Below are 57,075 nucleotides of genomic sequence, written 5' to 3'. Positions count from 1 at the left end.
CAGCCGCTTCGTCGCGCAACTGCAAGGCAATCCGATCGCCATGCCTGCGGGCCACATGGCTGTCGGGAAATTCGGCAAAAAACGCCATGTAGGCGAATATGACCGGCCACATGCCGGCTTCGCCGCGAGATAAGGCCAGTTCGAGCGTCCGCACGCCGACAGTGAAAACATCGTCGAAAGCGTTGGTGTATTGGCGTGCGACCATGTCCCGGTCGGATGCTTCCCGCATGGCCTGAAGCAGCGTTACTTTCGGGGCTTCCCGCACATCGTTTTCGGCCGATCCGAGGCCACCCGGCGCGGCCAGCGTGATTGCTTCGAAAACCAGTCTCGTATCCTCCGGTCCGACAGCTTGCAAGACCGCGTCGACATTGCCGCGCAGGCTGTCGCCCGGCATTTCGGCGGCGCGGGCGAGCGGCCCGGCCAGAAGAAGAATGCCCAGGTTGGTGTTGGTGGCGACGGCCTCTCGCGTGGCATGCACCGCTTCCCGGATGCGCGCGCCCAGGCCCAGGCCGGGATCGGTCAGCGGTCCCGACGAGACGCGCGTGCTGGTCAGGAATTGATCGGTGGTCATGCCATGTCCATCGGAAAAGACATGCACATTGCCCGGCTTCAGCGCCTCGATCTCGCGCCGACACGCGTCTTCATAGGCTATCCGGATATGTTCCCGCGACGCCGTCATGTCATGGCCTTGCGGGTTCGACGCGGCGCGGGCGTAGCGCTACAGCCGGTGCTTCGGCGCTTCCGGTCACGAATGCCATAAGCGCGTCCGCTATCGCATCGGCCACGTTCACCGCGGCGACCGACTGCAGCCCGGTCCATGCCGGCATGCTGTTGACCTCGAGCACAAACAGGCGGCCGTCATCGGACTGGACGATGTCGACCCCGGAAAAATCGGTGCCGACCGCGGCGGAGGCGGCGATCGCCAGCCTTGCCAGGTCGTCCTCGCGGGTCTTTTCGACCGCCGCCGGCAAGCCGCCCCGGTTGACGTTGGTAATCCAGTCGCCGCTGGTACGGCTCATCATGGCAACGACCTGCCCGGCACAGACGAATACGCGGAAATCCCGGTAGGGCGGGCCGGGACGCGGAACATAATGCTGGAGGTAATAGACGCCGGCTACTTCGTCCGGTGGCGGCAGATCGGCGAGCGAGCGGATCAGCCTGATCCCGCGCCCCTGCGCGCCGAACAGCGGCTTCAATACCAGCGGACCGTTCGGCAATTCCCGGCGGACGATCTCCTGTGCCATCGCAAATCCTTCAACGGCAAAGGTCGGCGGTGTCGGCAGGCCGGCATTCTGTAGCAGGAAAGTCGTCATCGACTTGTCGACGCAGCGCTCGATCGATTGCGCGGAATTCCAGACTGTGACGCCGAGCCGGCCAAGCGCGTGCAAGACACCGAGGCGGCGCGTGACGGCCTCGAACGAACCCGCGGAGATCGAGCGGACCAGAACCGCATCCGGCAAGCCGTTGCCGGCCTCGGGGCCGAGGCCGGGGATGGAAAGCCCGCCGGGGCTGCCCGTGTCGAAGGCGATTGCGGCGAGCGGCGCAGTCGCAACGACAGCGCCACCTTGGCGCAAACGGGTTGCAAGGCCCTTCGTCCGCTTGTCCGAACCGTCGCTGACGATGAGGATGCGCGGGATCAAGGTCTGGCGCTCATGATGGTCTGTGCATCCCTGTCAGCCGAGGCTTCGTTCGAGCATTGCCAGGTCGGGCTCGCCCGCGCGAAACGTATCGCCGGTCTCGATTGCCGTGACAATGATCTGCGCCGGACTAAACAGCAGCGGATCGATGGCGTAAAAATCGCCTTTGAATTTCTTGAATATCTCGGCGAAAGGATGGCCATGGTCGCGTGAGGCGCGGCTTGGCAATTTCTGCGCCAGGTCGCTTGCATCGGCGGCTGTGCCTTTGACGAACAACTGCACGATACCACCATAGAGGATGGCGTCGTTGGTCCGGCCCATGGCGGTCAGGAAATCCGGGTGGGGTGCGGGAATGGGAGCGGAGCCCATGCCATCGACGATGTTTTCCAGCGGAAACTTCAGGTCGTTGGCCTTGTGCAGGGCAACCTCCAGCACGCGCGCGGCGATCTGCACGGCCCCGGCCAGGCTTTGCGTCGGCGCATAGAGGAAGGTCAGCTTTTCGGGTGCCAGGCCGGTCGCTTTGGCGACCTTCTCCACGACGGCCGGCGGCGGTGGCTTCCCGGTTTCCAGAAGCAGCACCGCGTTCGATGCGCTGTCGCGATAGGAAAGCGTTGAAAACAGCGGCTCCACGCGGGCAAGCGCGCGTGCCGGCCCCGACCCCATGGCGAAGTAGCCGTCGCCGGAAAGGTTCCATCCTGCATACTGGCTGCCGAGGCAGGCAAGCACCGGCTGCGAGGATCGGACCTGTATCGTGAGCGGCCATTTCGACGCTGGGTCCATGCTCGTGGTGATCGAGCCGAGCCCGCCCATGGCGGCTTCGGCCATGCGCAATCCTGCCTCGATGCTGCCGGTCGTCTTTGCACCGGTATCGATGAGGCACTCGCCCGACGGGCCTCTGGCGACAGCGATGCGCAAGCGCTCCGCATCGTGGATCATGCCCTCGGCGACACGCTGGGCGTTATCGTTGAGGAATGCCGAGCCGTTTTTCATGTTCGGGCTCCTTCCCAAAAATGTTGCAATTGCCGGGCCTGTGCCCTGACCATCCGTCGCGTCGCTTCGGCGTTTGGGCCGCGTGCGAAGACCGTGCAGACCGGATCGCCGGCGACCAGTTCCGTTCCGGGCGGCTGATGGTCGGCGGTTCCGTCCGGCCAGGCGATGTCGGGAAAGCGGGCTACCGGCTGTTCCGTGTAGGTTATCATCGAGGCCATGCAGTCGGCATAGCGCGGCAGGCGACAGGGCTTGCCCGCCGCCGCATCGAGATGCGCCTGCATCAGCGGTGCGTCGGCGCAGTCGAAAATGTCGAGCGTAGCACCGGGTCGAGGATTGATTTCGAGCAGGACATAGCCATCCGCGCCACGGATGAAATCGGCGCTGCACAAGCCGACAAGGCCGGCGCGCTGCGTGAGGCCGGATAGCCAGCCGCCGATCATTTCCGCTTGGCTGCGTTCGAAGCGCTTCAGCCGCACCGCGCCGCCGTAGCGGTAAGGAGCATCCGGTGCCGGCGAGGTCCACTGCCGGCTGAAGCCGACGATGTGTGCGGTGCGGCCGTCGCCGACGAACAGAGCGGACACGCTGCGGCCCGGAACAAAACGCTGGAAATAGCGGTCCGTTGACGGCGCCGCCCCATTGGCGCGTTCGATATGTATGCCGCCGGCGCCGCCAGCGGTCTTGACGACCCAGTTTTCCGAATCGGGCGGCGTGTCCCGTCGAAGATCCGGATGGGGGATGCCGAGTTCCGCGCAATCGGCGGCCAGCAGATACGGGTCCTTGATCCGGCGGATCGCCGCGCCGCGATTGCCCGCGAGCGGAAATTGTTCCGCGATGGCGTCGACGGTCTGCGCCTTGCGCTCGAAACCCGATCCAAGCACCACTGCAACGGGCTGGTCGTCACCGGCCAGCGCCCGCAGCGCATCGAGCAGGCGGTCGCCGTCGAAGCCGCTGTGCAGGTCGCCCGGCAGCCGCATGGTGCGTTCGGCCAGTGCCATTGTATCGCCGTCGCAGAAAAAATCGGCGACCAATGGGCGATAGCCGGAGCGACGTGCCGCTGCTGCCAGCGCCCGGCCGGAGATCGCGGCGATCAGCAGGGATCGGCCGCTATTTTGCGAACTCGCGTGCAAGGGAAAATGCATCCTGGAAATCGAAGGTGACGGGCTTGTCGGCCTCGATCATCTTTTTGAAGAGGCCGGACTCGACCTTATATTTGACGTTGCCGATAGCAAGTGGGCCGATGCCGACAATCTTTGTCGCTTCGATCGGATCGCCATTGGCGTGAACGGTCAGGCCCTCGATGCCGGCGGGCGGAACCGCGTTGACGTCGGCGGCGATCAGCAGGTTTTCACCCTTCATCTGCGCCCTGGAAATCACCTGCACGCCGGCCTTGGCGCAGGCCAGGATCACTTCGCTGGTTTCGACGGCGGCTTGTTTTTTGGCCTCGGTCGAGCCGTCGGCGGCGTCCACCTCGACCTTGAATCGGGTTTTGATTTCGGCCGCGATTGCCTTCACCCGCTCGACGCCGTCATGGCCGATGATGGTGACCTTCGCGCCCTCCCTGGCGGCGATCACCGCCGTGCAGAAGCCGACGACGCCGGTGCCGCCGAAGACGGCGATTTTCGCACCGGCGAGGCCGCGATCGAAGGACTTCTTCAGCGCCTTCTCGACCTTGGCGACCATGGCGGCGGCCGTTGTGAACGATCCGGCAGGATCGGCAAATACCGATATGGCGAAGGGAGGCACCATCGCCTTTCTGGCGGCATCGATCATGTCGAGCGCCAGCGAAGCATCCTTGCCCGCAATGAAGATGCCGGTGTGGATGCCAAAATCCGGCGGGCGAGAGAAAATCGCGTCCTGGACCAGCCCGGTCACCTCCGCGAGGCTGACGTCGACATAGGGGACGACCGCGTCGAAGCCGGCATCGAGCGCCATGTTCACGTCGAACGGGCTCATGTGCTTCAGCGGGGTCAGCATGTGCAAAATGTTCTTGGGGGCCATTTTTTCCAACCTTTTTGGGCGTTTTTGACGCCGATGTTCAGCTACCGACGAGGTTCAGTTCCACCGGAACTATTCTTGCGCCCGCGTTCCTGCCTTGCACGATTGTGACCTCCATGCCGTCAGGCACCCTGTGGCGGACGGCATCGACCATCCCCTCAGCCTTGGCCAGCGACGGCGCGAAGGCAAAGCCGGTCGGACCCCAGGAGCTTTGGCCGATGCCGACCGCGCCCGCTTCGGCCAGGCTGTTTGCCAGCGCGGCCACGCGCTTCGAGGTGAATATCCCGCCTTGCGCCGGCGCGAAATGGGTGCCGACAAGCGTCTGTATGGCGGTTATGGCCGCCCCGAACGCCGGCAAATCGCGTTCCACCAGCCCCGGCATCACCCCCATCAGCACCTGCCGGCAGATTTCGCCGGCAGAAGTGGCGGGGAAAGGCGGCAGCGAGCGGAACGCCGCGATCTCGTCTTCGCCGTGCAGGCCATGTTCGGCCCGGTCGAAAATCAGCAGCACCCGCCATTCTTCCGGGAACGGCAGCCGCGCCACGACCGGCGGCGGGTGGGGGCCATCGCCCTTGCCTGCATCGACGATGACGCCGCCGCTTTCGAAACTCGCAATCCCGATACCGGAGCGGCCGCCGCGTTCGAGCAGCGTGGCATCGCCGCCGGTGTCGAGCGGCAGGCGGTGCAGCGTCCGCAGGGCGGCAGCGACGGCAAGCGCGATCTGCGTACCGGAACCGAGGCCGGCATGGCGCGGGATGGAGCGTTCGATCGCCAGATGATGATGGCCGCGAATGCCGAGATGGGCACAAAGCGCCAGCAGATGCTCGCTTGCGCGCGTGCTTTCGCGGCCTTCGACCAGCGTCTCTCCGGCGCGGGTCAGCGTCACGACGGTCTCGGGTTCGCTCAGCGGAAGCCCGACGCTGCCGAATCGACGACCGGCATTCCCGTTCAGGTCGAGAAAGCCGAGATGCAGCCGCGCAGGCACATGGATTGTGACAGAATTCGACATCTACCCCCCGACGGGTGCATCATACACGCATCATGAAGTTTAGGTGCCCACCGCCATGATAGGGATTTTCCCCGGTGAGGCAAGTTGGACAAACCGTGGAGATCGGGAATGAGCGATAAGATCAAGGAAAAAACCTACTCTGAGGCCGAAATCGTCGCTCGGCTGGAAAAGGACCTGCCCAAATGGCGCTACGAAAACGGCTGGATCAGGCGAAAATACAAAACCCATAGCTGGAAGGGGACGTTGATGGTCATCAACACGGTCGGCCATCTCGCCGAGGCTGCCTGGCACCATCCCGACATCAGCGCATCCTATGCCTGGGTCGAGGTGCGCCTGACGAATCACGCGGCCAAGGGCGTCACCGACAAGGATTTCGAACTGGCGAAAAAGATCGAGGATGTCGTCCAGTGGCAGCCGGCGAAGGAAGGCGGTTCCCTGGAGGGAACGCCGGAAACGGACCAGCGCTTTGCCTATGTCAAATATGATTGAAAACTGACATCTGGGTGTCGGGCGGTCTCGGCGCTTTGACGGTGCCGCGATAATTGTGGGGTTCACGGTCGATCCGGTTTGGGCTAGGGTTGGGCCGGCACCAGAAAGTAGCGTTACGAATGGCGGTTGCATGGATCGGCAACCGGGAGACGTCTGTCGAGCGCGCGGCCGAACATGCCGCTTCCCTCTTGCAGGCGAGCCGGTGCCCGGTTTTCAGTCTCGACACGGATGTGCATGGAACGCGCGCGGCAATCGCGCTGGCGGAGCGCACAGGTGCGGCTTACGACCATGTGAGCGGCGCGGCGCTTGCCCGCGAAACGGCGCTTTTTACCGACAGGGGCGCAATGACCGTTGCGCTCGGCGAGGTTCGCCGGCGGGCCGATGTCGTGGTGATCGTCGGAAAGTTGCCGGAAGCCTACGGCACTTTGCTGGCGGAACTTTCCAGCACCACGCCCGATCTTTCGGCCGCGAATGCCCGGACATTCTTTCTCATCGGAAATGACGGCGGCATGGTCCCGGCCGGCACACCGCTCGCCTGCGGCAAGGCCGGCTTGAATGCGACGCTCGCTGCGATCCGCGCCAGCCTTGGCGGGCGGCAAGTGTCGACGCCGGTGTCGAATTTCGATGTTTTCGCAAACGGCCTCAAGTCCGCACGCTATCCAGTCTTCGTCTTCTCCGGCCATGGCGTTGACCGGTTCGGGCTGGAAATGCTGCAAGGGCTGCTCGACGACCTGAATCAAAAATCGCGCGCCTCCGGTCTGCATCTGCCGGCAAGTGAAAGCGGCTGGGGCAGCATTCTGGCTTCCACCTGGATGACCGGCTTTGCGCCGCGCACCGGTTTTTCACGCGGCTTTCCTGAATACGACCCCTGGCGCTACGACGTTGCGCGGATGATCGCCGCCGGCGAGGCCGACCTGCATCTGTGGATCGCTGCCAACGCCAGCCAGAAACTCAAGACCCCGAAGGGCGTTTCGCTGATCGCCTTGACGAAAACCGTGCAGCCGGTGGCGGGCGCGGCCGTCACAATCGCTATCGGCGAAGCGGGCATCGACCATGACGGCGTGGTCTATTCGGCCCGCACCGGCACGTTGAGGGCCGTTTCGGCAGGTGCTGCCTCGCAACTGCCCTCCACTGCTGCCGTACTGCGTACCATCGCAGGCCATTTTGACGCGGAGGCGGCGCTGCCATGCTGACGAAAATCTCTGGTGGCGACATCGTCGATCCCGTCAATGGCCGCCTCGGCAAGGGCGATCTGTGGGTCCGGGACGAGGAGATTGTCGACGCGCCCGCCAGCGGCGTTGCCGACCGCAGCATCGACGTTTCCGGCTGCGTGGTCATGGCCGGCGCCATCGATATCCACTCCCATATAGGCGGCGGCAATGTGAATACGGCGCGGTTGCTGCTGCCCGAACAACATGCTGCGCACCGGCCCCGCCCGGCGGCAACGCCGCTTTCCACCGCCGGCTGGTCGACCTTCGAGACGGGGGTCCGCTACGCCAAAATGGGCTTCACCACCGTGGTTGAGCCGGCCATGGCGCCGGGGGCCGCCCTTCACACGCATCTCGAATTGGCCGACATCCCGATCATCGACAAGGCGACGCTCGCCATCCTCGGTAATGACGATTTCCTGCTGTCGATGATCCGCGACGACGCCTCGCCCCAGATGATCGAGGATTACGTCGCCTGGACGGTCGGCTCGACGCGCGCGCTGGGCGTCAAGGTCATCAATGCCGGCGCATCCGCCGCCTTCCGCGAGGATGTCCGTACATTTTCGTTTGACGATGTGGTGCCGAGCTACGGCGTCAGTTCGCGAAAAATCGTCAAGACATTGCAGGCGGCGGTTGATCGGCTGGGCGTGCCGCATCCGCTGCATATCCACTGCAACAATCTCGGCTCGCCGGGGGCTGCCGATACCGCAGCCGAGACGATCGCGGCGGCGGAAGGCCTGCCGCTGCATCTCGCCCATCTCCAGTTCTATGCCTACGACACCGAGGGCAAGCGCAAATTCTCGTCCGCCGCCGCACGGCTTGCGGAACGGGTCAACAGCACGCCGGAAATCACCATCGATGTCGGCCAGGTCATGTTCGGCCAGACGGTAACCGTCTCGGCGGATGTGTTGCGGCAGTTTTCGGCGCGCGGCAGCGCCCATCCGAGGAAAAGCGTCATCCACGAAAGCGACGGCAATGGCGGCGGGGTCGTGCCCTACCGCTACCGCAAGGATTTTTACGGCTCGATGCAGTGGGCCATCGGCCTTGAACTGTTCCTGCTGATCAACGATCCGTGGCGGGTGTTCTTCACCACCGATCACCCCAACGGCGCGCCCTTCACCACCTATCCGTGGCTGTTCGAACTGCTGATGAGCCGCGACGCCCGCAACGAGGCGATGGCCGGCCTGCCGGCAGTCGCGATGGAACTGTCGACGCTGGCGTCCATCGAACGCGAATACACCTTCGAGGAAATTGCGATCATGACGCGCGCAGCCCCCGCCAAATTGCTGGGGCTGAAGGATCGCGGCCATCTCGGCGCCGGCGCTATCGCCGACATCGCCATCTACCGCCGCGACGAAAACATCGCGAAAATGATGGGGGCTGCGGCTTTCGTGTTCAAGAACGGCGATCTGGTCGTGAAGGACGGCGAGGTCACGCATTACCGCTGGGGCAAGGCGCTGCGGCTCAACCCGCCGCCGGACAAGGCGATGGTGCGGCGGCTCGATGCCTATCACCAAAGCCGCTACGGCCTGTCGCTGGACTGGTTCGACTTCCCCGATTCCGCCATTGCGCGCGAAAATCCGTTCGGCGAGGTGTCATGCCGAAGCTAGAGGTCAACGGCGTCCTGATCGACGACACTTTTGCCGAAGCCTTCGGCATGCGCGCCACCGCGATCATCATCACCGGGCCGAACCGAAAATGGGCGCGGCAGGCGGCCATCACCATGACCGGCTTCGCCACCTCGGTCATCGGCTGCGGCTGCGAGGCCTCCATCGACGTCGAATTGCCGCCCTCCGCCACCCCGGACGGCCGGCCCGGCTGCCGCGTCATGCTGTTTGCCGTCAGCACCGACGAGTTGCAGAAGCAATTGCAGAACCGTCTTGGCCAATGCGTGCTGACCTGCCCCGGCAGCGCCTGCTTCGCAGGGCTGGAAGGTCCGAACCAGCTCAAGCTTGGTGACGCGCTGCGTTATTTCGGCGATGGCTGGCAGATTTCCAAGAAACTCGGTGGCCGTCATTTCTGGCGGGTGCCGGTCATGGACGGCGAGTTTTTCTGCGAGGCGACGACCGGCATGACCAAGGAAGCGGTTGGCGGCGGCAATCTTTTGCTACTGGCGCAGAGTAACCCCAAGGCGCTGGCCGCCGCCGAAGCGGCGGTCGCGGCAATCGAAAAAATTCCGGGCGCGATCATGCCGTTTCCGGGCGGCGTCGTCCGTTCAGGCTCCAAGGTCGGCGGCAAGTACAAGGGCATGCTGGCCTCGACCAACGATGCCTTCGCGCCGACGCTGCGCGGCGTGGTGAACAGCGAACTCGGCCCCGACCACAACGCCGTGCTGGAAATCGTCATCGACGGCGAAACCAGCGATGCGGTCGCTGCCGCCATGAAGGCCGGCATCAAGGCCGTGACCGGGCTTGGGCCGGACAAGGGCGCGTCCCGCATCAGCGCCGGCAATTACGGCGGCAAGCTGGGAAAATTCCACTATCATCTGAAGGATTTGCTGCCGTGAAAGCGCTGACCTTCACGCTCGTCTCGGAGCCGTCCGAACGCCTCGACCTCTCGGCACTGACGCCGCAGAACCTGGCCGGCAAGGGCGCGCGCGAAATCGAGGCGCTGCGTCTCGGTCTATCGCGCCGCGCCGCCACGGTCGGCGATGTTTTCCGCGTATCCGGCAGCGATCCTGCGACAATTGTTTTTGAAGGCGGCAGCCATCGGTTCGACATGGCGGCGCAGGGCATGCAGGAAGGAAAAATTCGCATCGTCGGTGACGTGGGTGCCCAGGCCGGACGCGTCATGCAGGGTGGCAGTCTCGTCATCGAGGGCAATGCCGGCCCGCACGCCGGGTCGGGCATGCGGGGCGGAAGGCTGGAAATCAAAGGCAATGCCGGTGACAATCTCGGTGGGCCGCTTGCCGGCGAACTGGCGGGCATGAATGGTGGCGTGCTGATCGTGCGCGGCAAGGCGGGCGCCTATGCTGCCGACCGCATGCGGCGCGGGCTGATTGCGGTGTTGAAAGGCACAGGCGACCATGCCGGTAGCCGCATGATCGCCGGCACGCTGGTGGTTGCCGGCGGCACCGGCGCGATGCCGGGCTATTTGATGCGGCGCGGCTCCATACTGCTCGACCGCGCGCCGACCGGGCTATCGCCGACCTTCATCGAATGCAGCGCGCCCGACAGCGTTTTCGCCGCCGTCGCCGACCGGCATCTGATTGCCGAAGGCATTTTCAAAAAACCGCTGCTGGGCAAGACGCCGCGCAAATATGGCGGCGACAATGCGGTGTTCGGCAAAGGGGAAATCCTCTTTCCACATTGAGTTGCCGCGCTGATACCGCACCCTTGCTCGCCCGCAGTCCGTTCGCCTGTGCTGGCCCAGCGGTTCAGTCGCCCTGTTCAACCAGACCGGATGGCCAGGAGGACGCCGCATGGTATGGATCGAGCATCGGAGTAACCCGAAAGCCGGTTCCAATTTTCGGTCCGATGCTGTAGCGGAGGTGAAAACGTGACCCTGACCAATCGAGACCTTGTCGAGCTTACGGCGTGGCGGCGCAAACTGCACCAGCACCCGGAAATTTCGAACGAAGAGGAGAGGACGGCGCGGCAGGTCGTGGACTTTCTCGCCGACACAGGGCCGGACAAGGTTCTGACCGGACTGGGCGGGCACGGCGTGGCAGCGGTCTATGACAGCTTTGAGCCGGGACCGACGCTTCTGTTCCGCTCGGAACTCGATGCGCTGCCGATCCACGAACTTTCGGGCGTCCCCCATTCATCGCTCGTACCCGGCAAATCGCATATGTGCGGCCATGACGGACATACGGCCATCCTTGCCGCGCTTGGCCGCCAGTTCGGCCGGCAGCGGCCCGCCCGGGGCCGCGTCGTCCTGATGTTCCAGCCGGCTGAGGAAACCGGCAATGGTGCGGCCGGCGTCGTGGCCGATCCGCGCTTCAGCGAGATCGCTCCGGATTTCGCTTTCTCGCTGCATAATCTGCCGGGCGTGCCGTTCGGCGAGGTGCGCCTCAAGCCCGGCGTGGTGAACTGTGCTTCACGCGGCATGCGCATCGTGCTGGAGGGGAAGACCGCGCACTCGTCCATGCCCGAGACCGGCGATTCGCCGATGCTGGCGGTAAGCCAGTTGATGCCGGCACTGACCGGACTTGGGCGAGGAACCTTTGCCGACGACGATTTCGGCATGGTCACCGTCACCCATGTGACGATGGGCGAAGCCGTATTCGGCATCGCGCCCGGTCATGCGGAGGTCTGGGCGACGCTGCGTACGCGGCGCGACGAACGCATGGCCGATCTGTGCGCTTCAGCCGAAGCGCTGGTTGCGCGGATCGCGGCAGAGCATCGCCTGTCGGCCAGCTTTGACTATCATGAAGTCTTCGTTGCCAGCGTCAACGCGGACGACGCGGTCGAGCACTTGCGGCGCGCGCTGGATGAAGAGGGCGTCGGCCACGGAGAAGAAAGCCTGCCGATGCGCGCATCGGAAGATTTCGGCATATTCGGCCACAACGCGGCATCGGCCATGTTCTTCCTCGGCGCCGGCGAGCGATACCCCGCCTTGCACAATCCAGATTATGACTTTCCGGACGATCTGATCCCGATCGGGTCGAAGATATTCATGCGCACGGCCCACAATCTTCTGGGCGGCTGATTTTCGAGTTCGGGCCGAAATCGACGGACAGTGCAGCCGGAAACAAAAGTCCGTGAACGGCGCGTTGCCAGCCATCGAGACTCTGCCGCTTGCACATTCGATGTCCCAATTTCACCTGAATTGCCTATCATCGGTAGCGCCGAAAAACGATGGTGGCCTTGATGATCAACGACTCGATGATGCGCCAGGGAAACTGGCTGTTCCGCTGGCGTAGCTACATTCTGCTCGGCTTCGCACCGCTCTTCATCTTCGCGCTGATGCGGCCGGAACCCATCGAGGCGCATTTCGGCACTTTTTGGGACAGCGCCTACGAGACGTCGTGTCTCGTCCTGGCCTTCATCGGCCTTGGCGTCCGCGCTCTTACCGTCGGTTTCGTGCCGGCCGGCACCTCGGGCCGCAATACGCGCGGACAGGTCGCGGACACGCTGAATACCACGGGCATCTATTCGCTGACGCGCAATCCGCTCTATTTCGGCAATTCGATCATCTATGTCGCTGTCGCGCTGTTCACCCAGGACATCTATGTCGCGCTGACCATGGCCTTGTTCCTCATCATTTACATGGAACGCATTATCGCCGCGGAAGAGCGGTTCCTGGGGCAGAAATTCGGGACTGCCTATCTGCAATGGGCCAATGCCGTGCCGGCCTTCTTTCCGCGCCTGCACGGCTGGCAGAAACCCGCTTTGCCATTCTCGCTTCGCAACGTGCTCAAGCGCGAATATTCGGACCTGTTTGCCATTGTCGTGACATTTTTCGTGATGGACCAGGGGCGCGATTACCTCGAGGACAACACGCCACTGGACACGGCGTGGCTGTTGTTCTTCATCGCCGGCGCGGTGATTTACCTGACGCTGAGAACGCTAAAGAAACACACCGGATTTCTTAACATTACAGGGCGGTAGCACAAGGCTTGGTGCGCGCCGTGAAATTTCTCAGGCGCGGCTCGCCTTGAGGTCGGCAATATAGGGGTTCTGCTCGGCGGAATTCCGGAAGGCTTCCACATCGAGATCGGCGATCAGCAAGGCTTCGCCGGTGGCATCGGCCGCCGCCAGCAGCGTGCCGTCCGGTGCCGCGATGCCGGAAAGCCCGGCATAGGAACCCAGCGCATCCGCGCCGCAATGGTTGACGTATGCGACAAAAACCTGGTTCTCGAACGCCCGCACCGGGATCATCTTTTTCGCGATGAACGCGTCATGATCGCTGGCGGGTAACGCGGTGGGCACCAGGATAGCCTGCGCGCCGGCCAGTGCCAGACGCCGAACGTTTTCCGGGAATTCCACATCGTAGCAGATCAGTAGGCCGAACTTCAGGCCGCCATGGTCAATGAGGCAGGACGTCGGCGTTTCCGGCTTGAACAGGCTGCGTTCGTAAGGCCCGTAGAGATGCGACTTGCGGTAGACTTTTGGTGGCGTGTTTCCATCGACGAACAAGGCGCTGTTGTAGACGGCGTCGCCGTCGCGCTCGGCAAAGCCGGCGATCACCGCCACGTTCGTTTCCTGCGACACGGCGGCCAGTCGCCGCCAGCTTGCGCCTTCCGGTTCCTCGGCCAGCGCCGCCATCGCAGTGCCCGCGCCATAGCCCTGGATGACGAGTTCCGGCGTGACCAGAAGCGTTGCACCCTGCCGGGCGGCATCGTGCATGGCTGTTTCAATACGCGCGAGGTTGGCTTCGACATTGCCGGCCACCGCCTGCATCTGGAGTGCCGCGATCCGCATCATTTGTCTCCCGAACCCATCGCGCCGAGCAGCTTGCGGATATCGCCGAAGCGGGCGATTGAGCCGAACACCAGCGCCGCGATCACGACGAAGAACACCGACACGGAGGCCATGGTTGGCGTGTAGCCGTAGCGCAGGGCGTTGAAGATCTTGATAGGCAGCGTCTCGGTGGTGAAGCCGATGGTCATGTAGGCGACGATATATTCGTTGAGCGACAGCACGAAGGCGAAGGCGTAGCCGGAGACCAGATAGGGCAGGATCAGCGGCAGCACGACGGTCTTCAGGACGGTGCGGTCGTCCGCGCCCATGGTGGCGGCGGCTTCTACCAGTGCGCGGTCGATGGAGGCGAAGCCGAGCGACAGCGTCACCAACGGCAGCGTCACGAAGAAGATCGCGTGGCTGATGATGGCGGTGAAGAACTGGCCGAACAGCCCGACCGTCGCCCAGAAGGTGAGGAAGCCGAGCGCCGTGATGACCGGCGGCAGGATGAAGGGCGCCAGCCCCAGCACCTGAAAGATGTTCGCCCACGGCGCGATGCGCCGCCACAGGAACCAGGCCAGCGGCAGCGCGATGGTGACTGCAATCGCCGCCGAACACAGCGCCAGCGTGACGGAATGGATCAGCGCCAGCCGCCATTCTGGATCGGCAAAAATCTGGCCGTACCAGGCAAGCGAAAAGCCGACCGGCGGAAACATCAGCGTCTGCTTCGCGTTGAACGAGACGCCGGCGACGACGACGAGCGGCGCGGCCAGGAAAAGCGCCACGGCGGTGAAGTAGATGCGGCGAAGCAGGGTTGCGATCACAGCGCGTTCTCCCGCCGTCCGATGAGAAGCGTCATCCCGACCAGCGCCAGCGAGATCAGCACCAGGAACACCGCCATCGCCGCCGCGAACGGCATGTTGGACTGGTAGATCGCCTGATCGGTAATGAGCACCGACAGCGTCCAGTGCCGCGGCCGGCCGAGGATTTGCGGCAGAAGGTAGGAGCCGAGCGCGAACACAAACACCATGATCAGCGTCGCCACGATGGTGTTGCGCAGCGCCGGGGCAACGACGTTGAAGAACGCCCTGATGGGGGACGCGCCCAGGGTCCGTGCGGCCTCCAGCAGCGTCGGGTCGAGCCGGACCAGCGCCGGATAGAGCACGAGCACGGCATAGGGCAGGGCTTGATAGACCATGCCGGTCAGCACCGCGCCGAAACTTGGCAATAGCGCCACCGGCTGGTCCATCAGCCCGATGGCGACGAACAAATTGGTGATGCCGGCGGTGCGCGAAAACAGCGTCGACCAGGCAAAGCCGATGATGACTTCCGACAGCGACAGCACCGAAAGCAGCCCGACCAGCCACAGCGTCTGCACCTTTCGCGAACGCTGGGTAAGCAGATAGGTGAACGGAAAGGCGATGGCGACGCAGCACAGCGCGACCAGGATCGCGAGCACCAGCGAGAAGCCAAGCACGCCGCCGAAGAACACCGACAGGAAGCGCGCGTAATTGTCGAAGACGAAATCGGGCGTGTAGAACCCGGCCGGATTGCGCTTGAAGAAGCTCACCGCGATCATCGTCGAGAACGGCACGACGAAGAACACCACCAGCATCAGCCCCGGAAACACCAGCGGCGTGTAGTCGGCCAGCGTTTTGGGCGGCTCGCGTCTCATTGCTTCAACATCACGCAGCGTTCCGGCGGCAGGACGATGCCGACGCTCTGCCCGACCGAGACGTCCGGCCGTTCGCGCGGCGTGGCGACGGCGACAAGGGTCATCCCGCCGGCTTCGACGAAGGTTTCGATGGTGCCGCCGAGATCGCGTACGAAGGTCACCGTGCCGGAGATCGCGCCGGCGCCCGGCACAGTCAAGTGGACGTCTTCCGGCCGCACCGAAAGCGAGGCCTTCGACAGGCCAGCCGGCATGGCGAGCCCCTCAATGGCGGTGCCGAGCACCGTTATCCGACCGGCGCTGTCCGTCTCCGTCGGCAAAAGATTGGTGCTGCCGATGAAGTCGGCGACGAAGGCGTCCGCCGGCTTGCGGTAGATTTCGACGGGCGGCGCCACCTGCAGGATCCTGCCCTTGCCCATGACCACCACGAGATCGGCCATGGTCATGGCCTCGCGCTGGTCGTGCGTGACGACGATGGTGGTGATGCCGAGACGCTGCTGCAACTGCCGCAGTTCGACCTGCATCGCCTCGCGCAGCTTGGCGTCGAGCGCCGACAGCGGTTCGTCCAGCAGGAACAGTTTTGGCGATAGCGCGAGCGCACGGGCAATGGCCACGCGCTGGCGCTGGCCGCCGGAAAGTTTTGCCACCGGCCGGTCAGCAAAGCCGGGCAGGGCGATCAGCGTCAGAAGTTCGTCGACGCGCTTTTTCTGCGCCTCCTTCGTCGCGCCGCGAATACGCAGGGCATAGGCGATGTTGTCGCCCACCGACAGATGCGGAAACAGCGCCAGCGACTGGAACACCATGCCGAGATTGCGCTTGTGCGTCGGCACCTGCGTGATGTCGTCGCCATCCAGGACGATAGCGCCGCCGGTCGGTTCCTCCAGCCCGGCGATCATCCGCAACAGCGTGGTCTTGCCGCAGCCGGACGGCCCGAGCAGGCACACGAAGCTGCCGTTCGGCACGTTCAGCGCGACATTGTCGACGGCGGTGAAATTGCCGAAGGTCTTGGTGATGGCGTTGAGGGCTAGGCCGGACATGGGTTCTCCTGCAAGACGGCTTGCCGTCATGGGCACCCTCCCCGCGAGGGGGAGGGTAAAGGCACCTTCAGCCGACGATCAGTTCCGTCCATTTCTGGTTCAGCCAGTCGGACTTCGAGGTATAGAGGTCGTAGCGCGGGATGATCGGCTCGATCTCCGACGACACCGCCGCGAATTCCTCGGGCGTCAGGTCCAGCACTTCCTTTTTCAGGGTAGGCGCCGTGCCGACCTTGCGCGACATCAGCCCCTGCTGGGCCGGCTGGCTCATATAGTCGATGAAGACATGCGCTTCCTCGCCCTTGGTCGAGGCGCGCGAAATAACCCAGCTGCCCGAATCCTGAATGCCGCCTTCCTTCGGGAAGGTCGAGCGGACCGGGTTGCCGTCGGCCGCCGCAAGGCCGGTAACGTCGTGGTAATACTGGCCCATCGGGATTTCGCCGGACTTCAGCGCCTGTTCGAACTGCGCCTCGTCGCGATACCACAGGCGCACGTTCGGCTTCACTTCGGCGAGTTTTTCGAACGCCTTGTTCAGGCCTTCCTCAGTGTCGAGGGCATTGGTACCGCCCATAAAAGTCTTGGCCGTGACTTCGAGCAGGAACGAGTTGGAAACCAGCGCCAAAAGGCCGAGTTTGTCGGCATTGGCCTTGTCCCAGAACGCCGCCCAGGAGTCCGGCGCTTCCTTGTAGACGTCGGTGTTGGTGACCAGCGTAATGTACCACGCCACCGCGCCGACGCCGCAGACGCGCCCGTCCGGATATTTGTTGACGAAGCGCTCGAGAATGTCGCCGCCATGCTTGATCTTTGTCATGTCGATCGGCTGCCACAGTTCGGTCGACTGGCCCTTCAGCGTCGCCACCTGCGACATCATCGAGATGTCGGCCGGGGCCTGATTGGCCTTGGCGGCCTGCTCGAGCTGCACCAGCCAGGCTTCGCCGGTCGGTTCCGCGACCGATTCCACCGCGATGCCGGTCTCCTTGGTGAAGGCCGGGAAAATATGCTCGTCGAAGGATTTCTTGAAGTAGCCGCCATAGACGCCGACTTTCAGCGACTTGTCCTGCGCGCGCAGGATAGACGGCATGGCGAGCACGCCCGCCGCCGCGATGCCAGCGCCGAGCACGCCGCGCCGGCTGATGGTTGAATCCAAAATGCGTTTCATGGCCTGTTCCTCCCAATTTTGCGGCAATGCGCCACGTTCCTGTTCATTAGAGCACCGAGACATCCGGGCATCAATGGATGCCCATCGCCTGCCTTCTTCTCACTTCTTGGCCAGCGCCGGGCTGAACACCATCAGGCTGAGGATTTCGAACAGCATCTGCGCGGCGGCATGCGCGGTATTGGTTGTGCTGTCATATTGCGGCGCGACTTCGACCACGTCGCCGCCGACGATGTTGAGGCCTTTCAGCCCGCGCAGCAGGTCCAGCACTTCGCGCGTCGTCAGGCCGCCGATTTCAGGCGTGCCGGTGCCGGGCGCGAAGGACGGATCGAGGCTGTCCACGTCGAAGGACACATAGGTCGGGCCGTCGCCGACGATCTTCCTCGCCCGCTCAATGATGGCCGGAATGCCAAGCCCGGTGACTTCCTCGGCATGGATGACGGTCATGCCGGATTCGTAGCTGAACTCCCACAGATATTCCGACGAGCCGCGAATGCCGATCTGGATGGTACGGGTCGGGTCGAGCACGCCGTCCAGCACCGCGTTGCGGAACGGGCCGCCATGGTGGAACTTGGTCAGGTCGTAAGCGCCGCCGGTGTCGCAATGGGCGTCGATATGGATCATGCCGACCGGTTGTTTCTTGCCGACCGCCTTCATGATCGGGTGGGTGATCGAGTGATCGCCGCCGACCGACAGCGGAATGACGCCGGCGTCGACGATCTGGTTGATGCGCTTTTCGATGTCGTCATGGCAGAGTTCGAGCCGGTAACGGCTCTGGAACGGAACGTCGCCGATGTCGGCCACGCGAAGTTCATGCGTTGGCGCGCAATCGAGCACATGGTTATACGGGCCGATGCGCTCGATGGTGCGCAGGGCCCTCGGGCCGAAGCGCGAGCCGTTGCGGTTGGTGACGCCGAGATCCATCGGGATGCCGATCAGCGCCACTTGCAGGTCACCGAAATCCGGGTTTTCTACCGAGATTTCCCGGTGCGGAGCGTCGAGCAGGGTCGGCATGCCGGCATAGGGCGCGACCCGCGTGCCGCTCTTGGAGAAAATCTTGTCGGCGACGCGCGCGAATTTCGGGTCGAACATTTCGCCGCCATGGCTCTCGCCATATTTGCTGCGCAAGGCGTCGAGTCGGTTGCGATCGAAACTCATTTATTCCTCCACTTTGCGGGCACCCTGCGTCGCCGGAATGCCGGTGCGCAAAAGGCTCCTCCCGCCTCAATACCTGTCCTGTCGTGAATGCCTCGACGGATTGTCGGAGACGCGGAGTAGAAAATCAATTGATATTGTTATAGGCGATTGTGTGAGAAAAACTCACAATTGGCGAAGCCATGTCCAAGCGATTGCCGCCGTTGAATCCGCTGCGCGCCTTCGAGGCGACGGCGCGCCATGCCTCGCTGACCAAGGCGGCAGCCGAACTGAACGTCACCCATGGCGCGATCAGCCATCAGGTCAAGGCGCTGGAGGGTGCGCTTGGCATAAAACTGTTCGAGCGCGCGGGCCAGCGGCTGAAGCTCACGCCGCACGGGGCCGAATTGCTGCCGGCGGTATCGGACGCCTTCGACGGTATCGCCGCCGCCACCCAGCGCCTGACGCGCCCCGCCAGCACCGGCGCGCTTTCGGTGTCCTGCGTGCCGGCGCTGCTGTCGCTATGGATGATCCCGAGGCTCGGCAGTTTTACCGCGCAATATCCCGACATCCGCCTGACGCTGATCGGTTCCAACGATGCGCAGGACATCCGCTCGCCCGATATCGACCTGTGCCTACATTATGGCGACGGCAATTGGGCCGACTGCTTCGTGCGCAAATGGTCGAGCCTCGAACTGTTTCCGGTGGTCAGCCCGACCCTGATCAACAACCGGCCGATCCGCAGCGTGCGCGACCTTGCCGACCACACGCTGCTGCATGGCGACGACGGGCGTGAATGGCGCACCTGGCTGGTAGCCGCCGATGCGGTCGATCTGGAGCGCGGCAAGCGCCACTATATGGTCGATGCGCGCCTGTCGATCGAAGCCGCGACCCACGGCCATGGCGTGGCGCTGGGCGACACGGTCACCGCCAGCGAATTGCTGGCCAAAGGGCAACTCGTTGCGCCCTTCGGCCTGTCGGTGCCTGCGGCCGATGACTTCTACGTTGTCTGCCGCAACGAGATGAAGGCGGCTCCCATCGTGCAGGTCTTCATCGACTGGCTGTTCTCGGAGAAGGACCAGGCCGACAGCCGAACTGCTGCGCCGGCGGCTGGCCGCAGCGTCAGGCGCGCCAAGCGCGCCTGACCGGTTCAGGTTACGCCAGCGTGTAGGCGGTCTTGACGGTCGTGTAGAACTCGGCCGCGTAGCGCCCCTGTTCGCGCGAGCCGTGGCTGGAACCCTTGCGGCCGCCGAACGGAACGTGGAAGTCGACGCCGGCGGTCGGCACGTTGACCATGACCATGCCGGCCTCCGAATTGCGCTTGAAATGGGTGGCGTGCTTCAGGCTGGTGGTGCAGATGCCGGACGACAGGCCGAACGGCGTGTCGTTGGCCAGTGCCAGCGCTTCGTCGTAGTCGCGGGCGCGGATGACCGAGGCCACCGGCCCAAAGATTTCCTCGCGGCTGATGCGCATCTGGTTGGTCGCCTCGGTGAACAGCGCCGGCTGCAGGTAAAAGCCCGGCGTTTCGCGGTTCAGCCTTTTCCCGCCGAAGGCAAGCGTGGCGCCCTCGTCGCGACCGATGGCGATGTATTTTTCGTCTTGGTCGAACTGGCTCTGGTCGACCACGGGGCCGATCTGCGTGCCGGCTTTCAGCGCGTTGTCGATCACCAGGCTCTTCAGCCTTTCGGTGACGGCGGAAACGAACTTGTCATGGATGCCCTCGGTGACGATCAGCCGCGAGGAGGCGGTGCAGCGCTGGCCGGTCGAGAAGAAGGCTCCGTTGACGGCGCATTCAACCGCCCCGCCGAGATCGGCGTCGTCCAGCACGACGAGCGGGTTCTTGCCGCCCATTTCCAGCTGGAATTTCCGGTTGTGCTCGACGGACGCCAACGCGACGCGCTTGCCGGTCGCAGTCGAGCCGGTGAAGGTGATGGCGGCGATGTCCGGGCTGTCCAACATCGCCTGGCCGACCACCGATCCCTTGCCCATGACGAGGTTGAGCACGCCCTTCGGCAGCCCGGCGCGGTGCAGGATGTCGACGATCGCCCAGGCGCAGCCGGGCACCAGTTCGGCCGGCTTGAACACGACCGTATTGCCGTAGCAGAGCGCCGGCGCGATCTTCCAGGCTGGAATGGCGATGGGGAAATTCCACGGCGTGATGATGCCGACGACGCCGACCGGGTCGCGGGTGATCTCGACGCCGACGCCGGGGCGGACGCTGGGCACTGTTTCACCGACCAGCCGCAACGCTTCGCCTGCGAAAAAGTCGAAAACCTGCGCGGCGCGCACGGTCTCGCCGATGCCCTCGGCGAGCGTCTTGCCCTCTTCACGCGCAAGCAGCCGTCCCAGTTCGTCCTTGCGTGCCAAAATCTCGTCGGCCGTCTTGCGCAGGATGGCCTGGCGTTCCAGCAGGCCCGAGCGGGACCATTTGGGGAAGGCTGCCTTGGCGGCTGCGATCGCGGCCTGCGCATCCGCCGTGCTCGCCCGAGCGTATTCACCCACCACATCGGTGGTGTCGGAAGGGTTGATGTTGGCGATGGCGTCGCCGCCGACCCATTCGCCGTCGATCAGGTTCCGGTGCAATTCGCTCATGTCGATATCCAGTCTTTGGGGAAGGTGCTCAAGCGCATCGCGTCGTATTGAACGCGTGCTCGTTGTCCCCGACCTAGCCTCTGGGCGTGTCGGGTGCAAGGTTGCACGTTCGCGCGGCAAGCGAAAAAGGCCGGTATCGGGCGACCCGGTCACGGCGGTTCGCCGTCACCGGATCAGGGGCGTGAGCCTATTCCGCAGCCTGCTGCATGGCCGGTGCGGCGGCGCGAACCGTGGCATCGACGTGGCTCTCGAACTTCTCGAAATTGGCGATGAACATGCCGACCAGTTTGCCGGCCTGCCGGTCATAGGCGGCCTTGTCGGTCCATGTGGAACGCGGATCGAGGATCGCGCCGTCGACGCCTTCGACCGCCACCGGCACCTCGAAGCCGAAATTGGCGTCGGTGCGGAATTCCACCTCGTTCAACGAACCGTCCAGCGCTGCGGCCAGCAGCGCGCGCGTCGCCTTGATCGGCATGCGCTTGCCGGTGCCGTAAGCGCCGCCGGTCCAGCCGGTATTGACCAGCCAGCAATCGACCTTGTGCTCGGCGATCAGGTCGCGCAGCAGATTGCCGTATTCGGACGGATGGCGCGGCATGAACGGTGCGCCGAAGCAGGTCGAGAACGTCGCTTCCGGCTCGGTCACGCCCTTTTCGGTGCCGGCGACTTTCGCGGTGTAGCCGGAAAGGAAGTGATACATCGCCTGCGCCGGGGTCAGTTTCGCCACCGGCGGCATCACGCCGAAGGCATCGGCGGTCAAAAGGATGATGTTTTTCGGGTGCCCGGCGCGGCCGGTGACGCTGGCGTTGGGGATGAAATCCAGCGGATAGGCGCAGCGCGTGTTTTCCGTCAGCGAGCCGTCGTTGAAGTCCGGCACGCGGTTTTCGTCGAGAATGACGTTTTCCAGCACGGTGCCGAAGCGCTGCGTCGTGGCAAAGATTTCCGGCTCGGCTTCCGCCGAAAGCCGGATCGTCTTGGCGTAGCAGCCGCCTTCGAAGTTGAAGATGCCATGCGGTCCCCAACCATGCTCGTCGTCGCCGATCAGCGTGCGCGACGGATCGGCGGACAGCGTCGTCTTGCCGGTGCCGGACAGGCCGAAGAACACGGCGGCGTCGCCGCCCGACCCTTCATTGGCCGAGCAGTGCATCGCCATCACGCCCTTTGCAGGGAGCAGGTAGTTGAGCGCGGTAAACACCGACTTCTTCATTTCGCCGGCATAGGAAGTGCCACCGATCAGCACGATCATGCGCGTCAGGTCGACGGCGATGATGGTTTCGGTTCGTGCGCCGTGGCGAGCCGGCTCGGCGCGGAACGACGGCAGGTCGATGATCGTCATCTGCGGCACGAAGCTGGCAAGCTCGGCCGTCTCCGGCCGGATCAGCAAATTGCGGATGAACATGGAATGCCACGCCAGTTCGGTGACGACGCGCGTCGGCAGCTTTAGGTCGGCATCCGCGCCGCCGACCAGATCCTGCACATAAAGGTCCTTGTCGGCCGCATAGGCCAGAAAATCGGCAAGCAGCGTCTCGAACTGGGCAGGCGAAATCGCCTTGTTGTTGTCCCACCAGACATGGTTTTCGGTAGCGTCGTCGCGAACGATGAATTTGTCCTTGGCCGAACGGCCGGTGTGCTGCCCGGTCAGGGCGACCAGCGCGCCATGGGCGGTAAGCCTGGCTTCGCCACGCCGGATGGCATCTTCGCAAAGGGCGGCGGCGCCAAAATTATAGCAGACCGTGCCCGTCGTGGTGAGTCCGATCGCCTCGATCCCGCAAGCGGGATTGCGTGTGCCCAATTCAGACATGGTGTACCCTTTTTCGATTATACGCATATGCCCCGCCTGCAGCGGGAACAATTCTTCGGAAGGCAGAGTGGTCAGAAACAGAAAAGCCAAACGATATCAAATCATTAATCGATTTAAAGATTTTGAAAGTTGTTTAAATCGTTTAAAGGTGTAAAAAACTTTCGAGGGTCCCAAAGGATTGGCGGGCACGTTTCGTCCAATCGTCAAAAAATGTGCCAATCGTCAAAAAATGTGGTTGTGGGCTCCGGGCAGGCTTTCGTGACGGCGAATGGACCACGTGCCACATTTTGTACCAAGTTTGTCCTGCACAAGCCCTTTCTGCTAAAGGAAGGGATCTGCTCATGAGGGAGCCTCTTGATATGGCCACGATCGCGCTCGTAGACGATGACCGCAACATTCTGACTTCGGTTTCGATTGCGCTTGAATCGGAAGGATACCGTGTCGAGACTTACACGGACGGCGCCTCGGCCCTGGAGGGGCTGGCGGCACGCCCGCCGAATCTCGCCATACTCGACATCAAGATGCCGCGCATGGACGGCATGGAACTGCTTCGCCGCCTGCGTCAGAAGACCGATCTGCCGGTCATCTTCCTGACCTCGAAGGACGACGAGATCGACGAATTGTTCGGCCTGAAGATGGGCGCCGACGATTTTATCCGCAAGCCGTTCTCGCAGCGGCTTCTGGTCGAGCGCGTCAAGGCGGTGCTGCGCCGGGCAAGCGCGCGCGACGCCGCCACCAAGACCCCGAACCAGCAGGCGCGCTCGCTGGAGCGCGGCCAGTTGGTCATGGATCAGGAACGCCACACCTGCACCTGGAAGGGTGAACCGGTCATCCTCACCGTCACCGAGTTCCTGATCCTGCATTCGCTGGCGCAGCGGCCCGGCGTGGTGAAAAGCCGTGATGCGCTGATGGATTCGGCCTATGACGAACAGGTCTATGTCGACGACCGCACCATCGACAGCCACATCAAGCGGCTGCGCAAGAAGTTCAAGCAGGTCGACGACGACTTCGAAATGATCGAGACGCTTTACGGGGTCGGCTACCGGTTCCGCGAAGCCTGACTACGCCGGGAATAGCGACGGGATGGCGTCGAAACCACAGACAGGACAGTCGGGGGCCGCCGTCAGGCGGAGGCGTTGGCCCTTGCCTAAATTCCTGACGCGGCTGACGGTGCCGGCCCGCCGCTTCCTTGGCCATCACATCTTTTCCAGCCTGACGCGCCGCATCCTGTTCCTCAACCTGGCCGGGCTGGCGGTCCTCGTCACCGGTATTCTCTACCTCAACACGTTCCGCGACGGGCTGATCGACGCGCGGGTCGAAAGCCTGATGACGCAGGGTGAAATCATCGCCGGCGCCATCGCCGCTTCCGCTACGGTCGAGACGGATTCGATCAGCATCGATCCGGAGAAACTGCTGGAACTGCAGGCCGGCGAAAGCGCCGGACCCGGTTCCGACCAACTGGACAATCTCGATTTCCCCATCAACCCGGAGCGCGTGGCGCCGGTGTTGCGAAGGCTGATCTCGCCGACCCGCACCCGCGCCCGCATCTACGACCGCGACGCCAATCTGCTGCTCGACTCGCGCCATCTCTATTCGCGCGGGCAAATCCTGCGCTACGACCTGCCGTCGGTCGACGAGGAAAAGCCCAGCATACTGGAACGGGTGGAGAGGTTCATTTTCGGCTTTTTGCGCAACGCTAACCTGCCGATCTACCATGAGCAGCCGGGCGGCAACGGTGCGGCCTTCCCGGAAGTCATGCGGGCGCTGACCGGCAGCCCGTCGACCATCGTGCGCATCTCCGAGCAGGGCGAGCAGATCGTCTCCGTCGCGGTGCCGATCCAGCGCTTTCGTGCGGTTCTCGGCGTCCTGATGCTGTCGACGGAAGGCGGCGACATCGACAAGATCGTCACGGCGGAGCGCAAGGCGATCCTGCGCGTGTTCGGCATCGCCGCTTTCGTCACCGCCATCCTGTCGCTGCTGCTCGCCTCGACCATCGCCAATCCGCTGCGCCGGCTTTCCGCTGCCGCCGTTCGCGTGCGGCGCGGCGTCAAGAATCGCGAGGAAATCCCCGATTTCTCCGACCGGCAGGACGAGATCGGCAATCTGTCGGTGGCCGTGCGCGACATGACCAATGCGCTTTATGCCCGCATCGACGCCATCGAGAGCTTTGCTGCGGATGTTTCGCATGAACTGAAGAACCCGCTGACCTCGCTGCGCAGCGCGGTCGAAACCCTGCCGCTGGCCAGGAACGACAGTTCCCGCGACCGGCTGATGGAAGTCATCCAGCACGACGTGCGCCGGCTCGACCGGCTCATCACCGACATATCGGACGCCTCGCGGCTCGATGCCGAACTGGCGCGCGAAGATGCCGGGAAGGTCGACCTGAAGAAATTCATCACCGAACTCGTCGCGGTTTCGCGCGAAGCGACGCGCAACAAGAAGGTGGTGGAAATCGAGTTTCATGCCGCCAAGCTGCCGCAAGGCGCGAAAAACTACGAGGTCTCCGGTCACGATTTGCGCATCGGCCAGGTCATTACCAATCTGATCGAGAATGCGCGCTCCTTCGTTCCGGAAGAGCACGGCCGCATCGACATCTCGCTGGCGCGGACCGGCAAATTCAACATCGTCACCATCGACGACAACGGCCCCGGCATAAGGCCGGACGCGATCGACCGCATTTTCGAGCGGTTCTACACCGACCGCCCGTCCAGCGAAGCCTTCGGCCAGAATTCAGGCCTCGGTCTGTCGATCAGCCGGCAGATTGTCGAGGCGCATGGCGGCACGCTGACCGCCGAAAACATCCCAGGCACCAAGCCCGGCGATATCCGAGGCGCGCGCTTCGTCGTCGCCCTGCCGGCCGAGGGGTAGGGGTGCGACTTTAATGCCTGCGCTCGAAATTGCCCCGTACAGCCTCGCGCTCCAATGAACATCCACGGCACCGCCATCCTGATAGGCGACCGGGGTGTTTTGATCACAGGCCCGTCCGGCTCCGGCAAATCGTCATTGGCGCTGGCGCTGATCGACCATTTCTCACTTCGCGGCCAATTTGCCGTCCTGGTCGGCGACGATCAGCTTTTCGTTGCCGGCCATGCGGGGCGGCTGGTCTGCCGGGTGCCCCCCGCCATCGCCGGCCTTGTCGAGGTTCGGGGCCTTGGTCCGAAGCCGGTTCTTTACGAGGCCGCCGCAGCCGTCGATCTCGTCATTCGCCTGGTTCCCGCCGGCGAGATGCAGCGCATGCCGGACGAAGCCAGCCTGGCGATCGAAGGATGCAGCCTGCCGGCGCTGTCTCTTGCCCAACGCAACGTCGCTGCCGCCTTGCCGGCGATTGTCGCCCGCCTGGAATGCGTTCCATTTCGACCGGATTGACGGCGTTTCAAGCCTGATCCCGGCCGAATTGCCGTCGCCTTGCGTCAAAATGGCCGCCCAAAGCTCAATTTGGGGCTTGTAAACGCGCCTCGCCTCGACAAGATAGCGCTCCCGCCGCCGGGATCGACCGGTGAGTGTAAAGCGTGTCGGTGAAGGGTTGATGACGGGAGCCTCCAAAGAATGATCGGCCTCGTGCTTGTGACGCACGGTCAGTTGGCTACCGAGTTCCGCCATGCGGTGGAGCACGTTGTCGGGCCGCAGGAAAATTTCGAGACCGTGGCGATCGGTGCCGACGACGACATGGAGCAGCGCCGGCGCGACATCGTCGATGCGGTGGCGAAGGTCGATACCGGCACCGGCGTCATCGTGCTGACCGATATGTTCGGCGGCACGCCGTCGAACCTCGCCATCTCGGTCATGCAATCCGGCCGCACCGAAATCATTGCCGGCATGAACCTGCCGATGCTGATCAAGCTGTCCAGCATCCGCAAGGGTGACGACATGCAGGCCTCGCTCGACGAGGCACAGGCCGCCGGGCGCAAATATATCAACGTTGCCAGTCAGTTGCTTGTCGGCAAATGAGCGCCGGATCGCAAGCAGATCAGATCGTCCGTGATTTCCAGATCGTCAACCAGCGCGGTCTGCACGCGCGTGCCTCGGCCAAGTTCGTCCAGGTGGCGAGCAGCTACCAGGCGACGGTCGATGTGGAAAAGGATGGCGTCAAGGTCGGCGGCACCTCGATCATGGGCCTGATGATGCTGGCGGCAAGCCCCGGATGCGCCATTCGCGTCATCGCCAGCGGGCCGCAAGCCGCCGAGGCGATCGATGCCTTGGGCGAACTGATCGCCGCCCGCTTCGGCGAAGAGGTCTGATCCCGGCGCCACGCACCACCTGCCGTCATGGCAAGGTATGCACAGATAAAGATTTCCTTATATCCCATTGTCGTTTCGGGCCCGATCTGCTAGGCACGCATCCAATTCGCGCCTGTACTGTCCGTGCCGCGCGCATTCGCAAGCAACGCTCAGTGGAGAACTGCCATGACGGGTAGCAAGGATTATGTGATTGCCGATATCGGCCTTGCCGGCTGGGGCCGCAAGGAAATCGAGATTGCCGAGACCGAAATGCCGGGCCTGATGGCCTGCCGCGAGGAATTCGGCAAGGCGCAGCCGCTGAAAGGCGCGCGCATCACCGGTTCGCTGCACATGACCATCCAGACGGCGGTGCTGATCGAGACGCTCAAGGCGCTCGGCGCCGAACTTCGCTGGGCTTCCTGCAATATCTTCTCGACGCAGGATCATGCGGCGGCGGCTATTGCCGAGGCCGGCATTCCGGTCTTCGCCGTCAAAGGCGAGACGCTCGAAGATTACTGGACCTACACCGACCGCATCTTCCAGTGGACCGATGGCGGCCTCACCAACATGATCCTTGACGATGGCGGCGACGCCACCATGTATATCCTCACCGGCGCACGCGCCGAGGCAGGCGAGGACGTGCTGTCCAACCCGCAAAGCGAGGAAGAGGAATATTTCGTCGCCCAGATCAGGAAGCGCATGAAGGCTTCGCCTGGCTTCTTCACCAAGCAGCGCGATGCCATCAAGGGCGTCACCGAAGAAACGACCACGGGCGTCAACCGGCTCTATCAGTTGCAGAAGAAGGGCCTGCTGCCCTTCCCGGCGATCAACGTCAACGATTCGGTCACCAAGTCGAAATTCGACAACAAATATGGCTGCAAGGAATCGCTGGTCGACGGCATCCGTCGCGGCACCGACGTGATGATGGCCGGCAAGGTCGCCGTCGTTTGCGGCTATGGCGACGTCGGCAAGGGCTCGTCGGCTTCGCTCAGCGGCGCGGGCGCCCGCGTCAAGGTCACGGAGGTCGATCCGATCTGCGCGCTGCAGGCTGCCATGGACGGCTTTGAAGTGGTCACGCTCGAAGATGCCGCCCCGACCGCCGACATCGTCATCACCACCACCGGCAACAAGGACGTCATCACCCTCGACCATATGCGGGTGATGAAGGACATGGTCATCGTCGGCAATATCGGCCACTTCGACAACGAGATTCAGGTGGCTGCGCTGCGCAACCTGAAATGGACCAACGTCAAGCCGCAGGTCGACATGATCACCTTCCCGGACGGCAAGCGCATGATCCTTCTGTCGGAAGGCCGCTTGCTCAATCTGGGCAACGCCACGGGGCATCCAAGCTTCGTCATGTCGGCGTCCTTCACCAACCAGACGCTGGCCCAGATCGAACTGTTCACCAAGCCGGACCAGTACGAGAACCAGGTTTATGTGCTGCCCAAGCATCTCGACGAGAAGGTGGCGCGCCTGCACCTCGACAAGCTTGGCGCCAAGCTCACCACGCTCAGCGGCGAGCAGGCCGCTTATATCGGTGTGACCCCGCAAGGTCCGTTCAAGGCAGACCACTACCGCTATTAACCATAGCGTAAGCCTACACAAGATATTGTAGCCGGGCGATTGACAATCGCCCGGCTTTTATTTTTGCGCCGGAACCGGCTTCACGCCGATTCGGCGAGCGTTTATGGTGGGGTGATTCGCTTTCGTTTTGGCCGGACGGGGTCGGCATGGGCGCAATCGGGGCGGTCTTGCATTCAGGCGGCGGAGAGGACCAGGACATGCCGGGGAAAACCCCGCTTAACGCGGGAAAGGCCGTTTCCGGCGGCCGTGAGGATTCGGGGATCGAGAGCAATGCGGCCAACAGCGCCCATTGGCGCCGCTCGTGCCGGGTCGCCATGCTTCTCGCCGGTTCGGCTCTCGCCCACGCACTTTCCAGCTTGCCCGCCCATGCCCAGAGCGCCCGCGCCCGTGCGCCGATTTCGTTCAACACGGTCGACGTCATGCAGGCGGCAGTCTTCGCCGGCGTCATGGGGGCGGCCCTTTTGCTGGCCATCGTGCTCATTCGCGAGCGGGCCCGTATTGCGGCGGAAAACGTAACGCTCAAGAGCCGCCTGGCCGACACAGGCGCCAGCCTGCAGCGTTACGAGGCGATGCTCAACCTGCGCGACCAGCGCGTCGTCGTCTGGGGAATGGACAACAGGAAGCCCGAACTGGTGGGTGGGCTGCCCATCGACAGCGGTGCCCCCGAGGAGCGGGCAGCGTTCCTTGCTTTCGGGCGATGGTTGACGCCGCGCTCGGCGGCCACGCTCGAGCACGCCATCGCGGCTCTGCGCGAAAAGGGAGCAACGTTCGACTTTGTCGCCGAAACTCAGGCGGGGATGCCGCTGGACGTGCATGGCCGCAAGAGCGCGGCCCAAATCATGGTCCGCTTCGTGTCGCTGTCGCAGACCCAGCGAAGCCAGGCCCGGTTGAAGCTGGAAAACCAGCAGCTTGCCGAAGACAACGACACCATGCTCGGTCTTTTCTCGGCCCTCAAGATGCCGGTGTGGATGCGCACCGCCGCTGGACGCCTGAAATGGGTCAACCGTGCCTATGCGCAGGCCGTAGAGGCGGAGGATTCGGGAACGGCGGTCCGCGAAGAAAAGGAATTTCTGGGCGGCCAGGCACGTGAGGCGATTGCCGAGCAGCAAAAGCTGCGGCCTGTCTTCGAGCAGGCGCTCTCGACCGTCATCGAAGGCGATCGGCGCATCTATGCGGTCACGGATTTCAACGGTCCCTACGGCTCTGCCGGCCTTGCCAGCGACACCAGCGCCGTCGAGGCGATCCACCGCGAATATGAGCGGACGGTAAGAAGCCATGCCGATACGCTCGACCAGCTCAACACGGCTGTTGCAACCTTCGATACCGACGAAAAGCTGCGCTTCTTCAACCAGGCGTTCCAGAAACTCTGGGGCCTGGACAGCGGCTTCCTGCACAGCGCGCCCGACAATGCGCTGCTGCTCGACCGGCTGCGCAGCGAAAGCAAGATCGCCGAGCAGCCGGAATGGCGGCGCTGGAAGGAAACCCTTCTTTCCGCTTACCGCTCCGTGGAGCCGCAAGAGCACTGGTGGCACCTGCCCGACGGCAAGACCATCCGCGTCGTGGCCAATCCGCAGCCCAAGGGCGGCGTGACCTGGGTGTTCGAGAACCTGACCGAGAAGATCGATCTGGAAAGCCGCTACCAGACGGCGGTGCGCGTGCAGGGCGAAACGCTCGACAATCTGGCCGAAGGCGTCGCCGTGTTCGGCCCGGACGGCAGGCTTCGCCTTTCCAATCCGGCTTTTGCCGCGCTGTGGGGGCTGGATCATGAAGCCATCACGCCCAGTGTCCACGTTTCCGCGATCCGCGACCTGTGCGCGCGCAAGGCGGTCGACAGTCCCTGGGGCGGGTTTGCGGCGACGATCACCGGCTTCGACGAGGAACGGCGCGACCGCCACGGCCAGACCGAACTGGCCAGCGGCAAGATTTTGAGCTTCGCCGTCATCCATTTGCCCAACGGCCAGGTCATGACGACCTTCGTCGACGTGACCGACAGCGTCCAGGTTGAGCGCGCGCTGAAGGACAAGAACGAGGCGCTGCTGAAGTCGGACCAGCTCAAGAACGATTTCGTCCAGCATGTTTCCTACGAGCTGCGCTCGCCGCTGACCAATATCATCGGCTTCACCGAGCTTTTGTCACTATCGTCCACCGGGCCGCTGACGCAGCGGCAGAGCGAATATGTCGAGCATGTCGGCTCGTCGTCGGCGGTGCTGCTTACCATCGTCAACGATATTCTCGATCTCGCCACGGTCGATGCCGGCATCATGCAGCTCGAGATTTCCGAAGTTCCGGTGGAGGGCGCGATCGCGGCTGCTGCCGAACTGGTATCCGACAGGCTGGAAGAGCACGCGATCAAGCTGGAGATCGACGCCGGGCAAGCGCCCAAGAGCTTCCATGGCGACGAAATCCGCGTCCGCCAGATACTCTACAACCTGCTGAGCAACGCTGCCAATTACGCGCCGGAAGCAAGCACGATCAGGCTTGCCTGCCGTCAATCTGCGGATGGCGTGGAGTTTTCCGTGCATGACGACGGGCCCGGCATGTCGCAGGACGTGCTGGATTCGGTGTTTCGCCGCTTCGAGCCGCGTGCCAATGGCGGCCGCCGCCGGGGTGCAGGGCTCGGCCTGTCGATCGTCAAAAGCTTCGTCGAACTGCATGGCGGCAGCGTGCATATCGAGACGGGCGAGGCCCTCGGCACCACCGTTGTCTGCACGTTCCCGACCGTTCCTGCCGGCCTTCGTGCCGCCGCAGAATAGGGCGGCGCAGGCGGATGCTGGAGCGCTTTCTCGCCGACGATGCGGCAACGGCCCGGCTGGGCGAAGACCTCGCCATGGCGCTGCGCCCCGGCGACGTGCTGGCGCTCTCCGGTGACCTCGGAGCCGGCAAGTCGACGCTGGCGCGCGCCCTGATCCGGGCGCTGGCCGATGACGAAAACCTCGACGTGCCAAGCCCGACCTTCACGCTTGTCCAGAGCTATGACGCGCGCTTTCCGGTGCATCATTTCGACCTGTACCGGCTGGCATCTGCCCATGAACTCGATGAACTCGGTTTCGACGAGGCGCTGAACACAGGTGCTGCGCTGGTCGAATGGCCGGACCGCGCCGGCAACCGGCTGCCACCGACGACCATTCTGATCGAACTCGACCATCGGGACGAGGGCCGTCTCGTCCGCCTGTCGGGACAGGGAATAGCCTTCGAGCGCATCGCCCGCTCGCTTGCCATGCGCGATTTTTTAGACCGTGCCGGCTGGGGCGCGGCCGCGCGTCGACACTTTGTCGGCGACGCTTCCGCCCGCTCCTACGAGATCGTGAAGCTGGAAGGTTTTGCACCCCGCGTATTGATGAATTCGCCTGAACTGGTGCTGGGGCCGCCGGTGCGTGACGAAAAACCCTATGCGGTGATCGCCCACACGTCGCGCACGGTCGCCGCATTCGTCGCCATCGACCGCGCCTTGGCGGAAGGCGGCGTCAGCGTTCCGGAAATTCATGCGCAGGACCTTGAGCAAGGCTTCCTGCTGACCAGCCATCTCGGCTCCGGTAATTTTCTCGACGCCGAGGGCCGGCCGATTGCCGAGCGTTACGCTGCGGCGGCAGAATTGCTCGCCATGATGCATGGAGAACCATGGTCCTACCACCTGGAAGCAGCCCCCGGCATCTTCCACGATGTGCCGCCCTTCGACCGTGACGCCATGATGATCGAGGCCGAACTTCTGGTCGACTGGTATGTACCGGCGGTCAGCGGCGCACCGGCGACCGAGGAATTGCGCGCAGGCTATCGGCGCGAGTGGGACGCCCTCATAGACCGCCTCGACGGTCGGGAAACCACGCTGATGCTGCGCGATTTCCATTCTCCCAACATCATCTGGCGCGACGAGCGGCAGGGTCGTGACCGTCTCGGCATCATCGATTTCCAGGACGCGCTTGTCGGCCCCGGAGCCTATGACGTCGCATCGCTGGCCATGGATGCCCGCGTTACCGTGTCGCCGGAGATCCAGACAACAACCCTCGACGCCTATATCGCGGCGCGCCACGCCGCCGGCGCCTTCGAGGAGGAAGCCTTTCGCGAAGCCTTTGCTATCATGGCGGCGCAGCGCAATTCCAAGATTTTGGGCATTTTCGTGCGCCTCGACCGTCGCGACGGCAAGCCCGCTTACTTGAAACACCTGCCGCGCATTCGCGATTACCTGCGCCGGGCGCTGGCGCATCCGGCACTGTCCGGCCTGCGCGATTTCTACACCGAACACGGCCTGCTGGAAGAACGAACGCTTTGACCGCGCCCGCTCCCAAAACTGCCATGGTACTCGCCGCCGGCCTCGGCAAGCGCATGCGGCCGATCACCGAAACCATGCCCAAGCCGCTGGTGAAGGTCGCGGGCAAGACCCTGCTCGACTGGGGACTGGACAGCCTGGCTAACGTCGGTGTCGCCAAGGCCGTCGTCAACGTTCACTATTTCCCCGAGCAGATCGTCGCCCATACCGCTGGCCGTACCGCGCCGAAAATCGTCATTTCCGATGAAAGCGGCGGCCTGCTGGATTCCGCCGGCGGCATCGTCAAGGCATTGCCGGAACTGGGCGATGCCCCTTTCTATGTGCTCAACGCCGATACGTTCTGGATCGACCACGGCGCATCCAGCCTTGCGCGACTCGGCTTGGCATGGGACGACGCGAGTATGGATATTCTGCTGATGCTCGCGAACATCGGCTCGGCAACCGGCCACAGCGGCGGCACGGATTTTTCGGTCGCACAAAACGGCGCGCTACGCCGCTCGATGGGCGACCCGGCCGGCCTGATCTATGCCGGCGCGGCGATCGTCCATCCGCGCATTTTTGACGGCGCGCCTGCGGGGCCGCATTCCCTGAACGGCTATTTCGATGCGGCCATCGCCAAAGATCGCCTGTTCGGCATGGCCATAGACGGCAGCTGGATCACGGTCGGCACGCCCGACGCCATCCCGCTTGCCGAAGCCGCCGTCGCTGACGCGCTCGCCGGGACGCCATGAACAGCGCGCGGCGCGTTCTTTCCATTCCACCCGGTGCGCCGTTCCTGCCGACCCTGGCGGAAGCGCTGCTTTCCGGCACGTTCATTCCCGGCTTTCGTCACGATGGCGATCCATTGGCGCTGGCCAGCGTGACAATCTACGTGCCGACACGCCGCGCGGCGCGCGCGCTTCGCGGCGTCCTGGTCGAGAGGATGGGCGGCGGCTCGGCCATCCTGCCGGTCATCCGCCCGCTGGGCGAATTCGACGAGGATGACGCGCTGTTCGAGAGTGATGCGCCGGAAAGTGCGGCCGCGCTCGACCTCGCGCCGCCTATTGCGGGCATCGAACGGCTGCTGCTGCTGGCCCCGCTGGTGCGCGCCTGGAAACGCCGGCTGCCGGCTCATGTCGCGGCCCTGTTCGAGGAGGAGATGGTGGTGCCGGCCTCCGCCGCCGACGCCATCTGGCTGTCGCGCGACCTGGCCGACCTGATGGATGAGATCGAGACGGAAGGCTCCGACTGGACAAAGCTTGCCGATCTGGTCACGGGAAACCTGGCCGGCTGGTGGCAGGTGACGCTCGATTTCCTGAAGATCGTCACCGAAAACTGGCCGGCGCTACTGGAAGAGCTGGACCGCTCCAACCCGGCCGCACATCGCAGCGCCTTGATCCGGCTGGAGGCCGCCCGGCTGAAGCGCAACCCGCCTGCCGGGCCGGTCATTGCCGCCGGCTCCACCGGCTCCATTCCCGCCACCGCCGAACTTCTGTCGGTGATCGCCGGCCTGCCGCTCGGCGCGGTCGTGCTGCCCGGCCTCGACCAGACGCTGGACGACGCGTCCTTCGCTGCGATTTCCGCCGCCGATGCAAGGCCCGCCCTTCTTGGCCATCCGCAATACGGCCTCGCCAAGCTCATCGGCAAGATCGGGGTTTTGCGCCGCGACGTCGGGGAAATAGGCGAAAACCCGCTCGCACTGCGCACGGCATTGATCGGCGAGGCGCTGCGGCCGGCGGAAACTACCGAATTCTGGGCGGAAACGAGAGGCCGGTTCGCTGCCGACGACATTACCGCCGCCTTTGCCGAGGTCACGCTGCTGGAAGCCGCAAATGAGCGCGACGAGGCGGCAGCCATCGCCATAGCGCTGCGGCGCGCGGTCGAACTGCCCAGCCAGCGTGCAGCCCTGGTCACCGGTGACCGGGCGTTGGCGCGACGCGTCTCGGCCGAACTGCTACGCTTCGGCGTTGTTGCCGACGATTCCGGCGGCACGCCGCTCAGCCAGACGCCACCGGCAAGCCTGCTGCGGCTGGCGCTTGAAGCCGCTTTCCACCCCGGCGACCCGGTCGCCCTGTTGGCTCTGCTCAAGCATCCGCTGCTGGCGCTCGGGCTGGATCGCCCTGTTGTGCGCCGCGCGGGCGAAGTGATCGAACTGGTCGCCTTGCGCGGCGGCACCGGCCGACCGGACATCGCCACGCTGCCCGACCTGTTCGAGGTGCGGCTGACTGCGGTGAGTTCCGCCAGCCGCGAACCTTTCTGGCTCGCCCGTCTGTCTGCCGGGGATTTCGAACAAGCGCAAAACATGCTTGCGCGCCTCGCGGACGCCTTGTCGTCGTTGATCGCCTTGCGCGGCGCCGGCGAAACCGAGCTTGCCGCTCTGGTGCAGGCCAGCATTGTTGCGCTGGAAAATCTCGGCCGTGCTACCGACGGCAGCCTCGGCCTTCTTTATGCGGATGACGCCGGCGAAAAGCTGGCCGAATTCCTGCGCGGGCTGGTGGCGACCACCGTACCCTTCTCTTTCGCGGCGGAGGAATGGCCGGATGTGATGGAGGCGCTGATCGCGCCGGAAACGGTCAAGCCGTCACGCGGCAGCGACAAGACCATCGCCATCTGGGGCGCGCTGGAGGCGCGGCTGCAAAGCGTCGATACGCTGGTGATCGGCGGGCTGAACGAAGGCGTATGGCCGCGCAAGGCCCAGAGCGACCGCTTCATGTCGCGGCTGATGAAAACCGGGATCGATCTGGAGCCGCCGGAACGCCGCATCGGTCTTGCCGCGCACGATTTCCAGATGGCGATGGGCGCGCCCAAAGTGGTGCTGGCGCGCGCCGCCCGCTCGGGCGATGCGCCGGCGGTGCCGTCGCGTTGGCTGCAGAGGCTGCTGACCTTCGTCGGCAAGAACCATGCGGGCGAAATGCGCCGGCGCGGCAATGAACTGCTTTCATGGGCGCGCGCGCTGGATGCCGGCGAGAAGCGCGATTTTGCGCCGCGCCCGCAGCCGACGCCGCCGGTTGACGTGCGGCCCCGGCATTTCTCCGTCACCGAGATCGAGACGCTGCGCCGCGATCCCTATGCCGTCTATGCCCGGCGCATCCTTGGCCTGATGCCGCTCGATCCGGTAATCCGCGATCCGGGCGCTGCGGAGCGCGGCACGCTGTTCCATGCCATTCTGCACCTGTTTTCCCGCACGGTGTCCGATCCCCGCGATCCGGCGGCCCTCGGGGCGCTGATCGCTGCGGGCCGCGCTTGCTTTGCCGAGGCGGCTTTGCCTGCCGATGTCGAAGCTGTCTGGTGGCCGCGCTTCGAAAAGCTCGCCGTTGACTTCATAAGATGGGAGCGCGAACGGGCTCCGAATGTGGCGCATCGCCACGCCGAAGAACGCGCCGACAAGACGCAAGTCGGCCAGTCCGGCGTGACGCTTTCCGGCTATGCCGACCGCGTCGATCTGCTGGCCGGCGGCATGGCCGATATTCTGGACTACAAGACCGGTTCCTCTCCCTCCAAGGCGCAGGCGCATACGCTGCTTGCGCCGCAACTGGCGCTGGAAGGCGCGCTGCTTCGGCGCGGCGCTTTCCAACAGCTTGGCGCGCGCGAACCGTCGCAACTGGCCTTCGTGCGGCTTAAAGCCAATGGCGAAGTGTTCGAAGAATCCATCCTTGAATACAACCGCCAGCCGCGCACTGCCGCCGATCTTGCCGAAGAAGCCTGGGCGCGGCTCGAAAAGCTGCTGGTCCACTACCACGACCCGGCGGCCGGCTATTTGTCGCGGGCGCTGCCGTTTCGCGAAGGCGAGACGGACGGCAATTACGATCATCTGGCGCGCGTGCTCGAGTGGTCGGCCGGCGGCGACGCCCCCGAAGAGGGGAGCGGCGAGGCATGAAAAGAATCTATCCGATCCCGCCGGAAACCTTGGCCAACCAGACGCGCGCCTCCGATCCCGGCAATTCGGCCTGGGTGTCGGCCAATGCCGGCTCCGGCAAGACGCATGTGCTGGCGCAGCGCGTCATCCGGCTGTTGCTGCGCGGCACCGATCCGTCGAAAATCCTGTGCCTGACCTATACGCGCGCGGCCGCCGCCAACATGGCGAACCGGGTCTTTTCGACGCTGTCGGAATGGACCGAACTGCCCGACGACGACTTGGTCGCGAGAATAAGGGAACTGGACGGCAAGACGCCCGACACGGCCCTGATGCGACGGGCGCGGCGGCTGTTTGCCGAGGCGCTGGAAACGCCGGGCGGCCTGAAGATCCAGACCATCCATGCCTTTTGCGAATCCGTGCTGCACCAGTTTCCGCTGGAAGCCAATATAGCTGCCCATTTCGAGATGCTCGATCCGCAGATGGAGGCCGCCCTTTTCGCTACCGCGCGACGCGACATGATTTCCGGCGCCAGCGGCGGCAATTTCGAACTGGCGGAAGCCTTCGCCACCATCCTCGAGCGCGGCGGCGAGGCAGGCCTCGACGCGCTCCTGGGCGAAATCGTGCGCAAGCGCGACGGCCTGCGCGCCTTCATCGGCCAGATCGGCGGCGACGGCACCGGCTTTCAGGCGCTGTTCGACGAATTCGGCTTTCCGACTGGCCAGACCGCCGAGGATATTGCGCTTGCTGCCTGGCCGTTGCCTGGTTTTCCGTCTGACTATTTCGCCGCCTTTGCCCGCGTTGCCGAGATAACCGATGCCCGCTCGGTGCTGAACAATATCCTGCCGCATGCAATTCCCGCCTTTGCCGAAGCCGATCCCGTTCGCCGGCTGCACCTGCTTGCCAAGGCTTTCCTGAAATCGGATGGCGCTCCCTACGGTTCGAGCACTTTCAAGAAAGCGATGCTTGGCCAACTGCCCGACTTGCCCGAGCGCTATCTGGAGGCAGCCGGCGCGATCATCGAAATAAGCGACAGACTGGCGCTCTATCGCATGCTGGAAGGCACCCGCGCCGCGCTGACCGCCGCCGACTGGCTCATCGGCCGCTATGAGCAGATGAAGCGCGGGCGCGGCTTCCTCGATTTCAACGACCTGATTACCCGCACCGTCAATTTGCTCAAGCGCACCGATGCCGGGCCGTGGGTGCAATACAAGCTCGACCAGGGCATCGACCACATCCTGCTCGACGAGGCGCAGGACACAAGCCCCGACCAGTGGGAAGTGGTGACGCGGTTGGCCGAGGAGTTTTTTGCCGGGCAGGGCGCGCGCGACGGCACCTTGCGCACCGTCTTTGCGGTCGGCGACGAAAAGCAGTCGATCTATTCGTTTCAGGGGGCCGCGCCAGAATCCTTCGACGAGAGCAGGCTCTTCTTCTCCGGCCACGTCAAAAATGCCGAGGCCGATTTTGCCGACCTCAAGCTGACCTGGTCGTTTCGCTCGACACAGGATGTCCTGTCGGCGGTGGACCGCGTTTTTGCCTACCCGGAAGTCCGGCGCGGCATCAGCCATGATACCGACCCGCTCGACCACAAGGCAATCCGCGACGATGCGCCGGGCTATGTGGAGGTGTGGCCGTCGATTGGTGCCGATACGGTGGACGAACCCGACGACTGGACGCTGCCGGTCAACCATCTGCGCGCGCCGGCCGTGCTGGTGGCGGAGCATGTAGCGGAAACGATCCAGAACTGGCTGGCTAACGGCGATATCATCGAGGGCAAGGGCCGGCCGATCCGCGCCGGCGATATTCTGGTTCTGGTGCGCAAGCGCGACCGCTTCGTGCATGCGCTGTCGCGCAGCCTGAAGAACCGGCACATCCCGATGGCCGGCGCGGACCGGCTCAGCCTGCCCGGCCATATCGCGGTCAAGGACCTGATCGCGCTCGGCCGCTTCCTCATCCAGCCGCAAGACGACCTGTCGCTGGCCGCCGTGCTGCGCAGCCCGATCTTCGACATTTCCGAAGAAGCGCTGTTTGCGTTGGCGGGAGCGCGCGGAAAAGGCGTCTCGCTTATTGCCTCGCTGCGCGCCCACTCGGGCACGGATGCCGCGCTGGCCGCCGTGGTGGAGCGGCTGGACGGATGGGCGAGCGAGGCCGCCTTCAAGCCAGTTTTCGAGTTCTATGCCGGTCTGCTCGGGCGGGACGGCCTGCGCAAGAGGATGATCGAGCGGCTGGGGCAGGAGGCCGGCGACATTCTGGACGAGTTTCTGAATTTCTGCCTGGCCGAGGAACGCACCGGCCTGCCGGGGCTGGAGGCCTTCTTGGCGACGCTGGAAAACGCCGGCCCCGAGATCAAGCGCGAGATGGACCAGGGCCGCGACGAGGTGCGGGTCATGACCGTGCACGCCGCCAAGGGGCTGGAAGCGCCGGTGGTGTTTCTGGTCGACGGCGGATCGGCGCCGTTCAGCGACCAGCATCTGCCGCGCCTGATGCCGTTTCCTGCAACCGGTCAACATTGGCAGGGCAAGGGCTATCTCTGGCGCGCCGCCAGCGACGTTGCCAACAGTTTTTCGCAAGGGGCGGCCACGCGCGCAAAGGAACTGGCCGACGACGAATACAGGCGGCTGCTCTATGTCGGCATGACGCGGGCCGAGGATCGGCTGGTGGTTTGCGGCTATCACGGCAAGCGCGCGCCGAACGCCGGCATCTGGCATTCCATCGTCAGCCGCGCGCTGCTCGGCGCGCCTGAAAGCGAGGAGCGTCCGCATCCGGTCACCGCCGAGCCGGTGTACCGCTTCCAGGTAACGAGCCTGCCGCCCGTCGCGCCGAAATCGGTCGAGGCGGAACGGCCATCCGAGGATTTTGGGCCATTGCCGGCATTTCTTTCCAACGCCCTGCCCGTGGACGAGGACCTGCCCCGGCCCTTGTCGCCTTCCGGCGCGTCGGCGCTGATCGATGAGGCGAAGGAACCCGTCATTGATGTGCGCTCGCCGGTGCTGGACGCCGAGAACGAACCCGGCTTTGCCGTGCTGCGCGGACTGGCGTTGCACAAGCTGCTGCAGATGCTGCCCGGCGTAGCTCGGCATGAGCGGCGAAGTGCTGCCGAGCGGTATCTGGCGCGCGCCGGTGCCGGCTGGCCCGACAGCGAGCGCGCCCGCGCGCTGGCATCCATCGATGCGATCCTCGATGCGCCGGATTTCGCGCCGATCTTCGGCCCGGATTCGCGGGCCGAAGTGTCGATCATGGGCAGCCTGGAAATCCGGGGCAAAAAGCGGTCAGTTTCCGGTAAGATCGATCGCCTGGCCGTCACGCCCGACGCGGTGTTGATTGTCGATTACAAGACCAACCGGCCGGCCCCTGCCTCGCTCGCTGAGGTTCCCGCCGCCTATATCCTTCAGCTTGCGCTCTACCGTGCGCTGCTTGCGCCGCTCTATCCGGGTCGGCGGGTCGCCGCCGCGCTGATGTTTACCGAAACGCCGCTGCTGCTGGAATTGCCGGTCCAGGCGATGGAGGATGCTCTTGCCCGACTCACGGCAGCGTGACACAAACTGGCTTGAACCAGGCGGCGTCCGCCACCACATATTGTGCGACATTGAACCGAAAGGAACCCAAGCATGGCCACCGTCAAGGTCGATAACAGCAATTTTCAGGCCCATGTGCTCGACGCCAAGGAGCCGGTCGTGGTCGATTTCTGGGCGGAATGGTGCGGCCCCTGCAAGATGATCGGACCCTCGCTGGAAGAAATCGCCACCGAACTCGGCGGCAAGGTCAAGATCGCCAAGCTGAACATCGATGAGAACCCCGAGCTTGCCGCGCAATTCGGCGTACGCTCGATCCCGACCCTGATCATGTTCAAGGGCGGCGAAGTCGCCGACATGAAGGTGGGCGCTGCGCCCAAGACCGCGCTTTCGCACTGGATCAACGCCGCCGTCGCCTGATCCGCAGCCGTTTCACGAAGCAAAGCCCGGCCTTCGCGCCGGGCTTTTTCGTTGAAGGGGTGTCGAATGCCGGTCGATCTCACGTGCGCCGATTGCGCAAACGGCATCATTCCCAGACTTGCTGAAAGCCTTGCGAAATATCCACCAGCGTATCGACCATGCGCATCGCCAGCGGTTGCGTCCGCCCCGGGCCGATGGCGACGAATTCGATCTCGGGCAATTGCGGCAGGCCGGCATCGGCTTGTATCCGGGAAAGCCCCGTGGGCATCAGGCGGCCCGAATGGGCCGCGACGCCGAGCCCGGCAAGCAGGGCCGCACGCAACCCGCTGATGCTGCCGCTGCTGCATGTGATGCGCCAGGATCGCCCGGCTTTCTGGAGCGTTTCCGTCGCCAGCGACCGGGTAATGCTCGGTGGAGAAAACGCCACAAGAGGCACGGGCATGCTGGCGGAAATCCGCAAGGCCGGCCGTGCGATCCACGACAGGCGCTCGCGCCAGGCGACTTTGCCGCGCCGGTCGCCGGGTTTGCGCTTGACGAAGATCACGTCGAGTTCGCCCGCATCGAAGCGTTGGTAAAGATAACCGCTGAGGCCCACCGTGAGTTCGATGTCGACATGCGGATCGTGGCGTTTGAACGCGATCAGGACATTCGCGAGGCGCGACATCGCAAAGTCCTCGGATATGCCAAGACGCAGTCTTTCCCGCTGTCCCTTGTCGATGAAGAAATTTGCCAGCCTGTCGTTCGCATCGAGTATGTTGCGGGCCATCTCGACCATGGCGTCGCCCTGTTCGGTCAAGGCGACGCAATGCGTATCGCGCAACAAGAGGCGTTGGCCGACGGCATCCTCAAGCTTTTTCACATGCTGGCTGACGGTCGATTGACGCAAATCGAGCCGCGCTCCGGCCGTCGTGAAACTCAGGCTGTTGGCCACGGCCAGGAAGCTGCGAAGAATGGAGGGATGCAGATCGAGCAGCCTGTGCGGAATCATGTCATTCACAAATGTAATTACTGATATCGAACCTATCACGCTATGAAATGAGGGCAATGCCATCTAGAAAAAGCGCGGTCATCATACGGGAGCGGATGAACCATGCGCGGCGTCCTGAAGAAACTGCCGATCGACACCTATATGCTGTTGCTGATCGCGACGGTGGCAATCGCCACCGTGCTGCCGGTATCCGGTGCCGCAGCCAAGTTCGTTTCACAGCTCAGTTCCGCGGCAGTCGCGCTGTTGTTTTTTCTCTACGGAGCGAAGCTCAAGACGCAGGCGATCGTTGCCGGTATAGCCAACTGGAAGCTGCAGTTGCTGGTTGTTGCCACCACCTTCGGCCTGTTTCCGATACTCGGCCTCGGCCTGGCGTTTTTCGCCCGCCCCTGGCTACCGGAGGAACTTGTCGTCGGCTTCCTCTTCCTGTGTATCCTGCCGTCCACCGTGCAGTCGTCGATCGCCCTGACCGCGATGGCGAAGGGGAACGTCCCCGCAGCAATCTGCGCGGCTTCCTTGTCCAATATGCTTGGGGTGGTGTTGACGCCTGCCTTTGCCGCGCTGCTGCTTTCGACCAATGGCATAAAGCTGGATGCGAGTTCCGTGATCGGCATCTGCGTGCAGTTGCTTCTGCCATTCGTGGCGGGCCAGCTCATGCGCCCCCTGATCGGTGGCTGGATCGAAAAGAACAAGCTCCTGACGATGGTTGTCGACCGGGGCTCGATCCTGCTGATCATCTATTCGGCGTTCAGCGCCGGCGTCGTCGCCGGAATTTGGGGACGGCTCGACGGCACGACCCTGTCGCTCCTGGTCGCGTTGGATCTGGTCCTGTTGTTCCTGGTGATGGTTGTCCTCAGGCGCACTGGCCGGCTGGTCGGCCTTTCGCGTGAAGACGAGGTCAGCCTGCTATTTTGCGGCTCGCAAAAGAGCCTCGCCAGTGGCGTGCCGATTGCCAACATCCTGTTCGTTGGCCATGCAACCGGCCTCATCATCCTGCCCCTGATGCTCTATCATCAGTTCCAGTTGTTTGTCTGTGCCGCTATCGCCCAGCGTTATGTGGCCGGCGACGAACGCCGGGCCATGCTGCAAAACGAGGCCTGAAGCCGGCCGCAAGGGCGGTCCGGTTACTCGGCAGCTTCGCGGGCCGGTATAAGCCGCCGCTCCACCTGCTGCAGATGCAGCCGCATGGCCGTTGCCGCGCCACTCATGTCGCGGTCGGTAATCGCATCGACGATGCGTTCATGATCGGCGAAACTGTGATGATCGGCCGGCGGATGCGAGCCGTCCGAGCGCAGGCGACCCCACACGACCGTGCGGCGAACGGCGTTGAGCACGTCGAACAGGCCCAGGAGAACATTGTTGCGGCTTGCCTGCGCGATCTGCCGGTGAAGCAGGTTGTCGACATTCTCATACTGCCGCCACGTCGTGGCATCCCGCGTATGGACGATGGACCGGCGCATGGCGGCTATGTCGTCCAGCGTCGCATGCAACGCCGCTTCGCGCGCGATCTCGGGCTCGATGATCAGCCGCGCCCGCATCACGTCGGCCGGATTGGTTCGGCCCGCGATTTCCGAAATACCGATCGTCTCTTCCACCGGGCCGCTACCGACAAAGGTGCCTTTGCCGACATGGCGCCAGATGCGGCGGTCCCTCTCAAGGACCGTCAGTGCCTTGCGCAAATCGCCGCGCGACACGCCAAGGCTTTCACACAACTCCCGCTCAGCCGGCAATCGGGTTTCGCCGGACTGATCCATCTGCGCGAGGAAAGCCTGGAGTTGCACCAAGGCGGCGTGGCCACCGTCTCCCAGTCTGTCCATTGCTTAACCAATCCAGCATTGCTTCATTGGCTAGGTGTTAAATTGATTACCGTGACCAGTCAATCGCGGGCACCCTTTGGCAGGGTTCGGGGAAGGGTGATTTCGCCTTGACCAATCCGTTGCTGTGCTCTAACCATTTCGCATATTGGTTAGAATATGAATGGGAGGAGTAGATAAATGACTGGCCTATCCAGACGCACTATTCTTGTAACCACCTTTGCAATGGCGCTCGGCAGCGCGATGCCCATGGCTACCGCCAATGCCGGCGACATGCGGATCGCCTTCGGGGACCTGCCGGGCATCGAGTCCATCCAGACACTTGCCGCCATCGAGCGGACCAAGGAACGCGGCGTCAATGTCGATCTGATCATTCTCAATGACGAAGATCTGGCTTCCCAGGCGATCGTCGGTGGCCAGGCTGATGTCGGCATCGGCTCGCCCTACACGCTGATCCAGAAAGTCGGCGTGCCGATCCGCCTGTTCGACCAGATTTCGACGCAGCGTTTCTTTCCCGTCGTCAACAGCGAGGCTTACAAAAACTGGAAGGATCTTGATGGGCAGGAGGTTGCCGTTCAGGCGCGAGGTTCCGGTACGGAGGCCGTCATGCTGCTGATGGCCAAGAAAAACGGTATCACACTCGGCAAGATCAGCTATGTGCCGGGCTCCGAGGTCCGCCGGAACGCGCTTCTGCAGGGCACGCTGAAAGCCTCCATCGTCGATGCCGCCAACCGGCGCGCGCTTGAGGAAGAAGCCCCTGGAAAATTTACCGTCCTGCCGGTCGAAGATGTCAGCGCCACCGATGAGGCCTTGTTCGCGACCGAGGATTATCTCCAGAAAAATGCCGCCGATGTCGATATTCTGGTCGAAGAACTGATGAAGACGGCGCGCGAAATCCTCGCGAACCCCCAGTCTGCAGTCGAAATGCGCAACAAGTACAAGCTCCTTCCGGATCTCGGCGCGGATGCCGACGCAGAGATTTCCGCCTACTACAAGGAAACCGCCGAAGCTGGCAGCCTGGCGCAGAATGGCGGTGGCGAAGACGCGGCCAAGGACGATTTTGCCTTCTTTAGCGCCGCCGGCCAGATCGAAGGTGATCCGGCTACCCTCAAGGTTACGGATTTCTGGGATATGGCTCCCATCGAGCGTGCTGTTGCCAAGCTCGGCAAGAAATAGGCCGGCCTGATGGTCACTGGGTTCAGGACAGAGAGCGGGGCCGTCGGCCTCGCTCCCGTTGCCCGCGCGAAAGGCCGGCGCCGGTGGCGCGACCGGCCGATCCTGCTGCGGCTTGTCTCGATGGTTCTTTTCGCCTGCATATGGGAGATCGCCGGGCGCATTCCGGTGAGCTTTGCGTTCCCCACCTTTTCCGACACTTTTGTGGCGTTCGTCAGGCTGATGGCCGATGGCAGCATGCCTACCGCCTATGCCTCCACGCTTCAGCCGCTGCTGCTCGGGGTGGTGTTGTCGACCTTTCTAGGCGTGGGCCTTGGTACGCTATGCGGCCTGTGGCGCACCGGCGAATGGTTGATGATCCCGATCTTCATCGTATTCCAGGCCGCTCCTGTCGCCGCCTTCATTCCCATGGTCACCTTTGTCTACGGTATCGGCATGACGGCCAAGACGCTTGCCGTGATGATCCTGGCGCTGCCGGTCATCGTGCTGAACACCTACAAGGCCGTACGCAACGTCAATGAATCGCTCGTCGTCATGGGCCGGTCGTTCCTCGGCACACGGTGGCAGGTGGTGACCAAGATCATCCTGCCGGACGCCAGCCCGGTGATTTTCGCGGGCCTTCGCCTCGGCGTGGCTGCTGGCTTCGTCGGGGTCGTGTTGGCCGAGTTGCTGATTACACCAACCGGTATCGGCGATCTCATCACGTTCCACCGCTCGCGCGCCGATTATGCCGAGATGTATGCAACCATCGCCTCGATCATCGCCCTTTCGACCCTGACACTGGTTTTCCTGCAGTGGATCGAAACAAGCGTTTTCAGGCCCGAAGACAGGGGAGCCTGAATGAACGCCGTCGCTTTACAAAAAGAACCGATACCCATGTCCGGATCGAGCGATTCGATCGTGGAGGTGCGGGGTATCTCCAAGGTCTATGGAGACGTCGAGGCGTTGCGCAACGTCGATCTCGATTTTCCGCGCGGCAAGCTGACGAGCCTGCTCGGGCCGAGCGGCTGTGGCAAGACCACGCTTCTGAAGATTATCGCCGGCCTGGTCGGAGCCGATGCCGGAACCGTCAATGTCAACGGCAAGGTCGTCAGCGCACCGGGGCCCGAACGCGCCTTCGTGTTCCAGGATTTCGCGCTGATGCCGTGGGCAACCGTGATGCGCAACGTGGCTTTCGGGCTTGAATTGCGCGGCGTCTCGAAGGCGCAGCGTGAAGACAAGGCGCGTCACTACATTGCCGAGGTTGGCCTTTCGGGCTTCGAAAACAAATATCCGCACGAACTTTCCGGCGGCATGCGCCAGCGTGTCGGGCTGGCGCGCGCTTTGGCGGTCGACGCCGATGTCCTCTTGCTCGACGAACCATTCTCCGCCGTCGATGAGCAGAACCGGCGCAAGTTTCAGGAAGATCTGGTCCGGCTCCGCAACAATGAAAACAAGACCTTCATCTTCGTTACCCATTCGATCGAGGAGGCCGTTTATATCTCCGATCGCATCGTGTTGCTGTCGCCGAGACCCGGCCGGGTTTCCCGCATCATAGAGCCTCAGATCGATCGGTCCGGCGATCCCGAGCGAATTCATCGGGACGACCATTATCTCGACACGGTGGAAGAGATTTGGCAGGGGCTGAAGCAGTATGTGGAGTGATCGCGTGATGACCGCCGCGAAGGCCAGCCTGCCCGCACCCACTTGGAAGTGCGGGGTCGGGGTATGAAACTGTTCGGCCACCGCGTGCCCATGATGGCCTCGCTTCTCGTCTGGTGCGTGGCGTGGGAGATCGTTGGCCGGCTCGACCTGGTTTTCCTGCTGCCGCCGTTCAGCCACGTGCTTGCCGCCGCCGTCGATCTCGTCCAGACGCAATCCTGGCAAAGCGCGACCGTAACCACCTTGCGCGCCTTCGTCATAGGCATGGCGCTGTCGATCGTGGTCGGCATTCCGCTCGGCATCCTCATGGGGCGGGTCAAGCTCGCCGACGAACTGCTCGGCATGTGGGTCAACATCTTCTCCAGTGCGCCGCTTTCCGCGCTGGTCCCGGTGCTGATGATCCTGTTCGGCTTCGGCGAAAAGACGATCGTGGCGGCGGTGTTCCTGTTCGCTATCTGGATCATCGTCCTCGATACCCGTGCCGGGGTTCGCCACATTTCGCCGTCCCTGGTCGAAATGGCGCGTTCCTACGGTGCTTCGCGCAGCGCACTCTATGGCAAGATCATTCTCTGGGCGGCCCTTCCCGAAATTCTCGCCGGGATCCGGCTCGGCCTCATCCGCGGCGTCAAGGGTGTCGTCATCGGCCAGTTGCTCGTTGCCATCGTCGGCTATGGCGCGCTGTTCGAAACCTTCTCGCGGAATTTCCGCATGGCCGAATTCTGGGCCCTGACCATCATCCTTTTCGCGTTCGCCCTGGTGGTGGCCGAACTGATCGAAAAGGTTGAAGCCAAAGTCGAATTTTATGCAGGAGCAAGACAATGAACATGCACGGCGCAGCCGCAAACTATGTCATCGAGCCGACCGTCATTCCGGCTATTCCCGTGGCCGGCACGGGTGACGTTTTCCCGGTGCACCGGGTCTATTGTGTCGGCCGGAACTATGCCGCGCATGCCGTCGAGATGGGGCACGACCCGGACAAGGATCCGCCTTTCTTCTTCCAGAAGAACCCGGACAATCTCGATACCAGCGGAGACTTCCCCTATCCGCCGGCATCCGATGATGTTCACCACGAAATCGAGATGGTTGTGGCGTTGAAAAACGGCGGAAAGGATATCCCGCTCGAAAAGGCGCTCGACTGCATCTACGGCTATGGCGTTGCCCTCGACATGACCCGGCGCGACCTGCAGGCCAAGGCGAAGGAGATGGGCCGACCGTGGGAGGTAGGCAAGGCGTTCGAGGCTTCCGCGCCGTGCACGCCGCTCACGCCCGCAAGCGTCGTCGGTCACCCGACCCAGGGCGCCATCTGGCTCGATGTCAATGGCGAGCGCAGGCAGACCGGTGACCTCAACCAGATGATCTGGAAAGTACCGGAAATGATTTCCTATCTGTCGGGCCTGTTCACGCTGATGCCCGGCGACATCATCCTGTCTGGAACGCCTTCCGGGGTTGGCGCGGTCAAGCGCGGTGATCGCCTTCAGGGCCATATCGATGGTATCGGCGACCTCGACGTCCGCGTCGTCTAGGTCAGGACCTGTCGATTTGAGGGAAATGGATTGAGGCCATCTGTTCGGGTGCGCGGAGCGAAAGCGACGGAAATGCGGTTCATTTTCAAGCTTTTCGCGACGAACCAACCGGGCAAGTGGTCCATATCCGCCCGAACACCCGTTGGGGGACGTCCGAAGCGGCTGCGGTATGCGATGCGAGGCCCAATAAGGATTGCAGTCTGGCAGCGTTGACCTTTGCCGGCTTCTGCCGATAGTTTGCCAGCTTAGAGCATCGGACCGAAAAGTGGCTACCGGCTTTCGGAAAACCCGATGCTCAAACAAAAAAGACAGAGCGGCAACCCGGATTATCCGAGCGTCCGCCGCTTGAGTGCTTCGACCGCGCACAAAATCATTCAAAGGGAGGCAGATGATGACCTTTTCGCTACGGACTCTTGCGGCTGCCGCGCTGGCGTCGATGCTCGCCATGAGCAGCGCACATGCGCTGACCGTCTATTCCAGCGTCGACGAGGAGAACGCCCACAAGCTGCTCGATGCCTTCACCAAGGCGACCGGCGTCAATGTCCAGATGGTGTTCCTGTCTTCCGGCCCGGCGCTGTCGCGCATCGAGGCCGAAAAGGCCCGGCCACAGGCGGACGTCTGGTTTGGCGCGCCCAGCGAAAACCACATCCTGGCCAAGGAACGCGGCCTGACCGAGCCTTATGTGTCGAAAAACGCGGACGCTCTTTCCGACCAGTTCAAGGACAAGGAGGGCTATTGGCACGCCATCTACACCAATCCTCTGGCCATCGGCGTGCGCAACGATATCCTCAAGAGCCGCAACGCGCCGGTCCCGACCTCGTGGGAGGATCTGAAGAACCCCGCCTATAAGGGCCTCATCCAGATGCCGTCGCCGCAATCTTCCGGCACCGCCTATTCGGTCATCCTGACGCTCATCCAGGAGCGCGGCGAGGATGGCGCCTTCGAATATCTCAAGACGATCAATCCGAACATCCAGACCTACACGCAGAGCGGCACGGCGCCGAGCGGCGCGCTGGGTGTCGGCGAGACGCCGATTGCCATCCAGTTCACGCCGGGCTTCCTGAAGCTTGCCGACGAGGGCTATCCGGTGGAAGTCGTGTTCCCGAGCGAGGGCGTCGGCTATGAGGTTGCCTCCATGTCGATCCTCAAGGGGGCCAAGGACTTGGACGATGCCAAGAAGCTGGTTGACTGGATGACGTCCAAGGACGGGCAGGGCGCGCTGAGCGCGACCAAGACCTATTTCCTGCCTATCCGCACCGATGTCAGCGGCGGCACCGGCGTTCCCGCGCTTGACAAGATCAAGCTCGTCGCCGTCGATCCGGCCTTCGCCGCCGAGAACAAGCAGCGACTGGTCGATCGCTGGACCAAGGACGTGCTCGGCCAGTAGCATCCGGCAGATAGGAATGGCATCGATCCGGAACGCCCGGTCCGAACTTCGACAGTTCGCGCGCGATCCGGTCCTGCTCGTCCTGTTGGCGGTGATCGCCGTGGCGATTGCCGTCTTCGTGGTCTATCCGCTGGTCAAGGTGCTGCTCGCCAGCTTCCAGCCCGGCGGCGTGTGGACGCTCGACGGCTATCGTGAGCTTGCCGAGCGCCGGCTCTACCGCAATGCCCTCGTCAACAGCCTCAGCGTCGCAGCGCTCGTCGGCGTGCTGAGCGTGACGATCGGCTATCTCGCCGCCTTCGTGCTGACCCGCCTGCCGGTTCCCGGCAAGACGCTGCTGCACTATGTGACGATCCTGCCGATCGTGTCGCCGCCCTTCGTCAGCGCGGTGTCGATCCTGTTCCTGTTCGGCTTCAACGGGCTGATCACCCGCCAGTTGCTCGGGCTGGATGATTTCTCGATCTACGGTTTTCGCGGCGTGGTGCTGTCGCAGGTCTTCACCTTTGCGCCCATCGCCTATCTGTCGTTGCGCGGCGTGCTCGCCTCGCTCAGCCCGACGCTGGAGGACGCCGCACTCAACATCGGCGCGACGAAATGGCAGACCTTCTGGAAGGTGAGCTTTCCGCTGTCGCTGCCGGGCATCGCCAGCGCCTTCCTGATCGTGTTCATCGAATCCATGGCCGATTTCGGCAACCCGCTGGTGCTGGCGGGCGCCTCCTTCCCGATGCTCGCGCCGCAGGCCTATCTGGAGATCACCGGCTCCTTCAACCTGTCGCGCGGGGCGACACTCGCCATCGTCCTGCTTATCCCCTCGATCACCGCCTTCGCCATCCAGCGCTATTACCTGGCCAAGCGGCAATACATCACCGTCACCGGCAAGCCGACCGCCTCCACCTCCAAGATCGTGAGCGTACCGGTCAAATGGCTGCTCTATGGGCTGGTCGTGTTTTTCTCGCTGATGGTGGCGGCCTTCTACGCCGTCATCCTGCTCGGTGCGTTCACCAAGGTCTGGGGTTTCAACTATACCCCGACCATTGCTCACTTCGTTTATGTGTTCGATGTCGGCCTCGATTCGGTCAAGGACACGCTGGTCGTTGCCATCGTCTCGACGCCGGTGAGCGGGCTTTTGGGCATGCTGATCGCCTTCCTCGTGGTGCGCCGTAGCTTTCCCGGCCGCACGGCACTGGAATTCGGCTCGATCCTGTCTTTCGCCGTGCCGGGCACGGTGGTCGGCATCGGCTATATCCTAGCCTTCAACGCGCCGCCGCTGATCCTGACCGGCACGCTCGCCATCCTCGTTTTGTGCTTCGTGTTCCGCTACATGCCGGTCGGCATCCAGTCGGGCATCGCGGTGCTCAGGCAGATCGACCCTTCCATCGAGGAAGCGGCACAGAACCTCGGCGCGGACGGGATCACGACCTTCCGCAAGGTGACGCTGCCACTGATTGCGCCGGCGTTCTTCTCCGGCCTCGTCTATGCCTTCGTGCGCGCCATGACGGCGATCAGCGCGGCGATCTTCCTCGTTTCGGCCAACTGGAACCTGATGACGGTCCAGATCCTCAATCAGGTCGGCTCCGGCAGGCTCGGCGTCGCGGCGGCCTTCAGCGTGGTGGTGATCGTCATCGTGCTTATCGCCATCGTCATCATCAGCCTGGCCATAAGCCGCTGGAGCCGGCACACCTCGATGGTGAGATATCAATGACGGACTCGATCAGAATAGTCGGCCTGAACAAGGTCTTCACCAGCCCCGACGGCGGCACGGTCGCCGCCGTCAAGGACGTGAACCTGGAAATCGGTGCGGGAAAACTCGTCACGCTGCTTGGGCCCTCCGGTTGCGGCAAGACCACGCTTTTACGCATGATCGCCGGCTTCGAGGAGCCGACCTCGGGCGACATCCTGTTCGGCGACAAGCGCATGAATGAGGAACCGCCCAACAAGCGCGACACCGCCATGGTGTTTCAGTCCTATGCGATCTTCCCGCATCTCGACGTGTTCGAGAACGTCGCTTTCGGCTTGAGGCTGCGCAAGTTGCCTAAGGCCGAAATCGAGGAGCGGGTCGCGCGCGTGCTCGACCAGACCGGCCTTGCCGGCTATGCGCGGCGCTCCCCCAACCAGCTTTCGGGCGGCCAGCAGCAGCGCGTGGCGCTGGCCCGCTGCATCGTCATGGAGCCGCGGGTGCTACTGTTCGACGAGCCGCTTTCCAACCTCGACGCCAAGCTGCGCGAGCAGATGCGCGTGGAGATCCGCGAATTGCAGCAACGGGTCGGCATCACCAGCATCTATGTCACGCACGACCAGGTCGAGGCGATGAGCATTTCCGACGAGATCGTCGTGATGAATGCCGGCGTGGTCGAACAGCTTGGCACGCCGCACGCAATCTACGCGCGGCCGGTCAGCCGCTTTGTCGCCAATTTCATTGGCAAGGCGAATTTCGTGCAGGCAAGGAGTGTCGGCAAGAACGAGGTCGAGATCGCGGGCACTCGGATAGGCATTGAAAACAAGCCGGATCTTGCAGCCGGCATGGACATCACGCTCGTCGTCCGGCCGGAGGCGGTGCGCCTTTCAAAGGGCAAAGGCGATTTCAAGGGCACGGTCCGGCGCATGATGTTCCTCGGCAACATTGCCGAGTATCTTGTCGAGGTCGAAGGCATCGGCGAATGGCTGGTCGACAGCCCCAATCCCGCCGAAGTGGGCCTGTTCGAGGTCGGAGAGACAGTCGGCCTCACGCCGTCGCCAGCATCGATCCACGTGCTGCCGTAGATACCAGCGTAGGCATGACTGAGATCAATCGGCAATTTTAGCGACAAGCGCCGGGGGGAAATCGGACGACCGGCGGGTTACGTCTTCCCGGAGCCATGTGGTGAATCGACCGATGTTCGGATCGGTCTCCCGGTCCTTGCGGTAGTGAAGACAGAACGGAACCCCCACATCCGCAGGTTCGCCGCAAAGCTGCTTCAGGCGGCCGGAGGCAATGTCCTTGTCGATGAACCCCAGCCGGCCAAGCGCGATACCGACACCTTCAATGGCTGCGGCGTGTACCAGATCCGAACTGCTCAGCGTCGTGACGTTTGGAAGGGGCAACTGGCTGGACCCGTTCGCGGCGAGCCACAGTCTCCACTCGTCGTCATGCATGCTGCCCCGGAGGAGGAGGTGGCCTGAATAATCCGCGATCGTGGTGATTGGGCCATGCTGGCGGAGATAGTCGGGGCTGCACACCGGAACCGCGACACGGCGAAGCAGCGGTTCGCGGTGCAGATCCGGGTTCATGTCGAACCCCACCCGGATCGCCACGTCACAATCCGGCGGCACGGAGGCGAGCGGCGAGGCTGTCGTCAGAACCAGCGTCAAGTTCGGATGCCTCTCCTTGAAAAGGTGAAGACGTGGCAAAAGCCAAAGCCGCATGAAGAACCGCGATCCCCAGACATGAATCTGCGATCCCTGGCTTTGATTGTGGTTGCGGCTGTCGAGGAGAGCCTGGTCGATCTGGTGCAGCGGGCTCTGCACGCGCTCAAAGAGAGCCTCGCCCGCGGGGGTCAGCGATACGGGATATCGTGAGCGCTGGAACAGGGATTGACCCAGTTCAAGTTCAAGCTTGCGAATTTGCTGGCTCACCGCGCCAGGGGTCACATGCAATTCCGCTGCAGCACCCTGGAAACTGAGCAGCCGTGCGGTTCTCTCAAAAGTCCGGATCCAGTTTAGTGGCATATGATCGAATGCCATGGGTTTAGTCTTTCTAAAGTGAACCTAGCTTTTCTCCTTTGACCCCCCTGCGGCATGGTGTCAACAAACATCAAGGACGATGCGATTGTAGGGGAAGGCATGGCTCGCGACGAAACCGCCCTGGACAGAATTCTGGCGGGAAGCACCTGCACGATGCCGGCATCGGTCTTCGATCCGTTGACGGCACGGATGGCTGTCGAACTGGGCTATCGTTGCGCGGTTTTGCCGGGGTCTTCGGTGTCGCTGCATCATCTGGGCCTGCCCGATATCACGCTTGTCTCGCAGGATGTGGTGGTCGATCTGTGCCGCAGGATCGCGCGCGGATTGCCGATCCCGCTGATCGTCGATGGGGATCATGGTTTTGGTAATGCGATTAATGCCAGGCGCTTTGCCGAGGATCTGGCCGCTTCGGGTGCCGCCGCGGTCACGATCGAGGACACCTATCTGCCGCGTCGCCTGTCGCCTCAGGCCGAAGCGGGCATCTCACAAGAGGAAGCCTGCGCAAAGATCCGTGCGGCGGTGGACGGGGCGAGCGGCAGCAGCCTTCGGGTCATCGCCCGGACCAGTACGGCGGTCTGTCCCGATAAATCCGCGCTGGTCGACCGGCTGCGCGCGTTCGAGCAAACGGGGGCGGCGGCACTGTTCGTTTCCGGCGTGAAGGACTGGGGGACGCTGGAGGCCGTTGTCACAGCGACCACATTGCCGCTCGTGCTGGGCGCCCGCTCAACAGAGTTGGAGGATCAGGCGCGCCTTGGGGAGATGGGGGTGCGCATAGCCCTGGCCTGTCATTCAGTCAGCCTTTCCGCCTATCGCGGCGCCTGGGATCAGTTGTCGATGAATGCGGCGCAGCGACCGGCAGAGGATTTTTCCGCGCTGGTCGATCGGCTGAGCGGCGGCCCGGATTTTCGCGCGCAGGCGCAGGCTTACTGTGCCGACCCGTTCGCACAGCAAGCGGCGAAGAAATGATGGGACATATGTTTTTGAACGCGAAGAGCGATCCGCTCAACCCTTCTCAAGACAGCGCGGTCACGGATGTCATCGAACTCGTCCCGGACAGGCTTTATTCTATCGCGAGCACGATCCGGCTGGATGGCCGTGTAAGTTCTTATCCGGCCAATGCGACAGGCTACACCAAGGGGCATTGCTACCTGCTGAAGGAAGGCAAGGATGCCCTGCTCCTGGACACCGGATACACAGCGCATCGCGATGCGATCATCGCCAGGCTGCGCGAGCTTCTGGCGGACGGCGACGAACTGTCGATCTACCCGCTGCGGCTGAATGAATACATGTCGGTTTGCAATGTCGAGGTGATCGCGCAAACTTTCCGTGCCAAGCAATGTTACTCCGGCAATCCGGACGCCGCCCTCTGGGTTGCGTTCTCGCGGCATGTGGAGCGCCCTGCGGACTACTCCCTCAAGACGACCCTTGTCGCCAGGCGGCAGGACATCGACCTGGGTTCGACAGGCAACCGCAAGTTGCACGCGTTCCAGGCTCCCATACGGCTGATCGGAACACGCTGGGTCGTGGACCCGAACACAGGTACGCTGTTCAGTTCCGACAGTTTCACCCACGAATGGAGCCAGGCACCCGAAGGGCCATGGCTGATCGATAATGCTGATGATGTTGCGGACATACAGCACATCCGCAGTTTTCTTTTGAACACGCGCTACTGGTGGCTGGAGGGTGGAAAGACGCAGGAGCTTTGCGACAAGATCGATGCCATCCGGCACCAATACTCCATTGAGCGCATCGCCCCTGGCTACGGCAAGATTTCGGAAGGCCGCGACGCCGTGAACCGCCAGTTCGACCGGCTTATCGAAGCACTTCACAGCCTGGACCGCTCGGTCACCCCATGCGCCTATGTCGACAGGGACCTCATCCGATGACCGCTTCCCAGCAAGGCAAAGGCACGCCCCGTGAACTTGCTCCCGGCGTCCATTGGCTGGGCGATTGTCTGGAGCAGCATGCCAACGGCAAAATCTACCATACCTATAATGCCGCCTATCTGGTGATCGGCACGGAGGCATCCCTGCTCGTCGAGACCGGCCATCCCAAGGATTATCCTTTGCTGGCGGGGCAGCTTCAAACCCTGCTCAAGGGGCAGCCGCCGCTGCGCTATCTGTTCGTGACGCATCAGGAAACGCCACATTCGGGAGGGCTGGGTCGCATCCTGGAGGATTACGACGATGTGATGCTGTGCGGCGACATGTCGGATTACCACCTGGCCTTCCCACAATTCGCCCACCGCATGACATCCATGGGGGGCGGCGACACCATCGATCTCGGCGGGCGCGGATTTCACCTGGTCGAGCCGGTGATCCGCGATCTGCGCACGACCTGGTGGGGCTTTGACGACAAGGCAAAAGTCCTGTTTCCGGGAGATGGCTTTGCTTACAGCCATTACCACGAAGACGGACATTGCGGCCTGTTTGCGGAGGAGGCCATCTCGCTGGACATACCGGAAGTATCGGCCGTTTTCGCCGACCGGGCTCTGTTCTGGACTAAATTCACCGACATGAACCACTACGCCAATCGCCTGGAATATCTTGTGAGAAAGTTGGACGCGCGCTTCATTGCGCCCGCGCACGGGCTGCCGATCACGGATCCGGCGACGACTTTTCCGAAAATCAAGGCCGGGCTGCTTTATGGAAGTTCAGTTCCAGAAAGCGGAACAGAAACCGGCCCGACGAATACTACGTGAACTAAAGCAACAGGGAGGAACGCATATGAATATTTCAAAAATGTCTCGCCGGTCACTTATGATCGTCGGTGCCGTTGGTGCCACCATGCTGATGGGAGCACCTCTTCACGCGGAAACTTATCCGTCCAAGCCGATCACCTTCATCGTCCCAGGTTCGCCCGGGGGCGGCATGGACGTCGTCACGCGCGTCGTCGCCGAGTACATGAGCAAAGAGCTTGGCCAGCCCATCGTGGTCGAGAACAAGCCAGGTGCTGCCGGAAGCATCGGCGCCGAATACGTCGCCCATTCACAACCGGATGGTTATACGATCTTCATGGGGCAGACGTCGCATTTTGCGATCAATCCAGGTCTGTATTCTTCCCTGCCATACGATCCGATCGAGAGCTTCATTCCGATCTCGCTGCTCGCGGACGCGCCCAATGTCGTGGTGGTGCCGAAAGATTCGCCGCTCAAGAATATGACGGATCTGATCGAGGCCGCACGCAAGGCGGACGGGGCCCTGAGCCTTGCCGTGGCAAGCAACGGAACCGTCTCTCATCTGACGGGCGAACTTCTTGAGACGACGGCTGGCGTGACGTTCAATCAAATTCCCTACAAGGGCGCAGCACCCGCCATCGTCGATGTGGTCGGCGGACGCATCGACTTCATGCTGTCGTCCATTCCGACGGCACTCGGTCAGATCCGGGCGGGCGGACTGCGGCCGATTGCGGTTTCCGCAGACAAGCGCAGCCCGACGCTGCCTGACATTCCGACAATCGCGGAGCAGGGTTATCCGGGCTTCAATGCCGGAACCTGGTATGGATTGTTCGCACCGGCTGGAACAGACTCGGCAGTCATCGACAGGCTGTTCGAGGCTGCTCAGAAGGCCATCACGGACGATGCAGTCCGCGCAAAACTCCAAAACGAAGGAGGCGACACACTGATCGCCACCCGTGACGAGTTCCGCGCAAAGATCAAGGCCGATCTCGAAAAGTGGGGTGAGGTCATCAAGATCTCGGGCGCCACGGTCAACTGATCAAGAGCAGGGCCGGATGGGGCAAGCGATCTCATCCGCCTTTTTCCATTCAAGAAAAATATGGGGGCGATGTCTTGAACCAAAGTGCTCTTGGTCTCGGTCTGATCTATCTGACGCTGGGTGCGTTGGGTCTATTCATCGGCCTGAATTATCCGCTGGGCAGCATCTCGCGCATGGGGCCGGGATTCCTGCCGATCGTGATCTCTTCTCTTCTGCTCGTTTTTGCGGC

General features: G+C 63.2%; 51 protein-coding genes (2 of these 51 running past the window's edge). 34 read left to right on the top strand and 17 right to left on the bottom strand.

The annotated features are described in order from the left end of the window. The 6 genes in view from ACX3P0_RS16100 to ACX3P0_RS16075 are tightly spaced (at most 37 nt apart) and all read right to left on the bottom strand, a layout consistent with a single transcriptional unit that may run on beyond the window. Positions 1–679, bottom strand: partial view of a triphosphoribosyl-dephospho-CoA synthase gene (locus ACX3P0_RS16100; RefSeq protein ID WP_459089969.1) — the 5' portion only. The gene continues 164 nt to the left of window position 1, outside the view; the window shows 679 of its 843 coding nt (coding positions 1–679); the start codon lies at positions 677–679; the stop codon falls past the left edge of the window. Between the two features lies 1 nt (position 680). Next, complete coding sequence (locus tag ACX3P0_RS16095; RefSeq protein WP_459089967.1) at positions 681–1,640, bottom strand: ATP-grasp domain-containing protein; 960 nt, start codon at positions 1,638–1,640, stop codon at positions 681–683. Positions 1,641–1,673: 33 nt separating this feature from the next. After that, entirely contained in the window at positions 1,674–2,627 is a 954-nt protein-coding gene (mch, locus tag ACX3P0_RS16090) for a methenyltetrahydromethanopterin cyclohydrolase (RefSeq protein WP_459077666.1), read from the bottom strand. Then, a complete protein-coding gene (locus ACX3P0_RS16085) occupies positions 2,624–3,754 on the bottom strand; it encodes an ATP-grasp domain-containing protein (protein WP_459089965.1) in 1,131 nt (376 codons plus the stop codon). Before ACX3P0_RS16085 ends, mch begins: the two co-directional genes overlap by 4 nt. Continuing rightward, positions 3,732–4,625 (bottom strand): NAD(P)-dependent methylenetetrahydromethanopterin dehydrogenase, encoded by an 894-nt coding sequence (locus ACX3P0_RS16080; protein WP_459089963.1) that lies wholly within the window; start codon positions 4,623–4,625, stop codon positions 3,732–3,734. The genes ACX3P0_RS16085 and ACX3P0_RS16080 overlap by 23 nt, the downstream gene beginning before the upstream one ends. Positions 4,626–4,662: 37 nt before the next feature. Then, positions 4,663–5,631 carry a beta-ribofuranosylaminobenzene 5'-phosphate synthase family protein gene (locus ACX3P0_RS16075; protein ID WP_459089961.1) on the bottom strand — a complete coding sequence of 323 codons (969 nt, stop codon included), beginning with the start codon at positions 5,629–5,631 and terminating at the stop codon, positions 4,663–4,665. A 108-nt stretch (positions 5,632–5,739) separates the two neighbouring features. On the opposite strand from ACX3P0_RS16075, the gene ACX3P0_RS16070 reads away from it, so the two are divergent. The 7 genes from ACX3P0_RS16070 (at position 5,740) to ACX3P0_RS16040 (ending at position 12,880) form a co-directional block, all read left to right on the top strand. Further along, entirely contained in the window at positions 5,740–6,120 is a 381-nt protein-coding gene (locus tag ACX3P0_RS16070; protein WP_459089959.1) for a 4a-hydroxytetrahydrobiopterin dehydratase, read from the top strand. A 119-nt stretch (positions 6,121–6,239) separates the two neighbouring features. Then, positions 6,240–7,313 (top strand): tungsten formylmethanofuran dehydrogenase, encoded by a 1,074-nt coding sequence (locus ACX3P0_RS16065; RefSeq protein ID WP_459089957.1) that lies wholly within the window; start codon positions 6,240–6,242, stop codon positions 7,311–7,313. Continuing rightward, a complete protein-coding gene (locus ACX3P0_RS16060; RefSeq protein ID WP_459089955.1) occupies positions 7,307–8,938 on the top strand; it encodes a formylmethanofuran dehydrogenase subunit A in 1,632 nt (543 codons plus the stop codon). Before ACX3P0_RS16065 ends, ACX3P0_RS16060 begins: the two co-directional genes overlap by 7 nt. Then, on the top strand, positions 8,926–9,834 hold the full coding sequence (fhcD, locus tag ACX3P0_RS16055; protein ID WP_459089953.1) for a formylmethanofuran--tetrahydromethanopterin N-formyltransferase: 909 nt from the start codon (positions 8,926–8,928) through the stop codon (positions 9,832–9,834). Before ACX3P0_RS16060 ends, fhcD begins: the two co-directional genes overlap by 13 nt. After that, complete coding sequence (locus ACX3P0_RS16050; RefSeq protein WP_459089951.1) at positions 9,831–10,640, top strand: formylmethanofuran dehydrogenase subunit C; 810 nt, start codon at positions 9,831–9,833, stop codon at positions 10,638–10,640. Before fhcD ends, ACX3P0_RS16050 begins: the two co-directional genes overlap by 4 nt. A 186-nt stretch (positions 10,641–10,826) precedes the next feature. Continuing rightward, the gene (locus ACX3P0_RS16045; RefSeq protein WP_459089949.1) at positions 10,827–11,978 is read left to right on the top strand and encodes an amidohydrolase; all 1,152 of its coding nucleotides are present in this window, start codon (positions 10,827–10,829) and stop codon (positions 11,976–11,978) included. A gap of 161 nt (positions 11,979–12,139) precedes the next feature. Further along, a complete protein-coding gene (locus tag ACX3P0_RS16040) occupies positions 12,140–12,880 on the top strand; it encodes a methyltransferase family protein (protein ID WP_459089947.1) in 741 nt (246 codons plus the stop codon). A gap of 30 nt (positions 12,881–12,910) precedes the next feature. On the opposite strand, the gene ACX3P0_RS16035 is transcribed toward ACX3P0_RS16040, so the two are convergent. From ACX3P0_RS16035 to speB, 6 genes are all read right to left on the bottom strand, one after another. Continuing rightward, on the bottom strand, positions 12,911–13,696 hold the full coding sequence (locus tag ACX3P0_RS16035; protein WP_459089945.1) for a carbon-nitrogen hydrolase family protein: 786 nt from the start codon (positions 13,694–13,696) through the stop codon (positions 12,911–12,913). Continuing rightward, a complete protein-coding gene (locus tag ACX3P0_RS16030) occupies positions 13,693–14,493 on the bottom strand; it encodes an ABC transporter permease (RefSeq protein WP_459089999.1) in 801 nt (266 codons plus the stop codon). Before ACX3P0_RS16030 ends, ACX3P0_RS16035 begins: the two co-directional genes overlap by 4 nt. Next, positions 14,493–15,347 (bottom strand): ABC transporter permease, encoded by an 855-nt coding sequence (locus ACX3P0_RS16025; protein WP_459089943.1) that lies wholly within the window; start codon positions 15,345–15,347, stop codon positions 14,493–14,495. Before ACX3P0_RS16025 ends, ACX3P0_RS16030 begins: the two co-directional genes overlap by 1 nt. Next, entirely contained in the window at positions 15,344–16,381 is a 1,038-nt protein-coding gene (locus ACX3P0_RS16020) for an ABC transporter ATP-binding protein (protein ID WP_459089941.1), read from the bottom strand. Before ACX3P0_RS16020 ends, ACX3P0_RS16025 begins: the two co-directional genes overlap by 4 nt. Positions 16,382–16,448: 67 nt before the next feature. Next, a complete protein-coding gene (locus tag ACX3P0_RS16015) occupies positions 16,449–17,537 on the bottom strand; it encodes an ABC transporter substrate-binding protein (RefSeq protein ID WP_459089939.1) in 1,089 nt (362 codons plus the stop codon). 99 nt (positions 17,538–17,636) lie between these two features. Beyond that, positions 17,637–18,692 carry an agmatinase gene (speB, locus tag ACX3P0_RS16010; RefSeq protein WP_459089937.1) on the bottom strand — a complete coding sequence of 352 codons (1,056 nt, stop codon included), beginning with the start codon at positions 18,690–18,692 and terminating at the stop codon, positions 17,637–17,639. A 179-nt stretch (positions 18,693–18,871) separates the two neighbouring features. Here speB and gcvA point away from each other — a divergent pair, with 179 nt between their 5' ends. Beyond that, positions 18,872–19,813: a transcriptional regulator GcvA gene (gcvA, locus tag ACX3P0_RS16005; protein ID WP_459089935.1), complete on the top strand. Its 942-nt coding sequence runs from the start codon at positions 18,872–18,874 to the stop codon at positions 19,811–19,813. Between the two features lie 10 nt (positions 19,814–19,823). Here gcvA and ACX3P0_RS16000 read toward each other — a convergent pair whose 3' ends face one another. Both ACX3P0_RS16000 and ACX3P0_RS15995 read right to left on the bottom strand, forming a co-directional pair. Next, entirely contained in the window at positions 19,824–21,260 is a 1,437-nt protein-coding gene (locus ACX3P0_RS16000; RefSeq protein ID WP_459089933.1) for an aldehyde dehydrogenase family protein, read from the bottom strand. Positions 21,261–21,447: 187 nt separating this feature from the next. Next, complete coding sequence (locus ACX3P0_RS15995; RefSeq protein WP_459089931.1) at positions 21,448–23,058, bottom strand: phosphoenolpyruvate carboxykinase; 1,611 nt, start codon at positions 23,056–23,058, stop codon at positions 21,448–21,450. 359 nt (positions 23,059–23,417) lie between these two features. Here ACX3P0_RS15995 and ACX3P0_RS15990 point away from each other — a divergent pair, with 359 nt between their 5' ends. From ACX3P0_RS15990 to trxA, 12 genes are all read left to right on the top strand, one after another. After that, the gene (locus tag ACX3P0_RS15990) at positions 23,418–24,119 is read left to right on the top strand and encodes a response regulator transcription factor (protein WP_459077915.1); all 702 of its coding nucleotides are present in this window, start codon (positions 23,418–23,420) and stop codon (positions 24,117–24,119) included. A gap of 22 nt (positions 24,120–24,141) precedes the next feature. Then, entirely contained in the window at positions 24,142–25,926 is a 1,785-nt protein-coding gene (locus tag ACX3P0_RS15985) for a stimulus-sensing domain-containing protein (protein WP_459089929.1), read from the top strand. Positions 25,927–25,980: 54 nt separating this feature from the next. After that, entirely contained in the window at positions 25,981–26,424 is a 444-nt protein-coding gene (locus ACX3P0_RS15980) for an HPr kinase/phosphorylase (RefSeq protein WP_459089927.1), read from the top strand. Between the two features lie 180 nt (positions 26,425–26,604). After that, entirely contained in the window at positions 26,605–27,006 is a 402-nt protein-coding gene (locus tag ACX3P0_RS15975) for a PTS sugar transporter subunit IIA (protein ID WP_459089925.1), read from the top strand. Next, the gene (locus tag ACX3P0_RS15970) at positions 27,003–27,296 is read left to right on the top strand and encodes an HPr family phosphocarrier protein (protein WP_459077689.1); all 294 of its coding nucleotides are present in this window, start codon (positions 27,003–27,005) and stop codon (positions 27,294–27,296) included. Before ACX3P0_RS15975 ends, ACX3P0_RS15970 begins: the two co-directional genes overlap by 4 nt. Before the next feature lie 165 nt (positions 27,297–27,461). Continuing rightward, the gene (gene ahcY, locus ACX3P0_RS15965) at positions 27,462–28,862 is read left to right on the top strand and encodes an adenosylhomocysteinase (protein ID WP_459089923.1); all 1,401 of its coding nucleotides are present in this window, start codon (positions 27,462–27,464) and stop codon (positions 28,860–28,862) included. A 197-nt stretch (positions 28,863–29,059) separates the two neighbouring features. After that, entirely contained in the window at positions 29,060–31,615 is a 2,556-nt protein-coding gene (locus tag ACX3P0_RS15960) for a sensor histidine kinase (protein ID WP_459089921.1), read from the top strand. A 14-nt stretch (positions 31,616–31,629) separates the two neighbouring features. Beyond that, on the top strand, positions 31,630–33,129 hold the full coding sequence (tsaE, locus tag ACX3P0_RS15955; RefSeq protein WP_459089919.1) for a tRNA (adenosine(37)-N6)-threonylcarbamoyltransferase complex ATPase subunit type 1 TsaE: 1,500 nt from the start codon (positions 31,630–31,632) through the stop codon (positions 33,127–33,129). 23 nt (positions 33,130–33,152) lie between these two features. Beyond that, entirely contained in the window at positions 33,153–33,857 is a 705-nt protein-coding gene (locus ACX3P0_RS15950) for a nucleotidyltransferase family protein (protein ID WP_459089997.1), read from the top strand. Then, positions 33,854–36,982 (top strand): double-strand break repair protein AddB, encoded by a 3,129-nt coding sequence (addB, locus tag ACX3P0_RS15945; protein WP_459089917.1) that lies wholly within the window; start codon positions 33,854–33,856, stop codon positions 36,980–36,982. The genes ACX3P0_RS15950 and addB overlap by 4 nt, the downstream gene beginning before the upstream one ends. Further along, positions 36,979–40,494: a double-strand break repair helicase AddA gene (gene addA / locus ACX3P0_RS15940; RefSeq protein ID WP_459089915.1), complete on the top strand. Its 3,516-nt coding sequence runs from the start codon at positions 36,979–36,981 to the stop codon at positions 40,492–40,494. Before addB ends, addA begins: the two co-directional genes overlap by 4 nt. Positions 40,495–40,566: 72 nt before the next feature. Continuing rightward, on the top strand, positions 40,567–40,890 hold the full coding sequence (gene trxA, locus ACX3P0_RS15935) for a thioredoxin (protein ID WP_459089913.1): 324 nt from the start codon (positions 40,567–40,569) through the stop codon (positions 40,888–40,890). Positions 40,891–40,996: 106 nt separating this feature from the next. Here trxA and ACX3P0_RS15930 read toward each other — a convergent pair whose 3' ends face one another. Further along, a complete protein-coding gene (locus ACX3P0_RS15930; RefSeq protein ID WP_459089911.1) occupies positions 40,997–41,878 on the bottom strand; it encodes a LysR family transcriptional regulator in 882 nt (293 codons plus the stop codon). A 102-nt stretch (positions 41,879–41,980) separates the two neighbouring features. Here ACX3P0_RS15930 and ACX3P0_RS15925 point away from each other — a divergent pair, with 102 nt between their 5' ends. Continuing rightward, the gene (locus tag ACX3P0_RS15925) at positions 41,981–42,976 is read left to right on the top strand and encodes a bile acid:sodium symporter family protein (protein WP_459077697.1); all 996 of its coding nucleotides are present in this window, start codon (positions 41,981–41,983) and stop codon (positions 42,974–42,976) included. A 23-nt stretch (positions 42,977–42,999) separates the two neighbouring features. On the opposite strand, the gene ACX3P0_RS15920 is transcribed toward ACX3P0_RS15925, so the two are convergent. Next, positions 43,000–43,692: a FadR/GntR family transcriptional regulator gene (locus tag ACX3P0_RS15920; protein WP_459077698.1), complete on the bottom strand. Its 693-nt coding sequence runs from the start codon at positions 43,690–43,692 to the stop codon at positions 43,000–43,002. Positions 43,693–43,869: 177 nt separating this feature from the next. Between ACX3P0_RS15920 and ACX3P0_RS15915 the strand changes: the two genes are divergently transcribed. The 8 genes from ACX3P0_RS15915 to ACX3P0_RS15880 all read left to right on the top strand — a co-directional run bounded on the left by ACX3P0_RS15915 (position 43,870) and on the right by ACX3P0_RS15880 (position 52,170). After that, positions 43,870–44,865, top strand: coding sequence for an ABC transporter substrate-binding protein (locus tag ACX3P0_RS15915; RefSeq protein ID WP_459089909.1), 996 nt, complete (start codon positions 43,870–43,872; stop codon positions 44,863–44,865). 9 nt (positions 44,866–44,874) lie between these two features. Next, positions 44,875–45,702: an ABC transporter permease gene (locus ACX3P0_RS15910; protein WP_459089907.1), complete on the top strand. Its 828-nt coding sequence runs from the start codon at positions 44,875–44,877 to the stop codon at positions 45,700–45,702. Further along, positions 45,703–46,506, top strand: coding sequence for an ABC transporter ATP-binding protein (locus ACX3P0_RS15905; protein ID WP_459089905.1), 804 nt, complete (start codon positions 45,703–45,705; stop codon positions 46,504–46,506). It begins immediately after the preceding gene. Between the two features lie 63 nt (positions 46,507–46,569). Beyond that, positions 46,570–47,325, top strand: a complete 756-nt coding sequence (locus ACX3P0_RS15900) for an ABC transporter permease (protein WP_459077702.1) — start codon at positions 46,570–46,572, stop codon at positions 47,323–47,325. A gap of 2 nt (positions 47,326–47,327) precedes the next feature. After that, positions 47,328–48,026: a fumarylacetoacetate hydrolase family protein gene (locus ACX3P0_RS15895; RefSeq protein WP_459077917.1), complete on the top strand. Its 699-nt coding sequence runs from the start codon at positions 47,328–47,330 to the stop codon at positions 48,024–48,026. Between the two features lie 391 nt (positions 48,027–48,417). Next, complete coding sequence (locus ACX3P0_RS15890; protein ID WP_459089903.1) at positions 48,418–49,413, top strand: ABC transporter substrate-binding protein; 996 nt, start codon at positions 48,418–48,420, stop codon at positions 49,411–49,413. Positions 49,414–49,429: 16 nt separating this feature from the next. Beyond that, on the top strand, positions 49,430–51,112 hold the full coding sequence (locus tag ACX3P0_RS15885; protein ID WP_459089901.1) for an ABC transporter permease: 1,683 nt from the start codon (positions 49,430–49,432) through the stop codon (positions 51,110–51,112). Then, positions 51,109–52,170 (top strand): ABC transporter ATP-binding protein, encoded by a 1,062-nt coding sequence (locus tag ACX3P0_RS15880; RefSeq protein WP_459089899.1) that lies wholly within the window; start codon positions 51,109–51,111, stop codon positions 52,168–52,170. Before ACX3P0_RS15885 ends, ACX3P0_RS15880 begins: the two co-directional genes overlap by 4 nt. A 24-nt stretch (positions 52,171–52,194) precedes the next feature. On the opposite strand, the gene ACX3P0_RS15875 is transcribed toward ACX3P0_RS15880, so the two are convergent. Beyond that, positions 52,195–53,130, bottom strand: a complete 936-nt coding sequence (locus tag ACX3P0_RS15875) for a LysR substrate-binding domain-containing protein (RefSeq protein ID WP_459089897.1) — start codon at positions 53,128–53,130, stop codon at positions 52,195–52,197. Between the two features lie 99 nt (positions 53,131–53,229). On the opposite strand from ACX3P0_RS15875, the gene ACX3P0_RS15870 reads away from it, so the two are divergent. The 5 genes from ACX3P0_RS15870 to ACX3P0_RS15850 form a co-directional block, all read left to right on the top strand. Continuing rightward, entirely contained in the window at positions 53,230–54,096 is an 867-nt protein-coding gene (locus ACX3P0_RS15870) for an isocitrate lyase/PEP mutase family protein (protein WP_459089895.1), read from the top strand. A gap of 8 nt (positions 54,097–54,104) precedes the next feature. Next, entirely contained in the window at positions 54,105–55,016 is a 912-nt protein-coding gene (locus tag ACX3P0_RS15865) for a hypothetical protein (RefSeq protein ID WP_459089893.1), read from the top strand. Continuing rightward, a complete protein-coding gene (locus ACX3P0_RS15860) occupies positions 55,013–55,831 on the top strand; it encodes an MBL fold metallo-hydrolase (protein WP_459089891.1) in 819 nt (272 codons plus the stop codon). The genes ACX3P0_RS15865 and ACX3P0_RS15860 overlap by 4 nt, the downstream gene beginning before the upstream one ends. Positions 55,832–55,889: 58 nt before the next feature. Next, positions 55,890–56,846 carry a Bug family tripartite tricarboxylate transporter substrate binding protein gene (locus ACX3P0_RS15855; protein WP_459089889.1) on the top strand — a complete coding sequence of 319 codons (957 nt, stop codon included), beginning with the start codon at positions 55,890–55,892 and terminating at the stop codon, positions 56,844–56,846. Positions 56,847–56,920: 74 nt separating this feature from the next. Next, positions 56,921–57,075: the 5' end (the start) of a tripartite tricarboxylate transporter TctB family protein gene (locus ACX3P0_RS15850; RefSeq protein ID WP_459089887.1), read on the top strand. It continues 304 nt past the right edge of the window; 155 of the gene's 459 nt are visible here — the first part of the coding sequence; the start codon lies at positions 56,921–56,923; its stop codon lies beyond the right edge, outside the window.

This window comes from Mesorhizobium sp. A556, assembly GCF_054489545.1.
Note: the sequence above shows the minus strand (reverse complement) of the source record. Positions and strands in the feature narration are given on the sequence as shown.

Bases quoted from the DNA above. Each gene is read 5' to 3' on its own strand.
- mch (WP_459077666.1), bottom strand. From the start codon at position 2,627: ATGAAAAACGGCTCGGCATTCCTCAACGATAACGCCCAGCGTGTCGCC.
- ACX3P0_RS16080 (WP_459089963.1), bottom strand. From the start codon at position 4,625: ATGGCCCCCAAGAACATTTTGCACATGCTGACCCCGCTGAAGCACATG.
- ACX3P0_RS16075 (WP_459089961.1), bottom strand. From the start codon at position 5,631: ATGTCGAATTCTGTCACAATCCATGTGCCTGCGCGGCTGCATCTCGGC.
- ACX3P0_RS16070 (WP_459089959.1), top strand. From the start codon at position 5,740: ATGAGCGATAAGATCAAGGAAAAAACCTACTCTGAGGCCGAAATCGTC.
- ACX3P0_RS16065 (WP_459089957.1), top strand. From the start codon at position 6,240: ATGGCGGTTGCATGGATCGGCAACCGGGAGACGTCTGTCGAGCGCGCG.
- ACX3P0_RS16060 (WP_459089955.1), top strand. From the start codon at position 7,307: ATGCTGACGAAAATCTCTGGTGGCGACATCGTCGATCCCGTCAATGGC.
- fhcD (WP_459089953.1), top strand. From the start codon at position 8,926: ATGCCGAAGCTAGAGGTCAACGGCGTCCTGATCGACGACACTTTTGCC.
- ACX3P0_RS16040 (WP_459089947.1), top strand. From the start codon at position 12,140: ATGATCAACGACTCGATGATGCGCCAGGGAAACTGGCTGTTCCGCTGG.
- ACX3P0_RS16035 (WP_459089945.1), bottom strand. From the start codon at position 13,696: ATGATGCGGATCGCGGCACTCCAGATGCAGGCGGTGGCCGGCAATGTC.
- ACX3P0_RS16025 (WP_459089943.1), bottom strand. From the start codon at position 15,347: ATGAGACGCGAGCCGCCCAAAACGCTGGCCGACTACACGCCGCTGGTG.
- ACX3P0_RS16020 (WP_459089941.1), bottom strand. From the start codon at position 16,381: ATGTCCGGCCTAGCCCTCAACGCCATCACCAAGACCTTCGGCAATTTC.
- ACX3P0_RS16015 (WP_459089939.1), bottom strand. From the start codon at position 17,537: ATGAAACGCATTTTGGATTCAACCATCAGCCGGCGCGGCGTGCTCGGC.
- speB (WP_459089937.1), bottom strand. From the start codon at position 18,692: ATGAGTTTCGATCGCAACCGACTCGACGCCTTGCGCAGCAAATATGGC.
- gcvA (WP_459089935.1), top strand. From the start codon at position 18,872: ATGTCCAAGCGATTGCCGCCGTTGAATCCGCTGCGCGCCTTCGAGGCG.
- ACX3P0_RS16000 (WP_459089933.1), bottom strand. From the start codon at position 21,260: ATGAGCGAATTGCACCGGAACCTGATCGACGGCGAATGGGTCGGCGGC.
- ACX3P0_RS15995 (WP_459089931.1), bottom strand. From the start codon at position 23,058: ATGTCTGAATTGGGCACACGCAATCCCGCTTGCGGGATCGAGGCGATC.
- ACX3P0_RS15990 (WP_459077915.1), top strand. From the start codon at position 23,418: ATGGCCACGATCGCGCTCGTAGACGATGACCGCAACATTCTGACTTCG.
- ACX3P0_RS15985 (WP_459089929.1), top strand. From the start codon at position 24,142: ATGGCGTCGAAACCACAGACAGGACAGTCGGGGGCCGCCGTCAGGCGG.
- ACX3P0_RS15980 (WP_459089927.1), top strand. From the start codon at position 25,981: ATGAACATCCACGGCACCGCCATCCTGATAGGCGACCGGGGTGTTTTG.
- ACX3P0_RS15975 (WP_459089925.1), top strand. From the start codon at position 26,605: ATGATCGGCCTCGTGCTTGTGACGCACGGTCAGTTGGCTACCGAGTTC.
- ACX3P0_RS15970 (WP_459077689.1), top strand. From the start codon at position 27,003: ATGAGCGCCGGATCGCAAGCAGATCAGATCGTCCGTGATTTCCAGATC.
- ahcY (WP_459089923.1), top strand. From the start codon at position 27,462: ATGACGGGTAGCAAGGATTATGTGATTGCCGATATCGGCCTTGCCGGC.
- ACX3P0_RS15960 (WP_459089921.1), top strand. From the start codon at position 29,060: ATGCCGGGGAAAACCCCGCTTAACGCGGGAAAGGCCGTTTCCGGCGGC.
- tsaE (WP_459089919.1), top strand. From the start codon at position 31,630: ATGCTGGAGCGCTTTCTCGCCGACGATGCGGCAACGGCCCGGCTGGGC.
- ACX3P0_RS15950 (WP_459089997.1), top strand. From the start codon at position 33,153: ATGGTACTCGCCGCCGGCCTCGGCAAGCGCATGCGGCCGATCACCGAA.
- addB (WP_459089917.1), top strand. From the start codon at position 33,854: ATGAACAGCGCGCGGCGCGTTCTTTCCATTCCACCCGGTGCGCCGTTC.
- addA (WP_459089915.1), top strand. From the start codon at position 36,979: ATGAAAAGAATCTATCCGATCCCGCCGGAAACCTTGGCCAACCAGACG.
- trxA (WP_459089913.1), top strand. From the start codon at position 40,567: ATGGCCACCGTCAAGGTCGATAACAGCAATTTTCAGGCCCATGTGCTC.
- ACX3P0_RS15930 (WP_459089911.1), bottom strand. From the start codon at position 41,878: ATGATTCCGCACAGGCTGCTCGATCTGCATCCCTCCATTCTTCGCAGC.
- ACX3P0_RS15925 (WP_459077697.1), top strand. From the start codon at position 41,981: ATGCGCGGCGTCCTGAAGAAACTGCCGATCGACACCTATATGCTGTTG.
- ACX3P0_RS15920 (WP_459077698.1), bottom strand. From the start codon at position 43,692: ATGGACAGACTGGGAGACGGTGGCCACGCCGCCTTGGTGCAACTCCAG.
- ACX3P0_RS15915 (WP_459089909.1), top strand. From the start codon at position 43,870: ATGACTGGCCTATCCAGACGCACTATTCTTGTAACCACCTTTGCAATG.
- ACX3P0_RS15910 (WP_459089907.1), top strand. From the start codon at position 44,875: ATGGTCACTGGGTTCAGGACAGAGAGCGGGGCCGTCGGCCTCGCTCCC.
- ACX3P0_RS15905 (WP_459089905.1), top strand. From the start codon at position 45,703: ATGAACGCCGTCGCTTTACAAAAAGAACCGATACCCATGTCCGGATCG.
- ACX3P0_RS15900 (WP_459077702.1), top strand. From the start codon at position 46,570: ATGAAACTGTTCGGCCACCGCGTGCCCATGATGGCCTCGCTTCTCGTC.
- ACX3P0_RS15895 (WP_459077917.1), top strand. From the start codon at position 47,328: ATGCACGGCGCAGCCGCAAACTATGTCATCGAGCCGACCGTCATTCCG.
- ACX3P0_RS15890 (WP_459089903.1), top strand. From the start codon at position 48,418: ATGACCTTTTCGCTACGGACTCTTGCGGCTGCCGCGCTGGCGTCGATG.
- ACX3P0_RS15885 (WP_459089901.1), top strand. From the start codon at position 49,430: ATGGCATCGATCCGGAACGCCCGGTCCGAACTTCGACAGTTCGCGCGC.
- ACX3P0_RS15880 (WP_459089899.1), top strand. From the start codon at position 51,109: ATGACGGACTCGATCAGAATAGTCGGCCTGAACAAGGTCTTCACCAGC.
- ACX3P0_RS15875 (WP_459089897.1), bottom strand. From the start codon at position 53,130: ATGGCATTCGATCATATGCCACTAAACTGGATCCGGACTTTTGAGAGA.
- ACX3P0_RS15870 (WP_459089895.1), top strand. From the start codon at position 53,230: ATGGCTCGCGACGAAACCGCCCTGGACAGAATTCTGGCGGGAAGCACC.
- ACX3P0_RS15865 (WP_459089893.1), top strand. From the start codon at position 54,105: ATGTTTTTGAACGCGAAGAGCGATCCGCTCAACCCTTCTCAAGACAGC.
- ACX3P0_RS15860 (WP_459089891.1), top strand. From the start codon at position 55,013: ATGACCGCTTCCCAGCAAGGCAAAGGCACGCCCCGTGAACTTGCTCCC.
- ACX3P0_RS15855 (WP_459089889.1), top strand. From the start codon at position 55,890: ATGATCGTCGGTGCCGTTGGTGCCACCATGCTGATGGGAGCACCTCTT.